44 protein-coding genes are annotated in these 49,526 nt (G+C 73.5%); 30 read left to right on the top strand and 14 right to left on the bottom strand.

What is annotated here, in order from left to right; genetic code table 11:
* Nucleotides 1–1,128: 1,128 nt before the first annotated feature.
* Nucleotides 1,129–1,380: a YciI family protein gene (locus tag EF903_RS02975; RefSeq protein WP_125541011.1), complete on the bottom strand. Its 252-nt coding sequence runs from the start codon at nucleotides 1,378–1,380 to the stop codon at nucleotides 1,129–1,131.
* Between the two features lie 24 nt (nucleotides 1,381–1,404).
* On the opposite strand from EF903_RS02975, the gene EF903_RS02970 reads away from it, so the two are divergent.
* On the top strand, nucleotides 1,405–2,082 hold the full coding sequence (locus tag EF903_RS02970) for an endonuclease V (RefSeq protein WP_125541010.1): 678 nt from the start codon (nucleotides 1,405–1,407) through the stop codon (nucleotides 2,080–2,082).
* Between the two features lie 24 nt (nucleotides 2,083–2,106).
* Here the strand turns inward: EF903_RS02970 and EF903_RS02965 are convergent, their stop codons facing one another.
* The 3 genes from EF903_RS02965 to EF903_RS02955 all read right to left on the bottom strand — a co-directional run bounded on the left by EF903_RS02965 (nucleotide 2,107) and on the right by EF903_RS02955 (nucleotide 7,118).
* A complete protein-coding gene (locus tag EF903_RS02965) occupies nucleotides 2,107–3,426 on the bottom strand; it encodes a trans-acting enoyl reductase family protein (protein ID WP_125541009.1) in 1,320 nt (439 codons plus the stop codon).
* 137 nt (nucleotides 3,427–3,563) lie between these two features.
* On the bottom strand, nucleotides 3,564–5,276 hold the full coding sequence (locus tag EF903_RS02960; protein WP_125541008.1) for a PKD domain-containing protein: 1,713 nt from the start codon (nucleotides 5,274–5,276) through the stop codon (nucleotides 3,564–3,566).
* A gap of 192 nt (nucleotides 5,277–5,468) precedes the next feature.
* Nucleotides 5,469–7,118 carry a PKD domain-containing protein gene (locus EF903_RS02955; RefSeq protein WP_125541007.1) on the bottom strand — a complete coding sequence of 550 codons (1,650 nt, stop codon included), beginning with the start codon at nucleotides 7,116–7,118 and terminating at the stop codon, nucleotides 5,469–5,471.
* Nucleotides 7,119–7,349: 231 nt separating this feature from the next.
* Here EF903_RS02955 and EF903_RS02950 point away from each other — a divergent pair, with 231 nt between their 5' ends.
* The 6 genes from EF903_RS02950 (at nucleotide 7,350) to EF903_RS02925 (ending at nucleotide 13,886) form a co-directional block, all read left to right on the top strand.
* On the top strand, nucleotides 7,350–7,742 hold the full coding sequence (locus EF903_RS02950; protein ID WP_260614741.1) for an MmcQ/YjbR family DNA-binding protein: 393 nt from the start codon (nucleotides 7,350–7,352) through the stop codon (nucleotides 7,740–7,742).
* A 102-nt stretch (nucleotides 7,743–7,844) separates the two neighbouring features.
* A complete protein-coding gene (locus EF903_RS02945; RefSeq protein ID WP_125541006.1) occupies nucleotides 7,845–9,059 on the top strand; it encodes a CaiB/BaiF CoA-transferase family protein in 1,215 nt (404 codons plus the stop codon).
* Nucleotides 9,059–9,277 (top strand): hypothetical protein, encoded by a 219-nt coding sequence (locus EF903_RS36020; RefSeq protein ID WP_125541005.1) that lies wholly within the window; start codon nucleotides 9,059–9,061, stop codon nucleotides 9,275–9,277. The genes EF903_RS02945 and EF903_RS36020 overlap by 1 nt, the downstream gene beginning before the upstream one ends.
* 11 nt (nucleotides 9,278–9,288) lie before the next feature.
* Nucleotides 9,289–10,431: an acyl-CoA dehydrogenase family protein gene (locus tag EF903_RS02935; RefSeq protein ID WP_125541004.1), complete on the top strand. Its 1,143-nt coding sequence runs from the start codon at nucleotides 9,289–9,291 to the stop codon at nucleotides 10,429–10,431.
* Nucleotides 10,432–10,454: 23 nt separating this feature from the next.
* On the top strand, nucleotides 10,455–11,669 hold the full coding sequence (locus EF903_RS02930) for an acetyl-CoA C-acetyltransferase (RefSeq protein ID WP_125541003.1): 1,215 nt from the start codon (nucleotides 10,455–10,457) through the stop codon (nucleotides 11,667–11,669).
* 45 nt (nucleotides 11,670–11,714) lie between these two features.
* Nucleotides 11,715–13,886 (top strand): 3-hydroxyacyl-CoA dehydrogenase NAD-binding domain-containing protein, encoded by a 2,172-nt coding sequence (locus EF903_RS02925; RefSeq protein ID WP_125541002.1) that lies wholly within the window; start codon nucleotides 11,715–11,717, stop codon nucleotides 13,884–13,886.
* A 115-nt stretch (nucleotides 13,887–14,001) separates the two neighbouring features.
* Here EF903_RS02925 and EF903_RS02920 read toward each other — a convergent pair whose 3' ends face one another.
* Nucleotides 14,002–14,646 carry a maltokinase N-terminal cap-like domain-containing protein gene (locus EF903_RS02920; RefSeq protein WP_125541001.1) on the bottom strand — a complete coding sequence of 215 codons (645 nt, stop codon included), beginning with the start codon at nucleotides 14,644–14,646 and terminating at the stop codon, nucleotides 14,002–14,004.
* 56 nt (nucleotides 14,647–14,702) lie between these two features.
* Nucleotides 14,703–15,428: a MerR family transcriptional regulator gene (locus EF903_RS02915; RefSeq protein ID WP_125541014.1), complete on the bottom strand. Its 726-nt coding sequence runs from the start codon at nucleotides 15,426–15,428 to the stop codon at nucleotides 14,703–14,705.
* A 100-nt stretch (nucleotides 15,429–15,528) separates the two neighbouring features.
* Between EF903_RS02915 and EF903_RS02910 the strand changes: the two genes are divergently transcribed.
* Nucleotides 15,529–17,382, top strand: coding sequence for a long-chain fatty acid--CoA ligase (locus tag EF903_RS02910; RefSeq protein WP_125541000.1), 1,854 nt, complete (start codon nucleotides 15,529–15,531; stop codon nucleotides 17,380–17,382).
* Nucleotides 17,383–18,524: 1,142 nt separating this feature from the next.
* Here the strand turns inward: EF903_RS02910 and EF903_RS02905 are convergent.
* Entirely contained in the window at nucleotides 18,525–18,833 is a 309-nt protein-coding gene (locus tag EF903_RS02905) for a DUF6415 family natural product biosynthesis protein (RefSeq protein ID WP_125540999.1), read from the bottom strand.
* A gap of 191 nt (nucleotides 18,834–19,024) precedes the next feature.
* On the opposite strand from EF903_RS02905, the gene EF903_RS02900 reads away from it, so the two are divergent.
* A complete protein-coding gene (locus EF903_RS02900; RefSeq protein WP_125540998.1) occupies nucleotides 19,025–20,248 on the top strand; it encodes a transcriptional regulator in 1,224 nt (407 codons plus the stop codon).
* Here EF903_RS02900 and EF903_RS02895 read toward each other — a convergent pair.
* Nucleotides 20,229–20,894, bottom strand: coding sequence for an HAD family hydrolase (locus EF903_RS02895; RefSeq protein ID WP_125540997.1), 666 nt, complete (start codon nucleotides 20,892–20,894; stop codon nucleotides 20,229–20,231). The genes EF903_RS02900 and EF903_RS02895 overlap by 20 nt on opposite strands.
* Nucleotides 20,895–20,997: 103 nt before the next feature.
* Between EF903_RS02895 and EF903_RS02890 the strand changes: the two genes are divergently transcribed.
* Entirely contained in the window at nucleotides 20,998–21,543 is a 546-nt protein-coding gene (locus EF903_RS02890; RefSeq protein ID WP_125540996.1) for a flavoprotein, read from the top strand.
* Nucleotides 21,544–21,564: 21 nt separating this feature from the next.
* Here the strand turns inward: EF903_RS02890 and sph are convergent, their stop codons facing one another.
* Nucleotides 21,565–22,551 carry a sphingomyelin phosphodiesterase gene (gene sph, locus EF903_RS02885; protein WP_125540995.1) on the bottom strand — a complete coding sequence of 329 codons (987 nt, stop codon included), beginning with the start codon at nucleotides 22,549–22,551 and terminating at the stop codon, nucleotides 21,565–21,567.
* Nucleotides 22,552–22,767: 216 nt separating this feature from the next.
* On the opposite strand from sph, the gene EF903_RS02880 reads away from it, so the two are divergent.
* Nucleotides 22,768–23,670: an oxygenase MpaB family protein gene (locus tag EF903_RS02880; RefSeq protein ID WP_125540994.1), complete on the top strand. Its 903-nt coding sequence runs from the start codon at nucleotides 22,768–22,770 to the stop codon at nucleotides 23,668–23,670.
* A gap of 45 nt (nucleotides 23,671–23,715) precedes the next feature.
* Here the strand turns inward: EF903_RS02880 and EF903_RS02875 are convergent, their stop codons facing one another.
* Nucleotides 23,716–25,269: a M1 family metallopeptidase gene (locus tag EF903_RS02875; RefSeq protein WP_125540993.1), complete on the bottom strand. Its 1,554-nt coding sequence runs from the start codon at nucleotides 25,267–25,269 to the stop codon at nucleotides 23,716–23,718.
* 376 nt (nucleotides 25,270–25,645) lie between these two features.
* Between EF903_RS02875 and EF903_RS02870 the strand changes: the two genes are divergently transcribed.
* The 5 genes from EF903_RS02870 (at nucleotide 25,646) to EF903_RS02850 (ending at nucleotide 31,812) form a co-directional block, all read left to right on the top strand.
* Nucleotides 25,646–26,509, top strand: a complete 864-nt coding sequence (locus tag EF903_RS02870) for an SCO6745 family protein (protein WP_125540992.1) — start codon at nucleotides 25,646–25,648, stop codon at nucleotides 26,507–26,509.
* Nucleotides 26,510–26,587: 78 nt separating this feature from the next.
* The gene (locus EF903_RS02865; RefSeq protein WP_125540991.1) at nucleotides 26,588–29,056 is read left to right on the top strand and encodes a Tex family protein; all 2,469 of its coding nucleotides are present in this window, start codon (nucleotides 26,588–26,590) and stop codon (nucleotides 29,054–29,056) included.
* A 281-nt stretch (nucleotides 29,057–29,337) separates the two neighbouring features.
* Nucleotides 29,338–29,838, top strand: a complete 501-nt coding sequence (locus tag EF903_RS02860; protein ID WP_125540990.1) for an ImmA/IrrE family metallo-endopeptidase — start codon at nucleotides 29,338–29,340, stop codon at nucleotides 29,836–29,838.
* The gene (locus EF903_RS02855) at nucleotides 29,828–31,006 is read left to right on the top strand and encodes an MAB_1171c family putative transporter (protein WP_125540989.1); all 1,179 of its coding nucleotides are present in this window, start codon (nucleotides 29,828–29,830) and stop codon (nucleotides 31,004–31,006) included. The genes EF903_RS02860 and EF903_RS02855 overlap by 11 nt, the downstream gene beginning before the upstream one ends.
* A 32-nt stretch (nucleotides 31,007–31,038) precedes the next feature.
* Nucleotides 31,039–31,812, top strand: coding sequence for an SDR family oxidoreductase (locus tag EF903_RS02850; protein WP_125540988.1), 774 nt, complete (start codon nucleotides 31,039–31,041; stop codon nucleotides 31,810–31,812).
* A gap of 19 nt (nucleotides 31,813–31,831) precedes the next feature.
* On the opposite strand, the gene EF903_RS02845 is transcribed toward EF903_RS02850, so the two are convergent.
* Entirely contained in the window at nucleotides 31,832–33,469 is a 1,638-nt protein-coding gene (locus tag EF903_RS02845; protein ID WP_125540987.1) for an ABC-F family ATP-binding cassette domain-containing protein, read from the bottom strand.
* Between the two features lie 127 nt (nucleotides 33,470–33,596).
* On the opposite strand from EF903_RS02845, the gene EF903_RS02840 reads away from it, so the two are divergent.
* The gene (locus tag EF903_RS02840) at nucleotides 33,597–34,550 is read left to right on the top strand and encodes a GlxA family transcriptional regulator (RefSeq protein ID WP_125540986.1); all 954 of its coding nucleotides are present in this window, start codon (nucleotides 33,597–33,599) and stop codon (nucleotides 34,548–34,550) included.
* A gap of 68 nt (nucleotides 34,551–34,618) precedes the next feature.
* On the top strand, nucleotides 34,619–35,254 hold the full coding sequence (locus EF903_RS02835; protein ID WP_125540985.1) for a DJ-1/PfpI family protein: 636 nt from the start codon (nucleotides 34,619–34,621) through the stop codon (nucleotides 35,252–35,254).
* On the opposite strand, the gene EF903_RS02830 is transcribed toward EF903_RS02835, so the two are convergent.
* Nucleotides 35,232–35,978 (bottom strand): enoyl-CoA hydratase/isomerase family protein, encoded by a 747-nt coding sequence (locus EF903_RS02830; protein ID WP_125540984.1) that lies wholly within the window; start codon nucleotides 35,976–35,978, stop codon nucleotides 35,232–35,234. The genes EF903_RS02835 and EF903_RS02830 overlap by 23 nt on opposite strands.
* Nucleotides 35,979–36,053: 75 nt before the next feature.
* Here EF903_RS02830 and EF903_RS02825 point away from each other — a divergent pair, with 75 nt between their 5' ends.
* A complete protein-coding gene (locus EF903_RS02825; protein WP_125540983.1) occupies nucleotides 36,054–36,719 on the top strand; it encodes an HdeD family acid-resistance protein in 666 nt (221 codons plus the stop codon).
* A 129-nt stretch (nucleotides 36,720–36,848) separates the two neighbouring features.
* A complete protein-coding gene (locus tag EF903_RS02820; protein WP_125541013.1) occupies nucleotides 36,849–37,346 on the top strand; it encodes an ATP-binding protein in 498 nt (165 codons plus the stop codon).
* A 9-nt stretch (nucleotides 37,347–37,355) separates the two neighbouring features.
* Here the strand turns inward: EF903_RS02820 and idi are convergent, their stop codons facing one another.
* Nucleotides 37,356–37,955 (bottom strand): isopentenyl-diphosphate Delta-isomerase, encoded by a 600-nt coding sequence (gene idi, locus EF903_RS02815; RefSeq protein WP_125540982.1) that lies wholly within the window; start codon nucleotides 37,953–37,955, stop codon nucleotides 37,356–37,358.
* A 158-nt stretch (nucleotides 37,956–38,113) separates the two neighbouring features.
* Complete coding sequence (locus tag EF903_RS02810; RefSeq protein ID WP_125540981.1) at nucleotides 38,114–39,430, bottom strand: bifunctional class I SAM-dependent methyltransferase/N-acetyltransferase; 1,317 nt, start codon at nucleotides 39,428–39,430, stop codon at nucleotides 38,114–38,116.
* A 498-nt stretch (nucleotides 39,431–39,928) separates the two neighbouring features.
* Here EF903_RS02810 and EF903_RS02805 point away from each other — a divergent pair, with 498 nt between their 5' ends.
* From EF903_RS02805 to EF903_RS02760, 10 genes are all read left to right on the top strand, one after another.
* Nucleotides 39,929–41,728 (top strand): DUF5941 domain-containing protein, encoded by a 1,800-nt coding sequence (locus EF903_RS02805; protein WP_125540980.1) that lies wholly within the window; start codon nucleotides 39,929–39,931, stop codon nucleotides 41,726–41,728.
* Complete coding sequence (locus EF903_RS02800; protein ID WP_125540979.1) at nucleotides 41,725–42,477, top strand: sugar phosphate nucleotidyltransferase; 753 nt, start codon at nucleotides 41,725–41,727, stop codon at nucleotides 42,475–42,477. The genes EF903_RS02805 and EF903_RS02800 overlap by 4 nt, the downstream gene beginning before the upstream one ends.
* Complete coding sequence (locus EF903_RS02795; protein WP_125540978.1) at nucleotides 42,465–43,526, top strand: iron-containing alcohol dehydrogenase family protein; 1,062 nt, start codon at nucleotides 42,465–42,467, stop codon at nucleotides 43,524–43,526. The genes EF903_RS02800 and EF903_RS02795 overlap by 13 nt, the downstream gene beginning before the upstream one ends.
* Nucleotides 43,504–44,283 (top strand): CDP-alcohol phosphatidyltransferase family protein, encoded by a 780-nt coding sequence (locus EF903_RS02790; RefSeq protein ID WP_125540977.1) that lies wholly within the window; start codon nucleotides 43,504–43,506, stop codon nucleotides 44,281–44,283. The genes EF903_RS02795 and EF903_RS02790 overlap by 23 nt, the downstream gene beginning before the upstream one ends.
* 35 nt (nucleotides 44,284–44,318) lie before the next feature.
* Complete coding sequence (locus EF903_RS02785) at nucleotides 44,319–45,173, top strand: glycosyltransferase family 2 protein (protein WP_390336358.1); 855 nt, start codon at nucleotides 44,319–44,321, stop codon at nucleotides 45,171–45,173.
* 97 nt (nucleotides 45,174–45,270) lie between these two features.
* Nucleotides 45,271–46,200: an ABC transporter permease gene (locus EF903_RS02780; RefSeq protein WP_114055051.1), complete on the top strand. Its 930-nt coding sequence runs from the start codon at nucleotides 45,271–45,273 to the stop codon at nucleotides 46,198–46,200.
* Nucleotides 46,193–46,975 carry an ABC transporter ATP-binding protein gene (locus tag EF903_RS02775; RefSeq protein WP_125540975.1) on the top strand — a complete coding sequence of 261 codons (783 nt, stop codon included), beginning with the start codon at nucleotides 46,193–46,195 and terminating at the stop codon, nucleotides 46,973–46,975. The genes EF903_RS02780 and EF903_RS02775 overlap by 8 nt, the downstream gene beginning before the upstream one ends.
* A 338-nt stretch (nucleotides 46,976–47,313) precedes the next feature.
* Entirely contained in the window at nucleotides 47,314–48,249 is a 936-nt protein-coding gene (gene hpnC / locus EF903_RS02770; RefSeq protein ID WP_185902501.1) for a squalene synthase HpnC, read from the top strand.
* Nucleotides 48,246–49,214 carry a presqualene diphosphate synthase HpnD gene (gene hpnD / locus EF903_RS02765; protein WP_399419994.1) on the top strand — a complete coding sequence of 323 codons (969 nt, stop codon included), beginning with the start codon at nucleotides 48,246–48,248 and terminating at the stop codon, nucleotides 49,212–49,214. Before hpnC ends, hpnD begins: the two co-directional genes overlap by 4 nt.
* A partial coding sequence (locus EF903_RS02760) for an FAD-dependent oxidoreductase (protein ID WP_125540973.1) occupies nucleotides 49,211–49,526 on the top strand: 316 nt, incomplete at its 3' end. The genes hpnD and EF903_RS02760, both read left to right, overlap by 4 nt.

Here is a 49,526-nt window from a genome sequence, read left to right as displayed (position 1 = left end):
GAGGGGCGGCGTACGTGCTCAGGTCGTCGAGGTCGTGGCCGAACCAGCGGGCGACCACCGCGGAGATCTTCGTGGCGTCGTAGCTGAGGTTGAACACGTACCCGGCCACGATGATCATCAGGCCGGTCGGGGTGGGTGTGGTGCGGGGGTGTCCCGGCAGCCCATTGTCCTTCCGGTGCGGGCCGCCCTGTAAAGGGCGCTCCTCCTTCGTCGTCGCGTCGCTGCGCGATGGCCCTTGCGGGCCACCCTTGACAGGACGTCCCGCCCCGGAATGCCAACAAGCTGCCGGGAAGCCCCCAGGGGAATGGCCTGGAGGGAACGTGAGGCATGAGGGGGCATCAGGGAGCTTTCTCTCCCGCCCCGGCAGGCCGCATCCAGCCCCACCGGCATCAGCAGACCCCTCGGCGGGGCCGTGTCGGCTCTGGTGTCGCGAAACGATGTCCAGAGCGTCATCCGGCGACAGGAGCGCCCCAGATCGCTACGCGGCCCGGCTCTGTTCGGCGGCCGTCGGCCGTCCGGGGCGGGCGTGGCGCGTGAGATCGCTACAGGGGCGCCGTCGGCTCGGCGGCTGACCGCTCGGTTGTGATCCAAGGAAGGTCGGATGGTGTCAACCTGCCGTCTGACGCCGATGTGTGCGGCGCAAGCAGTGGGTTGGGGCGCTTCGCGGCCCCAGGCGGCGGGTGGCCGCCGAGCAGACAGGGGCGCGTAGCGATCTGGGGCGCTTCGCGGCCCCGGACGGCGGCCGGCCGCCGGAAAGGCGGTAGCGTGTAGCGATCTGGGGCGCTTCTGTGTCCGGATGATGCTCTGGGCGTCGTTTCTCGGCGTCAGAGCCTCTGTCGGCTCTCGCCGCCGGGTCGGCTGATGCCGGTGGGGTGAAAAGGGCCGCCGGGGCGGGGGAGCGCGCTCCCTGATGGGCTCCTATGGTGCATGTTCCTCCAGGCCGTTCCCTTCCCCTGGGGGCTTCCCGGCAGCTCTTTGTCTTTCCGGTGTGGGTCGGTCTGTCAAGGGTGGCCCGTAAGGGCCATCGCGTAGCGACGCGACCGTAGGGAGCGCCCTTGACGGGCCGGGCCGCGCCGGAAGGACGATGGGCTGACGGGACGTCCCCAGCACGCCTCCGACACCGAGTTGTCAGCTGCCGCCAACCGGCTCCCGCCGGCGCTCTTGCGGTCCCGGGGCGTCGGCTTCCGCCACTGCGCTCCCGCCCCGCCTCTTCGGCGCCGAGCCCGCCGCCAGGATGATGCCGCCGTCGCGGGGGACCTTGCGGCCCGAGGCGAGGAAGACGCCCGACGCGTAGTGGGCGTCCAGCCACGCCATGTGGGCGTCGAGCTGTTCCTCGACGGCTTCGAGGGGGGCGATGTAGGTGAGCTCCATGACGAACATGGGGTGAGGCTACTCTCGCATCACATGACCATGGTGAAGACCCCCGCCGACGAGGCCGAGGCCCGGGCGATACAGGACGAACTGCGCGCCGCCGTCGTGCTCGACGAGGTCGGGCCGCCGCCCGGGCGCGGGCTGGTGGCCGGCGTGGACGTCGCGTACGACGACGAGCGGGACCTGGTGGCCGCCGCGGCGGTCGTGCTCGACGCGGCGACGCTGGACGTCGTCGAGGAGCGGACCGCCGTCGGCAGCGTCAGCTTTCCGTACGTGCCTGGGCTGCTCGCCTTCCGGGAGCTGCCGACCGTCCTGGCGGCGCTCGACGCGCTGTCCGTGCCGCCGGACCTGGTCGTCTGCGACGGCTACGGCCTCGCGCACCCCAGGGGCTTCGGGCTGGCCTGCCACCTCGGGGTGGTGACGGGACTGCCCAGCATGGGCGTGGCGAAGAACCCCTTCACCTTCACCTACGACGAGCCCGGTGCCCGCCGCGGCGACGCCGCCGCGCTGCTCGCGAGCGACGGCGGTGTCGTCGGGAGGGCGCTGCGGACGCAGGACGGCATCAAGCCGGTGTACGTGTCGGTGGGGCACCGGATCTCGCTCGACAACGCCTGCCGGCACGCCCTCGCGCTCAGCCCGCGGTTCCGGATCCCCGAGAGCACCCGCCGGGCGGACTCGCTGTGCCGGCGGGCGCTGCGCGAGGCGTCCTGACGGGCCCGCCGGCGGGCGGCGGCTTCAGCGGGCCGAGGCGACGCGGAAGCGGATGCCGGCCTTCTGGAGGCGGTCCAGCAGGGAGTCCCCCATCGCGACGGCCGTCGTGAGCTGTCCGGCACGCTGCGGCAGCGGGTCGAGGGCCAGGCACAGAGCCGATTCCGCCAGCATCTTCGCGGTTTCGCCGTAGCCCGGGTCACCGCCCGATACCTCGGTGAGGACGCGGCGGCCGCCGCCCTCGCCGACGAAGCGGACGGTGAACCAGCTGCGGGCCCGGCGCTCCGCGTCGGGGCCGCGCCCCGGCTCCCAGCGGTCCATCAGCCACTGCCGGGCGGGCGGCAGCTGCGCCAGCGCGACGGCCGCTCCGACGGCCGCGGTGCCGCCGACGGCGAAGGGGAGGTGCTTGACCGAGGCGTAGTGGCGGTATCGGAAGTCGGGCCCGTACCGGTCGAGCGCTGCCGCGGACCGCGTCACGATGCGCGGATCGAGGGTGGGCAGGGGCAGCGCCCAGGTCCCGGTCTCCCGGCTGTACCGGGGCACGCCGACGGGCCCGCGGACGCGGCGGCCGGGCAGCCGGTGCTCGTGGAGGCGGCGCTCGCGGGCGGCGGCGAGGGTCTGCGGGGCGCGGCCCATGGCGGTGAGGGCGGAAGCGAGGGTGCCGCCCGAGAAGAGGGCGTTGGAGCGCATGAACCCGTCCACGCGGATCGGGACGTCCCGGGGGAGCTGCGCGACGGTGAAGTAGGTGCCGAGGTCGGCGGGGACGGAGTCGAAGCCGCAGGCGTGGACCAGGCGGGCGCCGGTCTCCCGGGCGCGTGCGTCGTGCAGGACGTAGGTGCGGTCGACGAACTCCGGTTCGCCGGTGAGGTCGACGTAGTCGGTGCCGGAGGCGGCGCACGCGGCGACGATCCCGCCGCCGTACAGGACGTACGGTCCGACGGTCGTGGCGAGGACGCGGGTGGAGGCGGCGAGTTCCCGTACGGCTGCCGGGTCGGAGGCGTCGGCCTGGATCAGCGGGACGTCCCCGGCGGCGGGGTGGAGGGCGGTGAGGCGGTCGCGGAGCCGCTCCAGCTTGGCGAGGTCGCGGCCGGCGAGGGCCCACCGGCAGCCGGCGGGGGCGTTCGCGGCGAGGTACTCGGCGGTCAGGGCGCCCACGAAGCCGGTCGCGCCGAAGAGGACGACGTCGTGGGGCCGCTCCGCCTGCCCTGCCTCGCGCCCCGCGGCCCGGACGGCCTCGTCGGCGCGGTCGCGGTCGGCCTGCTGCGGGTCTTCGTCCCGGGCCCGCTTCCGGGGGCCCCCTTCGTCCCGCCCCGCCCTCGGACCGGCCTGTCGAACCTCTTCGTTCATCACGGCTCCTCCCAGCTCGTACCGGTGGCCGAGGCTAGCGTGCGCCGGAGGCGGTGCGGTCGGCGCCCCGGCGGCGGCCGGGGAGGCCGCCGCCGGAGCGCCGGAGAGGTGTGCTGCGGCCGACGGCCGACGGGGGGTCAGTCCTCCTGGTACATGCCGAATGCGTCGACGATGAGGTCGATGTCGCCGTCGCTCTGGTTCCAGAAGTCGATGATGCCGTTGTCGCCGGTGCTGGCCTGGACGAGGTTGGGGACGGTCTTGCCGCGGGTCCAGTTCAGCGTGGAGGAGGTCGGCGCGGCCGGCCAGCCCTCGGTGCCGTTGTCGTAGTCGGCCAGCGAGTTCGGGTCGGGGGCGACGGCGAGGAAGCCGTTGTCCGTGGGGTTGGTGACGGTGCTGTTGAGGACGAAGCCCTTGATGCCGGGAGCGTCGTGCGACAGGGGCATCCAGATGTAGCCGCGGCCTCCGAGGGGGCCGCCGTCCCAGTCTGCGGCGTCGCGGGTGTCGAGGAGGCGCTGCGGGTCGAAGGCTACGTAGGCGCTCTTGCTGCCGGGGCTGTAGTAGCCGACGACGTCGACGATGACGTCGGTCGGGTTCCAGCCGCCGTTGCGGACGTTGATCTTCCCGTCGGGTCCGACGGGGACGATCACGGAGTTGGCGATGGTCTGGCCGGCCTTGAAGTTCACGTTCGACGCGGTCGGCGCCTGCTGGCCGCCCGGGTAGACGGTGAGGTGGCCGTCGCTCTTGGGGTTGGTGACGGTGACGTTGAGGGCGACTGCCGTCACGCCGGAGGCGGGGACCGCGCCGCGGCCGGTGATCTGGAGGCCGAAGGAGCCGTAGCCGGGGACCTGGGCCCTGGCGGTGCCCAGGCCTTCGCGGGTGTCGGCGAAACGCTGCGGCGCGAGCGGCGTGTAGCCGCTGGAGGCGGTCTGCGTGAAGTAGCCGGTGACGTCGGCGATGAGGTCGGCCGGCTCCCAGCCGCCGTTGTACAGGTTGATGTAGCCGTTCTCGCCGACGGGCACGATGACCAGGTTGGGGACGGTCTGCCCGGGCGCGAAGTTCACGTTCGACGTGGTGGGCCGGTCGTAGCCGTCGCCGTAGGCGGTGATGTGGCCGCCGCTGGTGGTGTTGGTGACCGTGACGTTGAGGACGACGGCGGTCACGCCCGCCGGGATGGCGCCGTTGCCGGCGATCTTCACCTTGGCGGAGGTGTACTGCTTGACCTTCGAGGTGAGGCCGCCCGTGCCGTTGCGGGTGTCCAGAAGGCGCGTGGGGCCGTAGGGGGTGTAGTCGGCGCCGCCCGTGGTGACCTGGAGCTCGTTGGCGACGGCGGTGCCGGTGCCGGAATCGGTGACGGTCACCTTGACCGTGTAGCCGCCGACCTCCTTGTAGGTGTGGGCGCTGACGACCGGTGTGCCGGTGCCGCCCTCGTAGGCCGCGGTCGTGGTGGTGCCGTCGCCCCAGTCGACGCTGATGGAGGCGGACGTGCCGAGGCCCGTGACGAAGGTGTCGAGCTCGATGCCGTGCGCACTGGTGGTGTACGCGTCGACGGCGACCTGGAAGCCGGCGGCAGGAGCGGTCTCGGCCAGCGGTGCGGCCTGGGTGCCCTGGAGGTCCTGCGGGGCGGTCCGGACGCCCTGACGGGTCTTCGCGGTCGGGGCCGCAACTGGCCGAGACTTTTCGGCCGGGCTGCTGAACTTGGTCTTCTCCACCGCGTCGGCGAGGTCCACGTCGGGCTGGGTGAGCCCGTGGGCGCCGCCGGTGGCGGGGCCGTCGGCGTGGGCAAAGCCGGGTATGAGCGACATTCCGGCCGCGAGTACGGCGGCGGATGCGGTGAGACGGCGGTAGGACACCGAGCCCCCAATGGTTGCGTGAGCCCTCGGTCAGGGCTGGCTGAAAAGATGCCCAGGCTCGCACGGCCTCCGAACGGGTTCTCACCGGGCCCCGACCGGTTACCGCTTCGTGATGCACGGAGCCCCGGACCGGCCCGAAGGCCGCTTCCGGGGCGCCGTGTGAGGTGCCGGCGGCGTCGGCGCCGGCCGGGGTCAGTTGTCCTCGTACAGGCCGAAGAGGTCGACGACGAGGTCGATGTCGGCGTCGCTCTGGTTCCAGATGTCGATGATCCCGTACGGGCCGGTGCCCGCCTGGACCAGGTTCGGGACGGTCTTGCCGCGGGTCCAGTTGAGGGTGGAGGAGGTCGGCGTGGGCGGCCACTGCTCGGTGCCGTTGTCGTAGTCGGCCAGCGAGTTCGGGTCCGGCGCGACGGCGAGGTGGCCCGCGCCCTCGGGGTTGGTGACGGTGGTGTTGAGGACGAAGCCCTTGGTGTGCGGGAACCCGTCGGCGAGCGGCATGTACACGTAGCCGCGGCCGCCCAGCGGGCCCCAGGGCCAGGTGGCGCCGTCGCGGGTGTCGAGCAGGCGGTCCGGCTTGAGCGGCACGTAGGCGTTGGGGCCGGAGGGGCTGTAGTAGCCGACGATGTCGATGACGACGTCCGTCGGGTTCCAGCCTCCGTTGCGGATGCTGATCTCGCCGGAGGGGCCGACCGGGACGATCACCGCGTTCGCGATGGTCTGCCCCGCGCCGAAGTTGAGGTTCGACACCGCCGGGGCGGCTCCGCTGCCGGGGAAGACGGTGAGGTGGCCGTCGCTCCCGGGGTTGGTGACGGTCACGTTCAGCGCGACGGCGGTGGCGTTGTCCAGGCCCTCGATCGGCTTGGTGAGGGTGCCGTACCCCTTGATCCGGCCCTTGGGGGCGCCGGTGCCGTTGCGGGTGTCGACCAGGCGCTGCGGGTCCATCGGTGTGTAGCCGCTGGAGGCGGACTTGGTGAAGTAGCCGGTCACGTCGGCGATGAGGTCGACCCCCTCCCAGCCGCCGTTGTGCAGGTTCACGTACCCGCTCCTGCCGACGGGGACGATGACCAGGTTCGGGACGGTCTGCCCGGGGGCGAAGTTGACGTTCGAGGTGGTGGGCCTCTCGCCGCCGTCGGGGTAGGCGGTGATGTGGCCGCCGCCGGTGGTGTTGGTGACCGTGACGTTGAGGACGACGGCGGTCACCCCGGCGGGTATCTCCGCGTTGCCGCCGACCCGGAGCCGGACCTGGCCGTGGGCGGGAACCTTCCCCTGGGAGGCGCCGGTGCCGTTGCGGGTGTCGAGGAGGCGCTTCGGGGTGTGGGGCGTGAAGTGGGAGCCCTGGGTCCAGACGGCGATCTGGTTGACGGCGGAGGCCTGTGTGGCCCGGTCCGTGACGGTGACGCGGACCGTGTAGCCGCCCGGCTTGCCGTACTGGTGAGGGACGGTCAGCGTCTGGCCGCCGGCGGACGTCTCCTCGCCGGCGGTGCCGTCCCCCCAGTCGACGGAGACGGAGACGGTGTTGGCCGTGCCGGTGGTGGTGGCGTCGACCTCGATGCCGTGCGCGCTGGTGGTGAAGGCCTTGAGGCCCACGGCTATCTCGTTCCGGGCGGCGTCGGCGGAGGCGGCCCCCGCCTCGCCCGCCGCGGGAGCCGGCCGGACCGACCGGTCGGCGGGGCTGGTGAACGCGGCGGCCTCCCGCTGCTGCGGCCCGACCCGGTCGGGCCTGGCGACGCCGTGCGGCCCGGGCCGTCCGGAGGCCGGGTCGGCCGCGTGGGCCGGGGCGGGTACGAGCGCGACACCGGCCGCGAGGACGGCGGCGGACGCCGCGAGTCGGCGGTAGGACACCGGGTTCCCCCATGGAAAAGTGGTTGAGCCTTTGAACAAGGCTGAAGTCCGCTCAGGGTACAGAGTCGAACGGACCTCGAACGCCGGGGTTTTCGCAGGTCCAAGCTCCGTTTGTCGGATGTGCCCGGTCCGGTTGTCCGGCTCGGCGGGCGGTGGGGGCTAGCGTGGGTGCGCGGCGGCCCGCGGCCGGAGGCCGGGTACGGGCGCGGACTGCGTCGAGCGGAGGAGTCGGTGAAGGCGGCGGTGCGCAAGTGGGAGGCGGTCCGGGAGTTCGCCCTGGGGCTGCCCGAGGCGGTCGAGGAGTACCCCTGGGGGCCCGAGGACTGCGTCGTGAAGGTCAACAAGAAGATCTTCGCCTTCCTGGGCGGCACCGACGGCCCGCAGCCGCCGGGCATCTCGGTGAAGCTCAAGGACGAGGTGCTGCACGGCCACGCCATGGCCGCGCCGGGCGCGGCGCCCACCGGCTACGGCCTGGGCCGGTCCGGATGGGTGTCGGTGCCGCTCGGGGAGCCGGGGGCGCCGTCGGCGGCGGTGCTGTGCGAGTGGGTCGAGGAGAGCTACCGGACGGTCGCCCTGAAGCGGCACGTGAAGGAGCTGGACGAGCGGATCGCGTCAAACGGCTAAGCGCTCGCTCTTGTGCTGAGGGTGACCCGTTCCTAGCATCGCTGGTGTTACATCAGTTGTGTCACACACTCACACGCTCGCACACGGGATGCCGGGGGTTCGATGTCAGTGACAGGTGCCGGGACAGGCGCCGCGCAGGAGCACGGCCGCACCGGCGCCCCCGCGCCCGGCCCCGCAGGAGGCGGCTCCGGGCACCCGGACGGCCCGCTCGCGGGCCTGCGCGTCGTCGAACTGGCCGGCATCGGCCCCGGCCCGTTCGCGGCCATGCTGCTCGCCGACCTCGGCGCGGACGTCGTCCGCGTCGACCGGCCCGGCGGCGGGGGCCTCGCCGTCGACCCCGCCTACGACACCACCAACCGCGGCAAGCGCTCCGTCATGGTCGACCTGAAGGCCGACGGCGGCGCCGCGCTCGTACTGGACCTGGCCGAGCGGGCCGACGTGCTCATCGAAGGCCTGCGGCCGGGCGTCGCCGAGCGGCTCGGCGTCGGCCCGGACGCCTGCCTCGCCCGCAACCCGCGCCTGGTCTACGGCCGGATGACCGGCTGGGGCCAGGACGGCCCGCTCGCCCCGACCGCCGGGCACGACATCGCGTACATCGCGGTCACCGGGGCCCTCGGCATGATCGGGAAGCCGGGCGAGCCCCCCGCCGTCCCCGGCAACCTCCTCGGCGACTACGCGGGCGGCTCCCTCTACCTCGTCATCGGCATCCTCGCGGCGCTCCGGCACGCCGCCGCCCCGGGCGGCACGGGCCAGGTCGTCGACGCGGCCATCGTCGACGGCACCGCACACCTGACCGCCATGGTCCACGGCATGATGGCCGCCGGCGGCTGGCAGGACCGCCGCGGCGCGAACCTCCTCGACGGCGGCTGCCCCTTCTACGGCACCTACGAGACGTCCGACGGCGGGTACATGGCGGTCGGCGCGCTGGAGCAGCAGTTCTACGACACCTTCACCACCCTCCTCGGCCTCGCCGACCGGGCCCCCGCCCGCAAGGACGCGGCCCGCTGGGGGGAGCTGCGCCAGGCCGTCGCCGCCGCCTTCAAGTCCCGTACACGGCAGGAGTGGACGGAGGTCTTCGACGGCACCGACGCCTGCGTGGCGCCCGTCCTGTCGCTGCGCGAGGCGCCCCACCACCCCCACCTGGCCGCCCGCGGCACCTTCACCGAGGTCGGCGGCATCGTCCAGCCCGCACCCGCCCCCCGCTTCTCCGCGACGCCCGCCGCGGTGCGCGGCGGGCCCGCGCAGCCGGGCGCGGACACCGCGTCGGTGGCCGCCGACTGGGGCGTGCCGGGGCTGGCCGGGAAGGGCGGCGCCTGATGGAGCTGTCCGTGACGCCCGACTACTCCGCCGACCCGAGCCGCGCCGCCGACGAGGCCGCGGCCCCGGAGGCGGCCGGCCCGACGCCGTTCGGGCCCGCCGGATACGTCCGCGAACGCATCGAGGCCTTCCGCGAGGCGGGCGTCGCGATGCCGAACGCCACGCCCGTCGGCCCCGAGCCGGCCCGGCTGATCGAAACCGTCAAGAGCTGGCTGTAGGGGGAAGACCGATGCAACGACGCATCTTCGACGCCGACCACGAGGCGTTCCGCGACACCGTCCGCACCTTCCTCGCCAAGGAGGTGCTGCCGCACTACGAGCAGTGGGAGAAGGACGGCATCACCAGCCGCGACGCGTGGCGGGCCGCCGGCCGGCAGGGGCTGCTGGGCCTCGCCGTCCCCGAGGAGTACGGCGGCGGCGGGAACACCGACTTCCGGTACGCCGCCGTCCTCGCCGAGGAATTCACCCGGGCCGGCGCCCCCGGCCTGGCCCTCGGCCTGCACAACGACATCATCGGCCCGTACCTGGTCAACCTGGGCACCGAGGAGCAGAAGCGCCGCTGGCTGCCCGGTTTCTGCTCCGGTGAGACGATCACCGCGATCGCGATGACCGAGCCGGGCGCCGGCAGCGACCTCCAGGGCATCCGCACCACCGCCGAGGACCGCGGCGACCACTGGCTGCTGAACGGCTCCAAGACGTTCATCTCCAACGGGATCCTCGCCGACCTCGTCATCGTCGTCGCCCGGACCAGCCCGGAGGGCGGGGCGCACGGCCTGTCGCTGCTCGTCGTCGAGCGCGGCGCGGAGGGCTTCGAACGCGGCCGGAACCTCGACAAGATCGGCCAGAAGGCGCAGGACACCGCCGAGCTGTTCTTCCACGACGTACGCGTCCCCAAGGAGAACCTGCTCGGCGAGCTCGGCGGCGGGTTCGTCCACCTGATGAACCATCTCGCCCAGGAGCGGCTCGCCATAGCGGTGGCCGGCATCGCCGCGGCCGAGCACCTGCTGGAGACCACCACCGCGTACGTCAAGGAGCGCGAGGCGTTCGGGCGGCCGCTGTCCAAGCTCCAGCACGTCCGCTTCGAGATCGCCGAGATGGCCACCGAGTGCGCCGTCACCCGCACGTTCGTCGACCGGTGCATCACCGACCACTCCGACGGGCAGCTCGACCACGTACACGCCTCGATGGCCAAGTGGTGGGCCACCGAGCTCCAGAAGCGGGTCGCCGACCGCTGCCTGCAACTCCACGGCGGATACGGCTACATGACCGAATACCGGGTCGCGCGGGCCTTCACCGACGGCCGGATCCAGACCATCTACGGCGGCACGACCGAGATCATGAAGGAGATCATCGGTCGTTCCCTGCTCGGCTAACCTCCCCTCGAAAGGCTTGACCAGTGAGCACCGAAGCGTACGTCTACGACGCGATCCGCACGCCGCGCGGCCGCGGCAAGGCCAACGGGTCCCTGCACGGCACCAAGCCGATCGACCTGGTCGTCGGCCTCATCCACGCGCTCCGCGAGCGCAACCCCGGCCTCGACCCCGCCGCCATCGACGACATCGTCCTCGGCGTCGTCGGCCCCGTCGGCGACCAGGGCTCCGACATCGCCCGCATCGCGGCCATCGCCGCGGGCCTGCCCGACACCGTCGCCGGCGTGCAGGAGAACCGCTTCTGTGCGTCCGGCCTGGAGGCCGTGAACCTGGCGGCGGCGAAGGTCCGCTCCGGCTGGGAGGACCTCGTCCTCGCCGGCGGCGTGGAGTCCATGTCCCGCGTCCCGATGGCCTCGGACGGCGGCGCCTGGTTCAACGACCCGATGACCAACTGGGACGTCAACTTCGTCCCGCAGGGCATCGGCGCCGACCTGATCGCCACCATCGAGGGCTTCTCCCGCCGGGACGTCGACGAGTACGCCGCCCTCTCGCAGGAGCGTGCCGCGACCGCCGTCAAGGAGGGCCGCTTCGCCCGCTCCCTCGTCCCCGTCACCGACCGCAACGGCCTCGTCGTCCTTGACCACGACGAGTTCATCCGCCCCGGGACGACGGCCGACACCCTCGCCAAGCTCAAGCCGTCCTTCGCCGACATCGGCGAGCTCGGCGGCTTCGACGCCGTAGCCCTGCAGAAGTACCACTGGATCGAGAAGATCGACCACGTCCACCACGCGGGCAACTCCTCCGGCATCGTCGACGGCGCCTCGCTCGTCGCGATCGGCTCCCGCGAGGCGGGCGAGCGGGCCGGCCTGGCGCCGCGCGCCCGCATCGTCTCGGCCGCCGTGTCCGGCTCCGAGCCCACCATCATGCTCACCGGGCCCGCCCCCGCGACCCGCAAGGCCCTCGCCAAGGCCGGCCTCACCATCGACGACATCGACCTGATCGAGATCAACGAGGCCTTCGCCGGCGTCGTCCTGCGCTTCGTCAAGGACATGGGGACCACCCTCGACAAGGTCAACGTCAACGGCGGCGCCATCGCACTGGGCCACCCGCTCGGCGCCACCGGCGCGATGATCCTCGGCACCCTGGTCGACGAGCTGGAGCGCCAGGACAAGCGCTACGGGCTCGCCACCCTCTGCGTCGGCGGCGGCATGGGCGTCGCCACCGTCGTCGAGCGCCTCTGACATCGTCCTGCACCCCCTGATCCCCCCGACACGGAAGTAGCGAACATGAGCGAGTCCACCACGATCCGCTGGGAGCAGGACGAGACCGGCATCGTCACGCTGGTCCTCGACGACCCCGACCAGTCCGCCAACACCATGAACCAGGCCTTCACGGACTCGATCGCGGCCGTCGCCGACCGCGCCGAGGCCGAGAAGGACTCCATCCGCGGCATCATCTACACCTCCGCCAAGAAGACCTTCTTCGCCGGCGGGGACCTCAAGGAGATGATCCGGCTGCGCCCCGAAGACGCGCAGGCCGCCTTCGACACCGGTACCGGGATCAAGCGCGCGCTGCGCCGCATCGAGACCCTCGGCGTGCCGGTCGTCGCCGCCGTCAACGGCGCCGCGCTCGGCGGCGGTTACGAGATCGCCCTGGCCTCCCACCACCGCATCGCGCTCGACGTGCCCGGCTCGAAGATCGGCCTGCCCGAGGTCACCCTCGGCCTGCTCCCCGCCGCAGGCGGCGTCACCCGCACCGTCCGCCTCATGGGCATCACCGACGCGCTGCTGAAGGTCCTGCTCCAGGGCACCCAGTACAGCCCGAAGCGCGCCCTCGACAACGGCCTCGTCCACGAACTGGCCGCCACACCCGAGGAGATGCTCGCCAAGGCGCGCGCCTTCATCGACGCCAACCCCGAGTCGAAGCAGCCGTGGGACGTGCCCGGCTACCGGATCCCCGGCGGCACGCCCGCCCACCCCAAGTTCGCCGCGAACCTGCCGGCGTTCCCCGCCAACCTCAAGAAGCAGCTGAACGGGGCCCCGTACCCGGCGCCGCGCAACATCATGGCGGCCGCCGTCGAAGGCGCCCAGGTGGACTTCGAGACGGCGCAGACCATCGAGGCCCGCTACTTCACCGAGCTGGTGACCGGCCAGACCGCGAAGAACATGATCCAGGCGTTCTTCTTCGACCTCCAGGCCGTCAACGCCGGCCGCAGCCGGCCCCGCGGCGTCGAGCCGCGCACCGTCCGCCGCGTCGCCGTCCTCGGTGCCGGGATGATGGGCGCCGGGATCGCCTACTCCTGCGCCCGCGCCGGCATCGAGGTCGTCCTGAAGGACGTCACCGCCGAGGCCGCCGCCAAGGGCAAGGCCTACTCCGAGAAGCTGCTCGACAAGGCCGTCGCCAAGGGCCGCACCACCGAGGCCGCCCGCGCCGAACTGCTGGCCAGGATCACCCCGACCGCCGACACCGCCGACCTGGCCGGCTGCGACGCGGTCATCGAGGCGGTCTTCGAGGACACCTCCCTGAAGCACAAGGTCTTCCAGGAGGTGCAGGACGTCGTCGCGCCCGACGCGCTGCTGTGCTCCAACACCTCCACCCTGCCGATCACGGGCCTCGCCGAGGGCGTCGACCGCCCCGCCGACTTCATCGGCCTGCACTTCTTCTCGCCCGTCGACAAGATGCCGCTGGTGGAGATCATCAAGGGGGAGCGGACCGGCGACGAGGCCATCGCCCGCGCCTTCGACCTCGTCCGGCAGATCAACAAGACCCCCATCGTGGTCAACGACTCACGCGGCTTCTTCACCTCGCGCGTCATCGGCCAGTTCATCAACGAAGGCGTCGCGATGGTCGGCGAGGGCGTCGAGCCCGCCTCCATCGAGCAGGCCGCCGCCCAGGCCGGCTACCCGGCCAAGGTGCTCTCCCTCATGGACGAGCTCACCCTCACCCTCCCGCGGAAGATCCGCAACGAGACCCGCAAGGCCGTCGAGGCCGAGGGCCGCACCTGGACCCCGCACCCCGCCGACGAGGTCATCGACCGCATGGTCGACGAGTTCGCCCGCCCCGGCCGCAGCGGCGGAGCCGGCTTCTACGACTACGACGAAGCCGGCAAGCGCTCCCGCATCTGGCCGGGCCTGCGCGAGCACTTCGCCCGGCCCGGCGCGGACGTGCCCTTCGAGGACATGAAGGAGCGCATGCTCTTCGCCGAAGCCCTCGACACCGTCCGCTGCCTCGACGAGGGCGTGCTCACCTCGATCGCCGACGCCAACATCGGCTCCATCATGGGCATCGGCTTCCCCGCCTGGACCGGCGGCGTCATCCAGTACGTCAACGGCTACGAGGGCGGCCTGCCCGGCTTCGTCGCCCGGGCCCGCGAACTGGCCGACCGCTACGGCGACCGCTTCACCCCGCCCGCCTCGCTGGTCGCGAAGGCCGAGCGCGGGGAGACGTACGCCGACTGACACGGCGGCCTGACGCACGCCGGCCGGCCGGCGGTGGAGGCGCGGCCGGCCGGCCGAGATGTGCCCTCGGGCCGCCCCCCGGAGACCCCCTCCGGGGGGCGGCCCGAGGCGTGCGTCAGGCGCCGTCCAGCGCGGCGAACACCCCGCGGTGCGCGGTCCCGTCGGGGGCCGTCCAAGCGGTGACGACCCCGGCCGCACCGCCCTCGGGGCCGTCCGGACGCAGGACGCGTACGATCCGCAGCACCGCGGGCCCGCCCCCGAAGCGGACCGCGGTGCCCTCCGCCGTGGACGCGGCCGTCGCGGCGGCCGCGTCGAGCCCTTTCGCCGCAACCGGGCCGCCCTCGACGACGACCGTCGGGTCCGGAGCGCCGTCGACGCTCTGCGCCCAGGGCTGCGCCTCGCCGCGCAGCAGCGCGAGGACCTGCCCGACGGCCACCGGGTCGTGCGCGGCGTCGTACACCCAGCGCGTGCCCAGCACGCCGTGCTCGACGGTGCCGATCAGGGCCCCCTCGGCCCCCTCCAGCGGCGCCCCCCGGTACGTCATCGGCACGTGGTAGGCGACCGGCTCCGGCGCGGAGGCGTCGGCGACGACCATGAACTCGATGCCGACCTCGCCCTCCGGGTCGTCCAGCCGGAACCCGCCGGCCTTGACCGGCTCCGGGGCGCTGCCCGCGGCGGCGTACCACGGCTGCGCGGGCAGCCAGGCCGCGAGGAGTTCGAGCTTGGTCGGGGTGATGGTGGTTTTGTGGATCACAGACATGATCCCGAACCTACCCGCCGGCGAGGGAAGTTGGGGGCGCGGCCGGTACGCGCCCGTCAGTCGCCTGCGGCGAACTGGGCCTTCAGCTCCTCCCGCAGCGACCGCTGGAACGCCGTCACCAGGGCCTGCACCACCATCGGCTGCATGTGCGCGGACAGCGCCTTCATCGACTCCACCCGCTCCGGATCGTCCTCGCCCTCCGTGAACGGCCCCCACACCTCGTCGCGGAACAGGCGCGTCAGCTCCCGGGCCGTCGCCCGGGCGTGCTCCAGCAGCACCTCCCGGGCCGCCAGCACCGTGCCGTGCGAGATCGGCACGTCCAGCAGCGCCACCCCCAGCCGCAGCAGCGACAGGTCAACCCGGAACCGCTCCGGGCCGCCCCCGACCACATTCATCGCGGCCAGCCGGCGCAGGTCCTCCTCCGGCAGCGGCCGCCCCGCGCGCCGCTCCAGCTCCTCCAGCGACACCTCCTCCGCCGAATCCGGCGCCCACGACGACACCAGCGCCCGGTGGATGGCCAGGTCGTGGGCGCTGAGGTCGTCGGGCAGGGCGTCCAGGTAGCGCTCGATCGCGGACAGCGTCATGCCCTGGTGCTGCAGCTCCTCGATCAGCGCGAGCCGGGAGAGGTGCTCGGGCCCGTAGCGGCCCACCCGACGCGGTCCGATCACGGGAGGGGGCAAAAGCCCGCGGGTGCTGTAGAACCGTACGGTGCGGACGGTGACCCCCGCCCGGGCGGCGAGCTCGTCGACGGTGAGCGTGGGCTCGGGCACCCCGGTGGTCATGGTCACTCGCCCCGCTCTCTGCTCAGCACGTCCCGTTCCGGTACCGCGGTTCAACAGTATTGCTGTCGCACCAACGATGTGAAACGGCGAGGAGCTGCCCATGAGCACGATCCTGCGACTGCCCGGACGCCCCGAACAGCTCACCCTGCCCGCCCTGCTCGCCCGCAACGCCGCCGACTACGGCGACCTCCCCGCCCTCTCGTGGCGCACCGGGGACCCCGCGTCCCCCGGCTGGACCACCCTCGACTGGGCCGAGGTGAGGCGCAGGGTCGCCGTCCTCGCCGCCGGGTACGCCGCGCTCGGCGTCGAGCGCGGCGAACACGTGCTGATCATGATGGGCAACCGGCCCGAGCACTGGCTCACCGACCTCGCCCTCGTCCACCTCGGCGCCGTTCCCGTCACCGTGTACGGCACCTCCGCCCCCGAGCAGATCGCGTACACCGCCCGCCACAGCCGGGCCCGCCTCGCCGTCGTCGGCGGCGCCGGCGAACTGCCGCGCTGGGAACCGCTGCTGGCCGACGGCTCCGTACCGCTGGAGCGGCTCGTCGTCGCCGACGTCGACGCCGCCGGGACCGCCCACCGCACGTACGACGCGGTGTACGCGGCCGGGACCCGGCTGCACACCCCCGACGCCTTCGAGAAGGCCTGGCGGGAGCTGCGCCCCGAGGACCCGCTGACCGTCGTCTACACCTCGGGCACCACCGGCGACCCCAAGGGGGTCCGGCTCACCCACCGCAACATCCTGCTCCAGTCCGTCCGCCTCGACCGGCGCGTGGAACTCCCCGAGCACGCCGAGCACATCTGCTACCTGCCGTTCGCGCACATCGCCGAACGGATCCTCGGCATCTACCTGCCGCTGCTGCGCGCCGCGCACGTCCGGCTCGTCGCCGACCCGGCGGCCGTCGCCGCCGCCGTACGGGAGCTGCGGCCCGTGCAGTTCTTCGGGGTGCCCCGCGTGTGGGAGAAGCTCGCCGCGGGCCTGCGGGCGGTGCTCGCCGGGCTGCCGCCGGAGCAGCGGACCGCCATCGAGGAGGCGAACGGCCTCGCCCGCACCCGGGCCGCACACCTGGAGCGGGGCGAACCAGTCCCCGCCGAGCTGGGGGCCGCGTACGGCCGGGCCAAGGAGCACGTCCTCGAACCGCTGCTGCGGCTGGCCGGGCTCGACCGGCTGCTCTGGACGGCGAGCGCGACCGCACCGATGCCGATCGACGTCGTACGGTTCTGGGCCGGCTGGGGGATCACCGTCATGGACGCGTGGGGTCTGACGGAGACCTCCGGCGTGTGCACCGTCAACAGCCACGACGCGTTCCGGCTCGGCTCGGTCGGCCGGCCCATCGAGGGCCTGGAGCTGCGGATCGCCGACGACGGGGAGATCCTCGCCCGCGGCGAGACCGTCTTCGGCGGCTACCTCAGGCCCGACGGGACGCTGGAGAGCGCGCACGACGCGGAGGGCTGGTTCCCCACCGGGGACATAGGCCGGATCGACCGGGACGGGTTCCTGTGGCTGACCGACCGCAAGAAGGAGCTGATCATCACCTCGACGGGCAAGAACGTCTCCCCGGCCCTGGTGGAGAACACGCTCAAGGAACACCCTCTGATCGGCCAGGCCCTGGCCCACGGCGACGGCCGCTCCTACCTCGTCGCCCTGCTCGTCCTCGACGCCGAACTCGCCCCGGCGTGGGCGGCGGCCCGCGGCATCGAGGCGGCCTCCCTCGCCGACCTCGCCCGGCACCCCCAGGTGCGCGCGGAGATCGCCGCCGCGGTCGAGACCGCCAACGCCCGCCTCAACCGCACGGAACAGATCAAGCGCCACCACCTGCTGACCACGGAATGGGGCCCGGAAACGGGCGAACTGACCCCGTCCCTGAAACTGCGCCGCCGAGTGGTCCGCGAGAAGTACGCGTCCGCGATCGACTCCCTGTACACGGAGGGGCCCGGGCCCGACACCCCCTGACACGACCGGTGCTCCGGTCGATGCCGCTGCCCCGGCCGGGAGGGATCGGGTGTGCGACGGCGGGAGCCGATCAGTCGGCATCAGGGAGGGTGCTGGGGGTGTCCCCGGCAGTTGATGGTGTCCGGGGCGTGCCGGTCTCTCAAGGGCGCTCCCTCCGGTCGCGTCGCTGCGCGATGGCCCTTGCGGGCCACCCTTGACAGACCGACCCGCCCCGGAGGCATTTTTTCTGCCGGGACGCCCCCAGGGGAACGGCCTGGAGGTACTTGGACCATTCAGCGCCATCAGGGAGCCTTCTCTCCCGCCCCGGCTGCCCCTTTCGCCTTACCGGCATCAGCAGTCCCGTCGGCGAGAGCCCTGCCGCCTCTGACGTCGGGAAACGACGTCCAGAGCATCATCCGGAGACAGGAGCGCGACGGATCGCTACGTGGGCGCCCTCGGCTCAGCGTCCGGCCGCCGTCTGGGGCCGCGAAGCGCCTCGGATCGCTACGCGGCTCGGCCTTTTCGGCGGCATCGGGCCGTCTTGGGGCGCGAAGCGCCCCTGCCCGATCCGTCCTCCTCAGATATCGCTGTCTGATGACCCGAAGACAGCATCCGCCCTGGCGCCCCCGGCGATCCGGCGGTCAGTCGCCGAGCCGACGGCGCCCCTGTAGCGATCTGTCGCGCCTCCCCGCCCCGGACGGCCGTCCGACGCTGAAGAATGCCGGGCTGTGTAGCGATCTGGGGTGCTTCTGTCTCCGGATGATGCTCTGGGCGTCGTTTCGTGCGGTCAGAGCCGGCCGGGCCCCGGCCGGCGGGTCTGCTGATGCCGGTGGGGCTGGATGCGGCGGCCGGGGCGGGAGAGGAAGCTCTCTGATGTCCCCTCATGCCTCACGTTCCCTCCAGGCCATTCCCCTGGGGGCTTCCCGGCAGCTTGTTGGCATTCCGGGGCGGGACGTCCTGTCAAGGGTGGCCCGCAAGGGCCATCGCGCAGCGACGCGACGAAGGAGCGCCCTTTACAGGACGGCCCGCCCCGGAAGGACAATGGGCTGCCGGGACACCCCCGCACCACCCGACCCCGAGCCCTGGACTCCCGCTTCCCTTATCCCGCCGCCTCACCGCCGGCCCCGACCGCGCCGCTCCCGCACACCCCGCCTCGTCCCGCCCTACCGACCCGGTTCCAGCAACTGCCGGATGATCCGGGCCAAGGCCCGGGCGTAGTTCCAGTTCGCGTGGGGGCCGGAGCCCAGCGGGCCGACGGCCGCGAAGTACTCCCACTCGGCGAGCGCCGCGACCGTTCCGGCAAGACGGTGCTGCGATGGCGCCCGGGAGAGCGAGCCGTGGAGCTCCTGCCCGCAGGTGATCAGGTCGTCGACGAGCGCCGCGACGGCCTCCGGGCCGGGGCGTTCCGCGTACGGGGCAAGTGCCCTGGCGACCAGTCCGGTCGCGTCCACGTGACCCTGCGGCATACCCATGCCGGTGCTCCCCATCGTCGTCAGCAGGTGGTGGACACACCATGGACGTAGTGAAGTCCTGTTACGAGGACTTGAAGGAGGGCTTTCTGCGGACGAAAAAGGACTTCCTTACGCCCGAACCGGTGAAGCGCAGGCCGCGAGCGGACTTTCCTGCCACAGTGGTCATATCTGAACCGGCCAAGGGAGTTGGAATGCCCCGATCCACTGGCAACGTCCGATTGCGTGCGGCCCGGCAGGCGGCCGGCTACCGGTCGCAGCAGGACCTCGCGAACGCCCTGGCCGCCCGCGGCGTCACCGTCGGTATTCGGCAGGTCCGGCGGTGGGAATCGGACGCTCCGCCCCTTCCGCAGCCCGACATCCGTCAGGCCCTCAGCGAGCTTCTCGGCCGACCGCTCGACCAACTCGGTTTCAACGTTCCGTTGGGCGCGGAGACGCGGACACCGACCAGCCTCCTCGCCCCCGCCAACCGGGGTCCTCTGCGTACACCCAACGCGCAACAACCCGCCACCGCTGCAACAGACTTCCTCGCCGGAACGCGTGCCCACCGCCGGCTCTACTGGAGCGTGGCCCCCGCCACCCTGCACCCCGCCGTGGCCGCGCACGCTGCCTTGGGCAGCCAACTCCTCGATGCGACCACCGGGCGAACGCGGCAGCTCCTCGCCACGGCCCTGGCAGAGAGCTGGTTGCTGGCCGGCCGGATCGAATTCTTCGACCTACGAGAGCCCGACCGTGCCGGCGACACCTGGGTGCGAGCCCTCCAGACGGCAGGGGAGGCCGATGACGCCCTCCTGGGCAGTGCCGTCCTCGCCCACATGGCGTTCATCCCCGGGTGGGGCGGTGATCGGGACGGCGCGACGGAGCGGATGACGGCAGCCCGCGCGTACGCCCGCCGAGGTCCTGCCAGCGCCGAACTGCTGGCCTGGCTCGACGCCGTGGAGGCCGAGTGCGCGACGCGTTGCGGCGACACCCGAGCCGCCCTCAATCTGTGTGCTCACGGTGAGGACGTCCTCGCGACCGGCAGCGAGCACCGGAGTCCCGAATGGTTGGACTGGTTCTCGGCGGTGCGGCTGGCCGCGTTCAAGGGCCACACACAGCTCGTCGCGGGGCACCTCCCGCAGGCCCGCGAGACGCTGCTCGGCGTTCTCGCCGAACTTCCCGGGGACAGCGACAAACAGCGGACCGTCGTCCTCGGTGACCTGGCTTCCGTGGAGGTCGCTGCCGGGCGGCCCGAGGAAGCCGCCCGCTACGCCCTCAAGGCGCTGGTCCTGCTCGAAACGCACTGGTACGCGACGGGGCTGGAGCGGATCCGGGAGGTGCGGCGGGCCCTCGGGCCCTGGCAGCACGAGCATTACGTCCGTGACCTCGACGACCGGCTCTACGGCTGGGGTGCCGTCGTCAACGCCCTCTCTTGTTGAACTCGGCGATCACGGGGGACAGCTCGGCCAGGCTCTCGATGCGGAACGTCGGGAGTTCGCGTGCCTCGGCGGTGTCCCACTGGATCGTCGACCACGGGCCCCGGCGGATCAGCGCCGTGTGCATACCCGCCTGCTTGCCGGGGCGCAGGTCGTTGTCGACGCGGTCGCCGACGTAGAGGATCTCCGACGCGGCGGCCGGAACGACCGCGGCCACGCGCTCGAAGAACTCGGGGTCGGGCTTGCTGGCGCCCCAGTCGTCCGAGGTGCCGATCAGGTCGACGTCTTTCGTGAACAGGTCGCGCAGCAGGCCGCCGGCGCGAACGGTCTGGTTGCCGGCGATGCCGAGCCACAGGCCGTCGGCACGCAAGCGGGCGAGGGCTGGCCGGACGTCCGGGTAGAGGTCGTCCTCACCGAACCACTCCGGCTGCCCGGCGGCAGCGCGGGCCTCGCGCTGCTCGGTGAGGTCGAATCCGGGCCGGAAGACCTGGAAGGTCTCGCGGTAGTCCCGGCCTTGGGCGATGACCGCACCGAAGACGGCGGCGAAGGTGTGACGGGGGACGCCGAGCCAGTCCGCCCACGTGCCGTACTCCCGGGTCTCGTCGACGAGGCACTCACCGACGTCGAACACCACAGCGCGAATCGTCATGCGTGCACCCTACGCGGCGCCCGCGCCCGGCCGGGCACGGACGCCGCTCGGGCAAGCCCGCTCCCCACCGGGAGCGGGGCGGGGCAGTGCATAGGGTCGGGGCATGACGACGAGGACCCTGTACCTGCTCTGTTCGGCCGCCCCGCCCGTGTTCGACGTCGCCGGGGTCGTCGAAGAGGCGCAACGCCGCGGCTGGGACGTCTGTCTGGGGCTGACCCCGATGGCCGCGGACTGGCTGGACGGCAGCCTTCCGGGGCTGGCGGCCCTGACCGGGCATCCGGTGCGTACGCGCTACAAGCGGCCCGGGGAGCCGGACGTGTGGCCGACCGCGGACGCGGTGCTGTTCGCCCCGGCGACCATGAACACCGTCAACCGGTGGGCGCTCGGCATCACCGACACGTGGGCCGTCGGCGTCGTGGCGGAGGGCATCGGCAAGGGCATCCCGATGGCCGTCATGCCGTGCGTGAACGCCGCGTACGCGCAGCACCCGCAGTTTCCCCTGTCGCTGGAGACGCTCCGGTCGGCCGGGGTGCGGGTGCTGTACGGCGAGGGCGGGTTCGTCCCGAACCAGCCCGGTGAGAAGAAGCCGTACCCGTGGGCGGCCGCCCTCGACGCCGTGGACGGTGCGGTGGCCGTCCCCGGGGTCTGAGCGGGCCGCCGCCCGGCAGGGTCAGCGGCCGATGACCGGGTTGTGGTCGGAGAGGTTCGTGTACGTGTACGAGGTGCCCCAGCTGGAGACCGTCCAGGGGGCCGACACCTCGTTGACCACGTTGTTCTCCCAGCCGGCCGGGCGGGCGTGGCCCTTGCGGTACAGGACGTAGTCCAGGTCCTCGCGCGGGTCCGACGGGTAGCGGTAGCGGGCGATCGAGTTCAGGGCCGTGTCGAAGGAGTACGGGTGCCCCGTGCGCGTGTCGGCGTCCGCGAGGTCGGCGTTCGCGAGCATGGACGCGTACTCCGGGGTGCGGGAGTCGACGTTCATGTCGCCCGCGACGAGGACCTGTTCGCCCGCCGGGATGTTCTTCGCGTCCAGGAAGGCGTCGATCGCCCGGAACTGGCGGGCCCGCATCTGCGCCGCCTCGCCGGCGCCGCAGCCCGGGTCGGTGGACTGGGCGTGCGTGCCGACCACGTGCACCTTCGTGCCGTTCACGTCCAGCACGGCGTAGGCGAAGCCCTTGTTGGACCACCAGTCGGCGCCGCAGGCGTCCTTGTAGACGAACTGCTCCTTGCGGACGATCGGCCACTTGCTCAGGATCGTGACGCCGCCGTCCTCCGGGGTGGTGGCGGAGTAGGCGCCGCCCGTCGCGTCCCAGCCGGTCCGGCTCCGGCCGACGACCGGGGTCTGGTACGGGTACTGCGCGGCCGAGTTGGCCTTGAGGGCGTCCGAGGTGCCGTTGTCGAAGGCCTCCTGGAGCACGACGACGTCGTGGCCCTGGTAGAAGGAGGTCCGGGGTATCTCCGCGGCCCGGTGGTCCTGGCCCCAGTTGGGGTACAGGTTCTTGCTCATCAGGAACACGTTGTACGTCAGCACGCTCAGCCGGGGTGCCGCGGCCGCCTCGGCGGCGCCGGCGGACGGGGTCCCGGCGGCGGTGAGGGCCCAGGCGGCGGCCGCCGCGACGGCGATGGCGGCGGCGCGGGGGAACGGGCGGGCAGGAGGCATGGACGCTCCATCATTCCGGGGTGGGGGAGACCGACCCCGTCATCCAAGCAGCCGCGGTTACCTCTGGGTAACACCCGTGACAAGGGTTTCTGACGCCGTTCTTACGGTGTGCCGCTTCCGGAGCCGACGGGCGCCCGCGGCCCCGGCCCCGACCCGGGGAAACGGAACGGGTACGGCCATACTGGACGTACGAGTACCGGACCAGGGGGACGCGCCATGACGACCGCACAGCAGCCTGCCGACCCCGGGTCGCGCCCCGGCGGGGCGCGCCGGGACGAGCCGCAGCCGCCGCCCCCCGGCGGGGTGCTGTGGACCATCGCCGGGGACGTGCGGGCTCTGCTGATGCTGCCCGCGGCCTTCACCATGCAGGTCGCGCACCCCGCCATCGGCGCCGGCGTCGACGAGCACTCCGTCTTCCGCACCGACCCCTGGGGGCGCGGTGAGCGCTCGCTGCGCTCCGTGCAGCTGTGGGTGTACGGCGGTGAGGAGGCCGCGGAGGAGGGCCGCCGGGTGCGCCGCCTGCACAGGGAGATCCAGGGCGTCGACACCCGGGGCCGCCGCTACCACTCCCTGGACCCCGCCTGCTACGCGTGGGTGCACGCCACCGGCTTCCCGATCTACCTGTACGCCGGCCGCTACCTGCTGCGCCGCTTCACCCCGGCCCAGGAGCGGCAGCTGTACCGGGAGTGGCTCCAGGTCGGGCGGATCCTCGGGCTCCGCGACCGGGACATGCCGCAGACCATCGAGGAGTTCTGGCCGTACTACCATCGCATGCTGGCCGAGGAGCTGGAGCCGACCAAGGTGGCCCGCGAGCTGGTCGCCACCGACGTGCCGCTGCCCCGGCCGCGGGGCGGCCCGCTGCCGGTGCGGATCCTGACGCGCCTGGCCTGGCCGGTGCTGCGGGCGGCGTTCCTGCACTTCCGGGCGTTCGTCACCGTCGGGTACATGCCGCCCGAGGCGCGGGCCGCGATCGGGCTGGAGTGGACGCCGGCCCAGGAGCGCAGGCTGCGCCGGTTCAGCACGGCCGTGCGGCTGCTCGTCCCGCTGCTGCCGGAGCGGGTGCGCTACCTGCCGCTGGCCCACCGGGCGCGGGCCCGCCGGCGCGCCGGCGCCCGCTGAGGGGCGCCGGCGCGGGAGCGGCGGGCGGCGCCCGCGTCGCCGCGGTCAGTGCTCGTGGTCGTGCCCGTGCCCGTGGCCGTGGCCGGTGTCGTGGACCCCGTTCGTCGCGGCGATCTTCTTCCACGACTTCGGCTCCACCCGCTCGGCGGCCGGCGCCGCCTGCGCGGCGCGGCCGTCCTTCTTCTTCGCGGAGGCGGCGGCCGGCGGGGCGAAGGCCGGCTTGCCCGGCGTGTACAGCCAGGTGTCGAACAGCGCGGCCAGCGGCTTGCCCGACGCCTTCTCCGCGTACCGGACGAAGTCGGAGACCTTCGCGTTGCCGTGCGCCCGCTCGGTCGGCCAGCCCTTCAGGATCGTGAAGAACGCCTCGTCGCCGATCTCGTTCCGCAGCGCCTGGAGGGCGATCGCGCCGCGGTCGTACACGGCCGCGTGGAACTGGTTGTCCGGGCCCGGGTCACCCGGCTTGACCTGCCAGAAGGGGTCCTCCGCCGGACGTACCGCATACGTCCACTCGGCGAGCTCCTGCGCGGTGCCCTCGCCCTCCTTCTCCGACCACAGCCACTGGCTGTACCGGGCGAAGCCCTCGTTGATCCAGATGTCCTTCCAGCCCTCGACGGAGACGCTGTCGCCGTACCACTGGTGGGCCAGTTCGTGGACCACGACGGAGGTGTTGGCGCCGTTCGCGAACTGGCGGGGGCTGTAGAAGGGGCGCGTCTGGGTCTCCAGCGCGAAGCCGGACGGCACGTTCGGGACGTAGCCGCCGAGCGCGTTGAAGGGGTACGGGCCGAAGACGCCTTCCAGCCATTCCGCGATCTCGGCGGTGCGCTCGACGGAGGCCCGCGCGGCACCCGCGTTGTCGCCGAGGTCCTTGCTGTAGGCGTTCAGGACGGGCAGGCCGTTCGCCGTCTTGTCGGTGGTGATGTCGAACCTGCCGACGGCGAGCGTCGCCAGGTAGGTGGCCTGCGGCTTGTTGGAGCGCCAGTTGTAGCGGGTCCAGCCCAGGCGGGAGGTCTGCGACTGCAGGACGCCGTTGCTGATGGCCTGCGTGCCGTCGGGGACGCTGACCGAGACGTCGAAGGTGGCCTTGTCGAGCGGGTGGTCGTTGCTCGGGAACCACCAGGCCGCGGCTTCGGGCTCCTGCGCGGCGACACCGCCGTCCGGGGTGCGCTGCCAGGCCGACCAGCCGTCGACCTTGAACTCCGACGGCTTCCCGGCGTACTTGACGACGACGGTCGCCTGGGCGTTCCTCGGCAGCGGCTTGGCGGGGGTCACCTCCAGCTCGTGCACGCCGGAGGTGGCGAACTTCGCCTTCGCGCCGTTGACGCGGACCTCGCTGACCTTCAGACCGAAGTCCAGGTTGAAGCGGGACAGGTCCGTCTTGGCGGTGGCCAGCAGGGTGGCGGTGCCCTCCAGCAGGTCCGTCGCCGGCTGGTACTTCAGGCGCAGGTCGTAGTGCGACACGTCGTATCCGCCGTTGCCGCTGGCCGGGTAGTAGGGGTCGCCGATTCCCGGGGCGCCCGCGGCCGAACCCGCTGCCGATGCCGGGATCACCAGCAGGAGGGAGGCGGCGAGCACGCTCGGGGCGATGACTTTGCGGTGCACGGGTGGGCTCCAAGTCGGTTGGGGGGTGGTCGTGTTCGACCGTATTCACCGCCTGCGCCCCACGTCATGTCCATGGCCCCGGCTGTCACGTGATCGCCATTCGGCCGTCACACCGGTGGCCGCACTGCCGCCCCGGCGGGGCGGTTGCGCCCGCGGCGTCCGCTTCGGCCCCCGCCTCGACCCGCTGCGGCCGGTGCCGCCCGCGGCCGAAAAAGGCCGAAACCACAGGGTTCCCCCACGCCCCGGCACCCTCGGACCCCGCCGCGCCGACCAGGATGGCGTCCCTCCGGACCCCGGATGGCGCCCCTCCGGCACCGGATCCCGCCGTCCGGCCCCCGCCGACCCGGCATACTGAGCAGTCGGTAACCTGGCCGTCATGACGCTTCCCGAGCACGCCGCCCGCCGCGCCTGGCACGCCGCGGTCAACCCGCTGCACGCGACGATCTACTTCTCCCCGGACCTGCCCGCGCAGTTCGCCGCCCTCGGTGTCGCCGACCGCTCCACCGCGGCCCTCGCCTCCCGCGCCGCCGCCATGGGCGCCGTCGGCGCCGGCACCGTCACCGCCACCTTCTACAACTACCGGCACGACTTCATAGCCCGGCACCTCCCCGCCGTCTGGGACACCATCACCCCCGCGCAGGCCGTCGCCGCCCGCCTCCGCGCCGCCGACGCCACCCTGCGCCGCCTCCTCGGCGACGAGGCCGTCGCATCCCCGGCGATGGCCGAGGCCGCCGACCTCGCGATGCGCGCGACCGAGGGCTGCTCCCGGCACGCCCGCACCCTCTACGCCGCCCACGCGGACCTCCCCGTCCCCGACGAGGCGCACCTGCGCCTGTGGTACGCCACCACCCTGCTGCGCGAGCACCGCGGCGACGGCCACCTCGCCGCACTCCTCCAAGCCGGCCTGGACCCGCTGGAGGCGCTCGTCAGCCACACCGCGACCGGCCGCGGCATGACCCCCAAGTGGATCAAGGCGATCCGCGGCTGGGAGCAGTCCGACCTCGACGCCGCGGCTGCCCGGCTCCGCGAGCGCGGCCTCCTCGACGCCGGGGGAGAGCTCACCGCCGAGGGCCGGGCCGTCCGCGAACGCCTGGAGGACACCACCGACCGCCTCGACGCCGGCCCGTACGAGCACCTCGGCGCCGAGGGCCTGGCCCGCCTCGCCGAGCTGGGCTGCGGCTTCGTCGCCCGGGCCGTCGCCGCCGGGGCCTTCCCCGCCGACGCGTTCGGAAAGGCCTGACGTACCGCGCCGCCGGGCGCGGCCACCTGCCACAATGGGCAGCCTTCCAATGCACGACGAAGGCAGGCGGAACCGAACGTGACGATGTCCATCGAAGGCAGGATCGCCGAGGAGCTCGGCGTACGGGAGCGGCAGGTCAAGGCCGCCGTCGAGCTGCTCGACGGCGGCTCCACCGTCCCGTTCATCGCGCGCTACCGCAAGGAAGCGACCGAGATGCTCGACGACGCCCAGCTGCGCACCCTGGAGGAGCGGCTGCGGTACCTGCGCGAGCTGGAGGACCGGCGCGCGGCGATCCTGGACTCCGTACGCGAGCAGGGCAAGCTCGACGCCGAGCTGGAGGCCCGGATCAACGCGGCCGACACCAAGGCCCGGCTGGAGGACATCTACCTCCCCTTCAAGCCCAAGCGGCGCACCAAGGCGCAGATCGCCCGCGAGGCGGGCCTGGAGCCCCTCGCCGACGCCCTCCTCGCCGACCCGTCGGTGGAGCCGGCCGCCGCGGCCGCCGCGTTCGCCGACCCGGACAAGGGCGTCGCGGACGCGGCCGCCGCCCTGGAAGGCGCCCGTGCCATCCTCACCGAGCGGTTCGCGGAGGACGCCGACCTGATCGGCGAGCTGCGCGAGCGGATGTGGGGCCGCGGCCGGCTCGCCGCGAAGGTCCGCGAGGGCAAGGAGGAGGCGGGCGCCAAGTTCGCCGACTACTTCGACTTCGCCGAGCCGTTCACCGAGCTGCCCTCCCACCGCGTCCTCGCCATGCTGCGCGGCGAGAAGGAGGACGTCCTCGACCTCACCCTGGAGCCGGAGGAGCCCTCCGAGACCCCCGGCCCGTCCTCGTACGAGGGCGCGATCGCGCGCCGCTTCGGCATCGCCGACCGCGGGCGCCCCGGCGACAAGTGGCTCGCCGACACGGTGCGTTGGGCCTGGCGCACCAAGATCCAGGTGCATCTCGGCATCGACCTGCGGATGCGGATGCGCTCGGCCGCCGAGGACGAGGCCGTCCGCGTCTTCGCCGCGAACCTGCGCGACCTGCTGCTGGCCGCGCCCGCCGGGACCCGCGCCACCCTCGGCCTTGACCCGGGCTTCCGCACCGGCGTGAAGGTGGCCGTCGTCGACGCGACCGGCAAGGTCGTCGCGACGGACGTGATCCACCCGCACGTCCCCGCCAACCGGTGGGACGAGTCCCTCGCCAAGCTGGCCCGCCTCGCCGAGGAGCACGCGGTCGAGCTCGTCGCGATCGGCAACGGCACCGCCTCCCGCGAGACCGACCGGCTCGCCGCCGACCTGATCTCCCGCCACCCGGAGCTGAAGCTCACCAAGGTGATGGTCTCCGAGGCGGGTGCCTCCGTGTACTCGGCGTCCGCGTTCGCCTCGCAGGAGCTGCCCGGCATGGACGTCTCGCTGCGCGGGGCGGTCTCCATCGCGCGCCGCCTCCAGGACCCGCTGGCCGAACTCGTCAAGATCGACCCGAAGTCGATCGGCGTCGGCCAGTACCAGCACGACCTGTCCGAGGTGAAACTGTCCCGCTCCCTCGACGCGGTCGTCGAGGACTGCGTGAACGGCGTCGGCGTCGACGTCAACACCGCCTCCGCGCCGCTGCTCGCCCGGGTGTCCGGCATCAGCGCCGGCCTCGCCGAGAACATCGTCGCCCACCGCGACGCGAACGGCCCCTTCCGCAGCCGCAAGGCGCTCAAGGACGTGGCCCGGCTGGGCCCGAAGGCGTACGAGCAGTGCGCCGGCTTCCTCCGCATCCGCGGCGGCGACGACCCGCTGGACTCCTCCAGCGTGCACCCCGAGGCGTACCCGGTGGTGCGGACGATGGCGAAGACCGCGGGCAGCGAGGTCGCCGCGCTGATCGGCAACACCTCGGTGCTGCGGTCGCTGCGGCCCGAGCAGTTCGTCACCGAGGCCTTCGGCCTGCCGACCGTCTCGGACATCCTGCGCGAGCTGGAGAAGCCCGGCCGCGACCCCCGCCCGGCGTTCCGGACGGCGGCGTTCAAGGAGGGCGTGGAGAAGATCGGCGACCTGGAGCCCGGCATGGTCCTGGAGGGCGTCGTCACGAACGTCGCCGCCTTCGGCGCCTTCATCGACATCGGCGTCCACCAGGACGGGCTCGCGCACGTCTCGGCCCTGTCGAAGACCTTCGTCAAGGATCCGCGGGAGGTCGTCAAGCCCGGCGACATCGTCCGCGTGAAGGTCCTCGACGTCGACATCCCGCGCAAGCGGATCTCCCTCACCCTGCGCCTGGACGACGAGCACGGCGCGGCGGCGGCGGGCGGCGCGCCGCGGCAGCGCGAGGACCGCCAGGGCGGGCGCGGCGGCGGCCGGCCCCCGCAGCAGCGCGGCGGCGGCCAGGGCGGACAGGGCGGCCAGGACCGCCAGGGCGGCCGGGGCGGCCAGGGCGGCCGGCGCGGCGGCCAGGGCCGCGGCGGACAGGGCGACGGCCGCAGGCAGGGCCAGGGCGGCGGTGCCCCCGCCCCCGCGAACAGCGCGATGGCCGACGCCCTGCGCCGCGCGGGGCTCGCCGGCCCCGAGGGGCGGCGCACCCGGTAACGGGCCGGCCGCCGGCGCGCGGCCGGAGGCAGGTGGCGGGGCCCCGGCGCAAGGCCCCGCCGCGGGGTGGCCGAATAGGCACCCCACCTGCGGACATGCCTTGCCAAGGCACACAGATGATCTGTAGGCATGGGGAACGCCCGTTCGTCGTCCGGCGGACGGGCTTTTCCGTTTCCCCTCGCGACCGCACCTTACGAGGCCCTCTGATGGCACAGGACGTCACGCCCATGCCTGCTCACGCCTACCGACGCTGCCCGCGAAAGGGTCCGAAGAGGGATCACATGCTCCACTCGCAACTCGGCCTCCGCAAACGGTGCGAGAAGATTCTCGGCCATCTGGACCTCACCCACCCCTTCTCCCTCGAAGGGCTCTGCAACCGGATGGCCGAGCAGCGGGGGAGGCCCATCCGCCTCCACCCCCTGCCCAAGGAGGCCGCGGAATCGGGAGTGTGCGGGCTGTGGGTGGGCACCGCCAGCGTCGACTACGTCTTCTACGAGAGCCACACCACCGCGCTGCACCGCGAGCACATCGTCCTCCACGAGCTCGGCCACATCCTCTTCGGCCACCACTCGCTGCGCGGCGAGGAGAAGGGCGGCCAGGCCCCCGTCGTCCTCGGGCGCACCAACTACACCACCCGCCAGGAGCAGGAGGCGGAGATGCTCGCCAGCATGATCCGCATCCGCACGGCGACGCCCTGCCCCAAGCCTGCCGCCGAACTGCGCGGCACCCTCGCGCGCTTGGAGTCGGCCATGGGCTACGGGCGGGGCACCCGTGGCCACTGAGCTCCTCGCGCTCGGCGACGCACTCGCCGTCCCCAGCGTCGTCTGCCTCTGGGCCGCCGTCCTCCTGCGCGCGCCCGCCGCGCTGCGCTCCCCGCAGCAGCGCGGCCTGTGGCTGGCCGTCGCCACCGCCGCGGCCGCGATGACCCTGAACCTGCCCGCCGTCGTCGCGCACGCCATGCGCGACCCGGCGCACTCCCACGCCGTGGGTCTGACCCGCAACCTCATCGGCGTGCTCTCCGCCGGCGCCGTGCTCTACTTCGTCGCCGCCGCCACCCGGGGCCGCGCCCTCCAGATCGCCGCCTGGACCGGGACCGCCGTCTGGCTCGCCGCACTCGCCGTCCTCGACACGACCGCCCCCGCGCACGGCACCCACACCATCCCCGCGCAGGGCGACCCCGTGCCGTCCACGGCGTACTGGCTGCTCCTGATCGCCGCGCACCTGATCGCCAACACCGTCTGCGTCGCCCTCTGCTGGCGCTACAGCGGCCGCACCGAGAGCCGCGCGCTCGCCTTCGGGCTGCGCCTGTTCGGCCTCGGCACCGCCCTCGCCGGCGTGTTCTGGCTCGCCTTCCTCGCCAAGGCCCTCTTCGGCAGCACCTGGGCGATGCCCGCGATGCCGCTGACGATGAACCTGCACGGCCTGCTGCGCGCCGCCGCGATCCTCGTCCCCACCCTCTTCGCGCTCCGCGGCACCGCCGCGGACACCGCCACCGCCTGGCGGCTGTGGCCGCTGTGGCGCGACCTGGTCCAGGCCGTGCCGCACGTCGCGCTCACCAAGCCGCGCGCCGGCCGCCTCCTGGAACTGCTGTGGCCGCCGGTCCCGCGCAACCTGCTCGTCTACCGCAAGGTCATCGAGACCCGCGACGCCATCCTGATACTCGGCGACTACGTCGCCCCCGGCATCCCCGAACTCGCCGCCGCCCACGTCACCGTGCGCGGAGTGCCCGAGCCGCGGCGCTCCGCGGCCGCCCTGGCCTGCGTCCTGAAGGAGGCCCGCGAGGCGAAGCTCGCCGGCCGGTCCGGGGTACCGGGGCCGGCCGCGCAGTGGGTGCTGCCCGCAGCCATGCAGACCCCGGCGGAGGGCACCGGGCTGGAGGACGAGGCCCGCTTCCTCGTGGACGTCGCCCGCGCCTACGGCTCGCCCGAGACCACCGCCTTCGCCCCCTGACCCCCGTACCGCCGCAGGAAGAGACACCTCCCGTGCCCACCGCCTTGATCACCGGGGCCAGTTCCGGCCTCGGAGCGGCCTTCGCCCGCGGCCTCGCCGCCAAGGGCTGCCGCCTCGTCCTCGTCGCCCGTGACGCCGGCCGGCTCCGCGCGGTGGCCGACCGGCTGCGCCGCGAGTTCGGCGCGCACTGCGAGGTCCTGCCCGCCGACCTGCTCGACGAGGCCGGCCTCCGCCGCGTCGCCGACCGCCTCGCCGACCCAGCCCGGCCCGTCGACGTCCTCGTCAACAATGCCGGGTTCGGGCTCGCCGCCCCGTTCCCGCACAGCCCCGTCGAGGACGAGGAGCGGATGCTCGACCTCCTCGTGAAGGTGCCGCTGCGTTTGACCCACGCCGTCCTGCCGGGGCTGTGCGCCCGCCGCCGCGGCGCCGTGCTCAACGTGTCCTCCGTGGCCGGCCTGCTGCCGACCGGCACCTACGGGGCGGCCAAGGCGTGGGTCACCGCCTTCAGCGAGTCCGTGCGCGTCGACGCCGCCCCCTACGGCGTCCGGGTGCTCGCCGTGGTGCCCGGGTTCACCCGCACCGAGTTCCAGGCCCGCGCCGGCATGGACACCTCCACCCTGCGCGAGGCGGTCTGGCTGGAGCCGGAGGCCGTCGTGGACCGCGCCCTGCGCGACCTGGCCCTGCGCCGCCCCGTCAGCATCGCCGGCCGCCGCTACCGCGCGTACGCCCTGGCCGCACGCCACCTCCCGCGCGACTTCGTCGCCCGCCGCATGGCCCGCACCCGCAGGCCGCCCGCCGCCCGGTAGCCGCCGGACGGCCCGCCCCCTACAGCTCCGCGACCCCGCCGTCGGCGACGCGCAGGCGGCGGGTCACCCGGACCGCCTCCAGCATCCGCCGGTCGTGCGTGACGAGCAGCAGGGTGCCCTCGTACGCCTCCAGGGCCGACTCCAGCTGCTCGATCGCCGGCAGGTCCAGGTGGTTCGTCGGCTCGTCCAGCACCAGAAGGTTCACCCCGCGGCCCTGGAGCAGGGCGAGGGCCGCCCGGGTCCGCTCGCCGGGGGAGAGCGTCGCTGCCGGGCGCAGGACGTGCGCCGCCTTCAGCCCGAACTTCGCCAGCAGGGTCCGCACGTCGGCCGGCTCGGTCTCCGGGACCGCCGCGCAGAACGCCTCCAGCAGCGGCTCCCCGCCGAGGAACAGCCCGCGTGCCTGGTCCACCTCCCCGACCAGCACGCCCGAGCCCAGCGCCGCCGAACCCGAGTCCGGAGCCAGCCGGCCGAGCAGCAGCGCCAGCAGCGTCGACTTGCCCGCGCCGTTCGCCCCCGTGATCGCGACCCGGTCCGCCCAGTCGATCTGGAGGCTCACCGGGCCGAGCGCGAAGTCCCCGCGCTTGACGGACGCCTCCCGCAGCGTCGCCACCACCGAGCCGGAGCGCGGGGCGGAGGCGATCTCCATCCGCAGCTCCCACTCCTTGCGGGGCTCCTCGACGACCTCCAGCCGCTCGATGGCGCGCTGCGTCTGCCGGGCCTTGGCCGCCTGCTTCTCGCTCGCCTCGCCGCGCAGCTTCCGGCCGATCTTGTCGTTGTCGGTGGCCTTGCGGCGGGCGTTCCGGACGCCCTTGTCCATCCAGTTGCGCTGCATCAGGGCCCGGCCCTCCAGGGCGGCCCGCTTGTCCGCGTACTCCTCGTACTCCTCGCGAGCGTGCGCCCGGTCCCGGGCCCGCTCCTCCAGGTACGACTCGTAGCCGCCGCCGTAGAGGTTGATCTGCTGCTGCGCGAGGTCCAGTTCGAGGACCTTGGTGACCGTGCGGGCCAGGAACTCGCGGTCATGGCTGATGACGACGGTGCCGGCGCGCAGACCGCCGACGAACCGCTCCAGCCGCTCCAGGCCGTCGAGGTCGAGGTCGTTGGTCGGCTCGTCCAGCAGGAACACGTCGTACCGGGACAGCAGCAGCGAGGCGAGGCCCGCGCGGGCGGCCTGGCCGCCGGACAGCGCGGTCATCGGCAGGTCCAGGCCCACGGCGAGGCCCAGCTCGTCGGCAACCTCCCGGGCGCGCTCGTCCAGGTCGGCGCCGCCGAGGTCCAGCCAGCGGTCCAGGGCCGTCGCGTACGCGTCGTCCGAGCCCGGCGCCCCGTCCACGAGGCCCTGCGTCGCCGCATCCAGCTCCGCCTGCGCGGCGGCCACGCCCGTACGCCGGTGCAGGAACTCCAGCACCGTCTCGCCGGGCCGGCGCTCCGGCTCCTGCGGCAGGTGACCGACGGTGCCCGTCGGCGGGGAGAGCCGCAGCTCGCCCTCCTCGGGGGTGTCCAGGCCGGCGAGGAGCCGCAGCAGGGTGGACTTCCCGGCGCCGTTGACGCCGACGAGGCCGATGACGTCGCCCGGGGCGACGACGAGGTCCAGTCCGGCGAAGAGCGTGCGCTCGCCGTGCGCGGCACCGATGTTCTTGGCGACGAGGGTTGCAGTCATGGTGGACCGATCCTATCCGCGCCCGCACCGCCGCCGGGGCGCCGCGGGAACCCGCCGAAGGGCGATGGCCGGATTGGTGGGGAGCACGTCATTGCGGTCGCCCGGACCGGGCTCACACCATGGAGCCATGTCACCCCGCAGCGTGCTCGCCGTCCTCTACGACGGGGTCCAGAGCCTGGACCTGACCGGCCCCGTGGAGGTGTTCGCCGCGGTCTCCCACTTCCCGCGGCGGACGCCCTACGAGATCCGCACGGCCTCCGCCGACGGCCGGCCGGTGCGGACCGGCAGCGGCCTCACCCTCGTACCCGACGGCTCCCTGGAGGACGAGCGGCCCGGCCCCGGCACCACCCTGCTCGTGCCCGGCGGGCGCTACCGCGACTTCGACCCGCGGCTCACCGACTGGCTGCGCGCCCACGGGGGTGGCGCCCAGCGGCTGGTGTCCGTGTGCACGGGCGGGCTGCTGCTCGCCGAGGCCGGGCTGCTCGACGGCCGCCGCGCCACGACGCACTGGTCGGCCTGCGAGCAGATGGCGCGCGACCACCCGCGCGTGGCCGTCGAACCGGACCCGATCTACGTCCGCGACGGCCCCGTCGCCACCTCCGCCGGCGTCACGGCGGGCATCGACCTCGCCCTGGCCCTCGTCGAGGAGGACCACGGCAGGCAGGTCGCCCTGTCGATCGCCCGGCACCTCGTCGTCTTCCTGCGGCGGCCCGGCAACCAGGCCCAGTTCAGCGCGCAGCTCACCGCCCAGACCGCGCTGCGGGAGCCGCTGCGCGAGGTGCAGCACTGGATCACCGAGCACCCGGGGGAGGACCTCGGAGTGGAGGCGCTCGCCGCCCGCGCGGGGCTCTCGCCGCGGCACTTCGCGCGGGCCTTCCAGGCCGAGACCGGGGTCACCCCGGGCCGGTACGTGCAGCGCGTACGGGTCGAGCACGCCCGGCGGCTGCTGGAGGACAGCGGCGAGGGGGTGGCCCAGATCGCCCGGGCCTGCGGATACGGCACCCCCGAGGCCCTGCGCCGCGCGTTCGTGAAGACCCTCGGCCAGCCACCGGCGGAGTACCGCCGCCGCTTCGGCCACTGACCCGCACCCGGCCGCCGTACACCGCCGGCCGCATCCCGCTTCCATCCCAGCGCCCCTCCGGAGGAGACATGCAGATCGCCGTCCTGCTCTACGACGGTTTCACCGCCCTCGACGCCGTCGGCCCCTACGAGACCCTCGCCCACCTGCCCGGCACGGAGACCGTGTTCGTCGCCGAGCGCCCCGGCCCGGTGCGCTGCGACTCCGGCCGGCTGTCCCTCGTCGCCGAGAAGGCCCTCGGCGAGGTGCTGCGCCCCGACATCCTCCTCGTCCCCGGAGGACCCCACCCCGAGACCCAGACCGGCAACCCGGCCGTCCTCGACTGGCTGCGGGCCGTCGACACCGCCACCACCTGGACCGCCTCGGTGTGCACCGGCTCCCTGCTGCTCGCCGCCGCGGGCCTTCTCGACGGCCGCCGCGCCACCAGCCACTGGCTCTACCTGGACCGCCTCCCGGCGTACGGCGCCCGGCCCACCGGCGAGCGCGTCGTCTTCGACGGCAAGTACGCCACGGCCGCCGGGGTGTCCTCGGGCATCGACATGGGGCTGGCGCTGGTGGGCCGCCTCGCCGGGGACGAGCAGGCGCAGACCGTCCAGCTGATGATCGAGTACGACCCGCAGCCGCCCTACGACGCCGGCTCGCCGGACAGGGCTCCGGCGGACCTGGTCGCGCGGCTGCGTGCGGTCAGCCCCCTGCCGTCCAGGTGAAGGCGGGGGTCCGCCGCTCCAGGAACGCGGCGACGCCCTCCGCGGTGTCGCCGCTCGCGGCGGCCTCGGCCGCCCAGTGGGCGGCCCGGTCGGACCGGCCGTCGGCGAACTCCTTCGCCGCCGCCTGCGTCAGCTGCGAGCGGGTCGTCAGGATGCGGGCGAACTCCGCGACCCGCCCCTCCAGCTGCCCGGCCGGCAGCAGCTCGTCGAGGAAGCCCGCCCGCAGGGCGTGCTCGGCGCCGATCAACTCGGCCGAGTAGAGGAGGTACTTGGCGGTGGCCGGGCCGACCAGGGAGACGAGCCGGCGCGTCGAGGAGGCCGGGTAGACGATGCCGAGCCGGGCCGGCGTCACCCCGAAGGAGGAGCCCTCCTCCGCGAAGCGCAGGTCGCAGGCGGCGGCGAGCTGGCTGCCCCCGCCGACGCAGAAGCCGCGGACCGCCGCGATCGTCGGCTTCGGGAAGGCCGCCAGGGCCTCCTCCGCGACCACGGCCAAGGCCTGCGGGTCCTCCTTCCCGGCCAGGGAGGAGATGTCCGCGCCGGCGCAGAAGGTCGGCCCGGCCCCGGTCAGCACCAGCACGCGCACCGCCCGATCGGCGGACAGGGCGTCCAGCAGTTCCGGAAGCGCCCGCCACATCGCCGCGGTCATGGCGTTGCGCTTCGCGGGGTGGGAGATGACGACGGTGGCGACCCCGTCGTCGACCGAGTGCAGGAGGGCAGCGTCCATGCGCCGGATGCTATCCCGGGCGGCCGAACCTATGATCGGGGAGTCCGACGGGGGGCGCTGAAAGGTGGCACGCCCATGGGCGCAGACCCGGCAGACGGCGCAGACCCCCCGCCCGGCGGCCTCGACGCCAAGGGGGCGAAGAAGCTCAAGCGGAACTACGCGCTGCTGGCCGTGCTCGGCGCGGTACTGGTCCTCGGCGGCCTGGCCGGCCTGGTGTACGCGGGGCTCGCGACGCTCACCTCGATGTTCCTGTTCGGCTGGCTTCTGCTGGTCGGCGGCATCGTCGGCCTCGTCCAGGCCGTGCAGTCGCGGGGCAGCAGCCACTTCTGGCTGACCGTCATGGTCGCCGCCGTCAACATCGCCGCGGGCTTCGTGGTGCTGCGCCGCCCCGAGGCCAGTGCAGAGGCGCTGACGATGTTCGCCGCGCTGCTGTTCCTCGTCGCGGGGGTCTTCCGGCTGGTCGGGGCGATCGTGGTGCGGGGCGCGCACTTCGGGCTGACGCTCGTCCAGGGCGCCTTCGGCATCGTGCTGGGCCTGCTGATCCTCGCGAGCTGGCCCAGCAGCAGCCTGTACGTGATCGGGACCTTCTTCTCCCTCGCCCTGCTCTTCGACGGGCTGGCGCTGATCGCGCTGGGAGTGGGGGCGCGGCGCGTCCTGCGCCTGGTCGGCCAGGAGGGCGGCGGGGGAGGCGGAGCGGCCGGAGAGGGACCCGCAGGGGGTCAGGAACAGTCGCACAACTGACGCTGTCATACGCCGCCGGTCGGAAAGCGGCCGAATCCCGCCGAGTTGTGGTCAGCGGTCCGGACCGCACCGCCCGTTCCCCACTCTGGACGAGTGGAGACGATCGAGTGCGAAGGACGGGGCCGGGAGATGGAAGTCAGCGGGGGCGTCCCGCCGGTCGAGGCGGGTGAGCCGGAGGCCCCGGCCGGACCGCTCGCGTACGAAGGCGTGTGGCGGTTCACCGTGCCCGCCGTTGAAGAATCCGTTCCGCAGGCCCGCCGTGCGGTCCGCGACCTGCTCGGCCGCCAAGGCGTACCGGCCGACCGGGACCTCGTGTACTCCCTGCTGCTGATCGTCTCCGAACTGGTGACGAACTCGGTGCGGCACGCGGCCCTGCTGTCCCCGGAGGTGGCCGTCGAGGTCGCGATCGGCAGGGAGTGGGTACGGGTGGCCGTCGAGGACAACCACCCCTACCGGCCCAAGGCGCTGGAGGCCGACTTCGGGCAGACCGGCGGCCGGGGGCTGCTGCTCGTCCGCGAGACCACCCGGGAGGCCGGCGGGGTCTGCGACGTCGAGCACACCGCGGCGGGCGGCAAGGTCATCTGGGCGGCCCTGCCGCTCGCCGTACCGCCCGCCCGGGCGCACTGAGCGGCGGGCCTACCAGCCGGCCGCGTCGCCCGTCAGCTCGCGGATCGCCGGCCGGGCCGCGTCGAGCACCGTCATGAACCACGCCGAGAACGGCACCTCGGCGTGGCGCTTCGCCAGCTCATCGGGGGTCACGAACGCCGTGTCCGCGACCTCCTCCGGGTCGGGCCGCAGCGCCGCCTGCGCGAGTCCCACGAACAGGTGGTTGTACTCCTGCTCCACCAGACCCGAATCGGGGTCCGGGTGGTTGTAGCGGACCGTGCCCGCCTCGGCCATCAGCGACGGCGACAGGCCCAGCTCCTCGTGCGTCCGCCGGGCGGCGGCCGCGAACGGGGACTCCCCGGGGTAGGGGTGCCCGCAGCACGTGTTCGACCAGACGCCGGGCGAGTGGTACTTGCCCAGCGCCCGCTGCTGGAGCAGGAGGCGGCCCTGCTCGTCGAAGAGGAACACGGAGAAGGCCCGGTGCAGCAGGCCGGGCGCCTGGTGGGCGGAGAGCTTCTCCGCCGTGCCGATGGTGTTGCCGGACTCGTCGACCAGTTCGAGCATGATCGGTTCTTGAGTGCCGGTGCCGTGGGGCGCGCTGTTCGCGGCGGTGGCTGGTGTGGTCGGCATACCCATCCTTCGCTTCGGACTCAGGCCCCCAGTCTGCCCCACGCGCGACACTCGTCCGCACTTCGGCGGTTCGCGCATGTCTGCCCCGGCTGCGTGGTAAGCGGCCGGGGGCGGCGCGCGGAAACCCCGCCCCGCGCGCCGCCCCCGGCCCTGCCCGACTACACGCCGAACGGCGCCGCGTAGGCGATCGTGCCCCGCGGCAGCGGCGCCGCCGCGTCGAGCACCAGCGCCATCATCGCCTCGTCCGGCACCTCGAACAGCGCCCGGATCCCGAACCGCGAGGCCGGGACGAACCCGAACCGCGGGTAGTACTCCGGGTGCCCCAGCACCAGCACGAGGGACTCCCCGCGCTCGCGCGCCGCCGCGAGCAGCGCCCGTACGACGGCGCTGCCGGCGCCCGAGCGCTGGAGCGCCGGATCGACGGCCACGGGTGCGAGGGCGAGGGCCGCCGCGCCGCCGACCTCGCAGCGGGTCAGCAGGGCATGCGCCGCGACCGACCCGTCCGGGCCCTCCGCCACGTACGACAGCCCCGGCAGCCATGCCGGGTCCGCGCGCAGCGCGTCGACGAGGTCCGCCTCCAGCGGGGTCTCGAAGGCCGCCAGGTTGACGGCCCGTACGGCGGCCGCGTCCCCGGGCGCCTCCGGCCGGGTCGGCCAGGCCGCCGCCCCGCGGGCGTCCGCCGGGCGCAGGACGTAGCCGGTGTAGCCGTACTCGCGGCCGTGCCGGGAGCGTACGGCGATCTCCTCGCGTGCCTCGGCCAGCGCCGCGGCGGCCGCCGCCCCGGGGGCGTTCCCGGCCCGGGCGCGGGCCTCGGCCCCGGCGACCCGCTCGGCGAGCGGCCCGTAGTACGCGGCCCAGTCGGAGTCGGGCAGCAGGTGCATCCCGAGGACCCGGTAGCCGGCCGCCTGCGCCGCCGCGATGTTGCGGGCGGTGCGGCGCAGGGGGGAGCGCGGGTCCCAGAAGGCGCGGGCCCCGGCGGACGGCTCCCCGGCGGTCCACTCGCACTCGGTGAGCACGAGGGTCCCTCCGGGCGCGAGCAGCGGCTTCCACCGCGCGAGCGCGGCGTCGAAGCCCAGGATGTACGCCGAGCCCTCCGCCCACACCAGGTCGAAGGACCCGGCGGGGAAGGGGAGCGCGGCCATGTCCGCCTCGACGGGGCGGATCCGGTCGGCGAGCCCGCGCCCGGCGGCGGCGGTGCGGAGCTCGTCGAGGAAGGGCCGGTGCAGGTCGACGGCGGTCACCTCGGCGCCCGGGCCGGCCTCCTGTGCGAGGAGGAGGGCGCTGCGGCCGGGGCCGCAGCCGAGGTCCAGGATCCGCGGCCGCTCGGGCAGGGGCCCGCACAGCGACAGCAGGTGCCGGGTGGTGTCGTCGGAGCCGGGGCCCTGCCGGGGCAGGCCCGCGTGCAGGGCGAAGAACGCCTCCACGAGCTCGGCGTGGGTGCAGTGGTCGGAAAGAGAACCGGAATGGTCGGTCAACGTGAACCCTCGAAGGGAAGGGGCACCCGCCGACGGGCCGGATCGGTGGGATCAGGCCCGTCCGGGCACCCGCAGGGAAAGGGGGACGAACCGGAGCTCGCTGCGCACGGCAGCGACCGCTGCGACGGCCATCAACCCACCTCCCGAAATTTCCGGACCCGTACGCCGGCCGCTCGGCCGACCCGTACCGGTCCCCGCCCGCCCGCGAAGGACGGCCGCTCCTCGTCGCGGTCCGCCCGGTGCGGGACCGCCTCCTGCCCGCCCCGCCGGCCGGAGCCGGCGTGAGCCGCCCCACTTTAACATCCGGGGGTTTGTCGCGCCTCGGCGCGATCACCGATGATGATCGCGCCGAGGCGCCCGGCCACCGGGGCCGCCGGCGACCGGGGAGCCAAACGGGTGGTGAGCCCGTGCTTCCCGCCATCCGATAGCCTCTGCCGACGTGCTGCCGCGCCCCCGTGCGGCGTCTGCCGCCGTGATCGCCGCAAGGAGTGAGTTCGTCTGTCGACCGTCATCCTCACCGGTCTGCCGGTCCCCGGATCACCGCTCGCGGAAGAGCTGCGCTCCCTCGGCTTCGACGTGCGCACCGCGCCCGGCCCGGCGGACGCGGCCGCGGTCCTCGCCGCCGTCCCCGCCGACCAGCGGGTGGCCGTCGTGGACAGCGCCTTCGTCGGGCACGTCCACGCGCTGCGCCTCGCGCTGACCGACCCGCGCTTCGACGCCTGCGCCACGACCGGTGCCCTCACCGTCCGGCCGGCCGCGCGCGCGGCCCTCGACAAGGCCGCCGCGCTGCCCGAAACGGAAGCCGGCGACGGCCCCTGGGCCGACCGGCTCGCCGCCGCCGTCGAGGCCTCCGGGACACCGGTCCAGCGGCCGGAGCTGGGCAGCCTCGTCGCCGCCGTCCCCGCGACCGCGGAGGAGCGGCAGGCCGCCGAGGCCGCCGTCGCGGCCGTCGACGAGGAGGCGGTGCGCCTGCGCTCCGCCGTGAAGTCCCGCGACGGGTTCTTCACCACCTTCTTCATCAGCCCCTACTCGCGCTACATCGCCCGATGGTGCGCCCGCCGGGGCCTGACCCCCAACCAGGTCACCACCGCATCGCTGGCCACCGCGCTCGTCGCCGCCGGCTGCGCCGCCACCGGCGAGCGCTGGGGGTACGTCACCGCGGGCGTGCTGCTGCTGGTCTCGTTCGTCCTGGACTGCACCGACGGGCAGCTGGCCCGCTACTCGCTCCAGTACTCGACGATGGGCGCCTGGCTCGACGCCACCTTCGACCGGGCGAAGGAGTACTCCTTCTACGCGGGCCTCGCGCTGGGCGCCGCCCGCGGCGGCGACGACGTGTGGGGGCTCGCGCTCGGCGCGATGATCCTCATGACCTGCCGGCACGTCGTGGACTTCTCGTTCAACGAGGCCAACCACGACGCGACCGCGAACACCAGCCCCACCGCGGCCCTCTCCGACCGGCTCGACAGCGTCGGCTGGACCGTCTGGCTCCGCCGGATGATCATCCTGCCGATCGGCGAGCGCTGGGCGATGATCGCCGTCCTGACGGCCTTCACCACCCCCCGCATCGTCTTCTACGCCCTGCTCGCCGGCTGCGCGTTCGGCGCGCTCTACACCACCGCCGGCCGGGTGCTGCGCTCGCTGACCCGCAAGGCCCGGCGCACCGAGCGCGCCGCCCGGGCCCTGGCCGACCTGGCCGACACCGGCCCCGCAGCCGAGCTCACCGCCCGCGCCGCGGGCCGCGCCCTCGGCCGCAGGGCGCCGGCCGCCGGGCTCGCCGCCGCCGTGGCCGGCTCGGCCGGCCTGCTGTGGACGGCCTGGGCGCAGCCCTTCGGAGCCTGGCAGACCGCCGTGGCGGCCGCCGGCTACGCGGTGCTCGCCGGAGTCGCCGTCGCCCGCCCCCTGGCCGGGGCCCTCGACTGGCTGATCCCGCCCGTCTTCCGGGCCGCCGAGTACACCACCGTGCTGGTCCTGGCCGCCAAGGCGGACGCCCCCGGAGCCCTCCCGGCGGCATTCGGACTGGTCGCGGCGGTCGCCTACCATCACTACGACACGGTCTACCGCATCCGCGGCAACGCGGGCGCGCCCCCGCGCTGGCTCGTGCGGACGATCGGCGGCCACGACGGCCGGGTGCTGCTGACCGCGGTCCTGGCCGCCGTCCTGGCGACGCGCGCCGCGGACTTCCGCTTCGCGCTCACCGCCCTGGCCGTCGCCGTGGCAACCGTGGTGCTCGCCGAGAGCATCCGCTTCTGGGTCTCCTCCGGGGCACCCGCCGTACATGACGAAGGAGAACCAGCATGATCGGCCTTGTCCTCGCTGCCGGTGCCGGACGCCGCCTGCGTCCCTACACCGACACCCTGCCCAAGGCCCTCGTGCCCGTCGGCCCCGAAGGCGACGAGGAGAGCCTGACCGTCCTCGACCTGACCCTCGGCAACTTCGCCGCCGTGGGCCTGACCGAGGTCGCGATCGTCGTCGGCTACCGCAAGGAGGCCGTCTACGAGCGCCGCGAGGCCCTGGAGGCCAAGTACGGGCTCACGATCACGCTGATCGACAACGACAAGGCAGAGGAGTGGAACAACGCCTACTCCCTGTGGTGTGCCCGGGAGGTCCTGGGCCGCGGTGTGATCCTCGCCAACGGCGACACCGTCCACCCGGTCTCCGTCGAGGAGACCCTCCTCGCCGCCCGCGGCGACGGCAAGAAGATCATCCTCGCCCTCGACACGGTCAAGGACCTGGCCGACGAGGAGATGAAGGTCGTCACCGCCGACGGCCGCGGCGTGCAGAAGATCACCAAGCTGATGGACCCGGCCGACGCCACCGGCGAGTACATCGGCGTCACCCTCATCGAGCCGGAGGCCGCCCAGGCCCTCGCCGAGGCCTTGAAGACCACCTTCGAGCGCGACCCGGACCTGTACTACGAGGACGGCTACCAGCAGCTCGTCGACGACGGCTTCGTGATCGACGTGGCCCCCATCGGCGACGTCAGGTGGGTGGAGATCGACAACCACGACGACCTCGCCAAGGGCCGGACGATCGCATGCCAGTACTGACGAGGCTCATCCCCTCCCCGGTCGTCGTCGACATCAGCCGGGGAGCGATGGACGACCTGGCCGGCCTCCTGGCCGACCAGCGGATCTCGGCGTCCGGCAAGCTGGCCATCGCCATCAGCGGCGGCTCCGGCCAGGTGCTCCGCACCAAGCTGGAGCCGGTGCTGCCGCACGCCGACTGGTACGCGGTCGTCGACGGCACCATCGACTCGGCCGTCAAGCTGGCCGACGACATAAAGGGCCGCCGCTACGACGCCGTCGTGGGCCTGGGCGGCGGCAAGATCATCGACGTGGCGAAGTACGCCGCGGCGCGGGTCGGCCTGCCCATGGTGGCCGTCGCCACCAACCTCTCCCACGACGGCATCTGCTCGCCGGTCGCGACCCTCGACAACGACAACGGCCGCGGCTCCTACGGCGTGCCCACCCCGATCGCGATGGTCATCGACCTCGACGTGATCAAGCAGGCGCCCGTCCGGTTCGTCCGCGCCGGCATCGGCGACGCCCTCTCCAACATCTCCGCCATCGCCGACTGGGAGCTGTCGCACGAGGTCAACGGCGAGGCCGTCGACGGCCTCGCCGCCGCGATGGCCCGCACCGCCGGCGAGGCCGTGCTGCGCCACCCCGGCGGCTGCGGCGACGACGAGTTCCTCACCGTCCTCGCCGAATCCCTCGTCCTGACCGGCATCGCCATGTCGATCAGCGGGGACACCCGCCCCGCCTCCGGCGCCTGCCACGAGATCAGCCACGCCTTCGACCTGCTCCACCCCGGGCGCTCCGCGCTCCACGGCGAGCAGGTCGGCCTCGGCGCCGCCTTCGCGATGCACCTGCGGGGCGCCGCCGAGCAGTCCGGGCTCTTCGCCGAGGTGCTGCGCCGCCACGGCCTGCCGGTGCTCCCCGAGGAGATCGGCTTCAGCGCGGAGGAGTTCGTCGCCGCGGTCGAGTACGCACCGCAGACCCGCCCCGGGCGCTTCACCATCCTGGAGCACCGCAACCTGTCCGCCGCCGATATCAGGGACGCTTACGCCGACTATGCCAAGACCATCCGTAGCTGAGCTCCGGCCCGTCGTTCACCCGGAGGGCGTGAAGGACCGGCGCAGCGGCGAGCACTGGGGCGGCCGCCTGTACATGCGCGAGGTCTCCCTGCGCATCACCCGCCTCCTGGTCACCACCAAGGTCACGCCGAACCAGCTGACCTACGTGATGACCCTCGCGGGCGTCCTCGCGCTGCCCGCGCTGCTCGTGCCGGGCGTCTGGGGCGCCGTCCTCGGCGTGGTCGCCGTCCAGCTCTACCTGCTGCTGGACTGCGTCGACGGCGAGGTCGCCCGCTGGAAGAAGCAGTACTCCCTCTCCGGGGTCTACCTGGACCGGGTCGGCGCCTACCTGTGCGACGCGGCCGTCCTCGTCGGCCTCGGCCTGCGCGCCGCCGACCTGTGGGGCGGCGGCCGTATCGACTGGCTGTGGGCCTTCCTCGGCACGCTCGCCGCACTCGGCGCCGTCCTGATCAAGGCGGAGACCGACCTGGTCGGCGTCGCCCGGCACCAGGGCGGGCTGCCCCCCGTCAAGGAGGCCGCCGCCGAGCCGCGCTCCTCCGGCATGGCACTGGCCCGCCGGACCGCAGCCGCCCTCAAGTTCCACCGCCTGATCCTGGGCATAGAGGCCTCGCTGCTGATCCTGGTGCTGGCCGTGCTGGACCAGATGCAGGGCGGCCTGTACTTCACCCGCCTCGGCGTGGCCGTCCTGGCCGGCATCGCGATGCTGCAGACGGTGCTCCACCTGGTGTCCGTCCTCGTCTCCAGCAGGCTGCGGTGAGCGCCCCGCTGCGCGTCGGCGCGGTCGTCATCACCATGGGCAACCGCCCCGACGAGCTGAAGGCGCTCCTCGACTCCGTCGCCCGCCAGGAGGGCGACCCGGTCGAGGTCGTCATCGTCGGCCAGGGCGTCGACCCCGCCGCCTTCGCCGACCCCGCGGCAGGCGTGCGCACCGTCGCCCTGCCCGAGAACCTGGGCATCCCCGGCGGCCGCAACGTCGGCATCGAGGCCTTCGGCCCCGGCGGCAGCGACGTCGACATCCTGCTCTTCCTCGACGACGACGGGCTGCTGGAGCGCACGGACACCGCCGAGCTGTGCCGCCGCGCCTTCGCGGAGGATCCCCGGCTGGGCATCGTCAGCTTCCGGATCGCCGACCCCGAGACCGGCACCACGCAGCGGCGGCACGTGCCGCGGCTGCGGGCCTCGGACCCGATGCGGTCCTCCCGGGTGACCACGTTCCTCGGCGGCGCCAACGCCGTGCGGACCGCGGTCTTCGGGCAGGTCGGCACCCTCCCGGCGGAGTTCTTCTATGCCCACGAGGAGACCGACCTGGCCTGGCGGGCCCTCGACGCAGGGTGGATGATCGACTACCGGGCGGACATGGTGCTGCTGCACCCGGCGACCGCCCCCTCCCGGCACGCGGTCTACCACCGTATGGTGGCCCGTAACAGGGTGTGGCTCGCCCGCCGCAACCTGCCCCTCCCGCTGGTCCCGGTCTACGTGGGCGTCTGGCTGCTGCTGACGCTCCTGCGCAGGCCCTCCGGGCCGGCGCTCAAGGCATGGTTCGGCGGCTTCAAGGAGGGCTGGACCACCCCCTGCGGTCCCCGGCGCCCGATGAGGTGGCGTACGGTCTGGCGGCTGACCCGGCTGGGTCGACCGCCTGTCATCTGACACGCTGGCGTTTGAGAACATGTTCGCGACCAGGGACAGAGCGCCTCTCGTCCGTGGCCCGCCTCTGCCGCATCGTGAAGACGGAAAGTTTCAACTTGTGAGTGACACAACCCAGGATGGCGCCCTCGCCACGAGCAAGCCGCCGTCCGAAGACGCGGGGCTGACCCCTGCTGAGCTCGCCAGGAAGTACGGCCTGTCCGTCAGCGGTGCCCGGCCGAGCCTGCCCGGCTACGTGCGGCAGCTCTGGGAGCGGCGCCACTTCATCATGGCGTTCTCCCGGGCCAAGCTGGTCGCCCAGTACAGCCAGGCCAAGCTCGGCCAGCTGTGGCAGGTGGCGACGCCGCTGCTCAACGCGCTCGTGTACTACCTGATCTTCGGCCTCATCCTGAACGCGGGCCGCGGCATGGAGAAGGGGGTCTACATCCCCTTCCTCGTCATCGGCATCTTCGTCTTCACCTTCACGCAGAGCTCGCTGATGGCGGGCGTGCGGGCCATCCCCTCCAACCTGGGCCTGGTCCGCGCCCTGCACTTCCCGCGCGCGTCCCTGCCGATCTCCTTCTCGATGCAGCAGCTCCAGCAGCTGATGTACTCGATGATCGTCGTGCTGGTCGTCGCGGTCATCTTCGGCAGCTACCCCTCGCTGTCGTGGCTGCTGGTGATCCCCGCGCTGGTGCTCCAGTTCGTCTTCAACACCGGCCTCGCGCTGATCTTCGCGCGCATGGGCGCCAAGACCCCCGACCTCGCCCAGCTGATGCCGTTCCTGACGCGCACCTGGATGTACGCCTCCGGCGTCATGTTCTCGATCAACGAGATGCTCAAGGACCGCCCGGCGTGGATCGCGGACGTCCTCCAGTGGAACCCGGCGGCGATCTACATGGACCTGATCCGCTTCGCCCTGATCGACGGCTACGGCAGCGAGAACCTCCCGCCGCACGTCTGGGCCTTCGCCGTCGGCTGGGCCGTGGTCATCGGCCTCGGCGGCTTCGTGTACTTCTGGAAGGCTGAGGAGCGTTACGGCCGTGGCTGAGAACAACAGGGGCTCCGTCCCCACCGTCATCGCCGACGACGTGCACATCGTCTACCGCGTCAACACCGGCAGCTCCGGCCGCGGCAGCGCCACCGCGGCGCTCAGCAAGATACTCCGCAGGGGCAAGGGAGACGCGCCCGGCGTCCGCCGGGTCCACGCCGTGCGCGGGGTGTCCTTCACCGCCTACCGCGGCGAGGCCATCGGCCTCATCGGCTCCAACGGCTCCGGCAAGTCGACGCTGCTGCGCGCCATCGCGGGCCTGCTGCCCTGCGAGTCCGGCAAGGTCTACACCGACGGCCAGCCGTCGCTGCTCGGCGTCAACGCGGCGCTGATGAACGACCTCACGGGCGAGCGGAACGTCGTCCTCGGCGGCCTGGCCATGGGCATGAGCCGCGAGCAGATCCACGAGCGCTACCAGGACATCGTCGATTTCTCCGGAATCAACGACAAGGGCGACTTCATCTCCCTGCCGATGCGCACGTACTCCTCCGGCATGGCCGCGCGCCTGCGCTTTTCCATCGCGGCGGCCAAGGACCACGACGTACTGATGATCGACGAGGCGCTCGCCACCGGCGACCGCAAGTTCCAGGTGCGCTCCGAGGAGCGGATCCGCGAGCTGCGCCAGCGGGCCGGAACCGTCTTCCTGGTGAGCCACAACAACAAGTCGATCCGCGACACCTGCAGCCGTGTCCTGTGGTTGGAGAAGGGCGAACTCCTGATGGACGGGCCCACCGAAGAGGTGGTCTCGGCATACGAGAAGGCGTCCGGTCACTGAACGTGACGGCAAGGGGCCCCCGCCGCGCCGAGCAGCGGGGGTCCTCGCATGTCCCCGCCCGCCGCGGGACATTTCACGCCCGACATTCGGTGGCGCGGTGAATACCCCAGAGCGTTCCGCGGCGTTGTACAGCGTAAGCTGGGGCGGTCCTGAATCGCGGCAAGAGGGGACGATTCCCCGCAGGTGAACGGCCTGGGGCACCCCGGGGAAAGTCCGGCGGCGTGTCCGAAATAGGATGCATTGGGTCGGCAGTGTAGAACGGGAGATATGACGGCAATGGCTACGGGAATTCTCCGGCCCCCAGGCATTACGGCCGTCCCCGCCGCGGGCGGCGGGCGGTGACCCCGGCGCACGGCATCCGTCCCCGGCCGACACCGGCCCCCGACGCCCACACGAGCGCCACCCTCGACAAGGCCCGGACGGAGAACTTCCCCGTGGCCCCCGCGTTCCTCCCGCGCGCCTGGCGCGACGGCCTGACCGCCGTCTACGGATACGCCCGCCTCGTCGACGACATCGGCGACGGCGACCTCGCCCCCGGCGGCCGCGACGCCGCCCTCCTCGGCCTCGACCCCGCCGCCGCGGACGACCGGCCGGCCATGCTCGACGCCCTCGAAGCAGACCTGCGGCGCGTCTTCGGCGCCGGGACCCCGCCCCGCCACCCGCTCCTCGCGGCCCTGCGGCCCGTCGTCCGCGACCACGGCCTCACCCCCGAGCCGTTCCTCGCCCTGATCGAGGCCAACCGCCAGGACCAGCACACCGCCCGCTACGCGACGTACGGAGACCTCCTCGCCTACTGCGAGCTGTCCGCGAACCCCGTCGGCCGCCTCGTCCTCGGCCTCACCGGCACCGCCACCCCCGAGCGGATCCGCCGGTCCGACGCGATCTGCACCGCCCTCCAGATCGTCGAACACCTCCAGGACGTCGCCGAGGACCTCCGCCGCAACCGCATCTACCTCCCCGCCGAGGACATGCGCCGCTTCCGCGTCACCGAGGCCGACCTCGCCGCACCCACCGCCGGGGCCTGCGTCCGCTCCCTCGTCGCCCACGAGGCCGCCCGCGCCCGCGACCTCCTCGACGAGGGCACCCCGCTCGTCGGCAGCGTCCGCGGGCGCCTGCGCCTGCTCCTCGCCGGCTTCACCGGCGGCGGCCGCGCCGCCCTGCGCGCCATCTCCGACGCCGGCTTCGACGTCCTGCCCGGCCCGCCCAAGCCCACCAGGAGCGGCCTGCTCCGCGAGGTGGCCGCCGTCCTGCGCACCGCGCTGAGAAAGGGGTGAGCCCGACCGTGGAGGGTTCCGCACACACCACCGCGCCGTCCGCGCAGGTCCAGGCTGCCTACAGCTACTGCGAGGCCGTCACCGGCACGCAGGCGCGCAACTTCGCCTACGGCATCAGACTGCTGCCCGCCGACAAGCGGCAGGCCATGTCCGCGCTCTACGCCTTCTCCCGGCGCGTCGACGACATCGGCGACGGCACCCTGCCGCCCGACGCCAAGCTCGCCCGCCTGGAGGAGACCCGCGCCCTGCTCGGCCGGGTCCGCTCCGGCGCCGTCGACGAGGACGACACCGACCCCGTCGCGGTCGCCCTCGCCCACGCCGCCCGCCGCTTCCCCATCCCCCTCGGCGGACTCGACGAACTCATCGACGGCGTCCTCATGGACGTCCGCGGCGAGACCTACGCCACCTGGGACGACCTGAAGGCCTACTGCCGCTGCGTCGCCGGAGCCATCGGCAGGCTCTCCCTCGGCGTCTTCGGCACCACCGCCGGCGCCGGACCCCGCGCCGAGCACGCCTCCGCCTACGCCGACACCCTCGGCCTCGCCCTCCAGCTCACCAACATCCTGCGCGACGTCCGGGAGGACGCCGGCAACGGCCGCACCTACCTGCCCGCCGAAGACCTCGCCAAATTCGGCTGCGACCCGGCCGGCTTCCGCACCGGCCGGCTCCCCGCCACCGCCGACTTCGCCGGACTCGTCCACCACGAAGTCCGCCGCGCCCGCGCCCTGTTCGCCGAGGGCTACCGGCTGCTGCCGCTCCTCGACCGCCGCAGCGGAGCCTGCGTCGCCGCGATGGCCGGCATCTACCGCCGCCTCCTCGACCGCATCGAACGCGAACCGGACGCCGTCCTCCGCGGCCGCGTCTCGCTGCCCACCCACGAGAAGGCGTACGTCGCCGTACGCGGCCTGTCCGGCCTCGACGCCCGGACCATCACCCGCCAGAGCACGCGGAGGCGCACCCGATGACCCCCACGACCGGCTCCCCGGACCCCGCCCGCGCCGCCGGCCGGCGCGCCGTCGTCGTCGGCGGCGGCCTCGCCGGCACCACCGCCGCCCTCGAACTCGCCGACGCGGGCCTGCAGGTGACCCTCCTGGAGGGCCGCCCCCGCCTCGGCGGCCTCGCGTTCTCCTTCAAGCGCGGCGACCTCACCGTCGACAACGGCCAGCACGTCTACCTCCGCTGCTGCACCGCCTACCGGTGGTTCCTCGACCGGGTCGGAGGCGCCGCCCTCGCCCCGCTCCAGGACCGGCTCGACGTCCCCGTCCTCGACGTCGCTC

Origin of the sequence: Streptomyces sp. WAC05292, assembly GCF_003949955.1 — a bacterium.
GTDB classification, from domain to species: domain Bacteria; phylum Actinomycetota; class Actinomycetes; order Streptomycetales; family Streptomycetaceae; genus Streptomyces; species Streptomyces globosus.
This window is presented reverse-complemented; position numbering and strand designations above follow the sequence as displayed.

Bases quoted from the DNA above. Each gene is read 5' to 3' on its own strand.
- EF903_RS02860 (WP_125540990.1), top strand. From the start codon at position 29,338: ATGCTCCACTCGCAACTCGGCCTCCGCAAACGGTGCGAGAAGATTCTC.
- sph (WP_125540995.1), bottom strand. From the start codon at position 22,551: ATGCCTCCTGCCCGCCCGTTCCCCCGCGCCGCCGCCATCGCCGTCGCG.
- EF903_RS02895 (WP_125540997.1), bottom strand. From the start codon at position 20,894: ATGACGATTCGCGCTGTGGTGTTCGACGTCGGTGAGTGCCTCGTCGAC.
- EF903_RS02915 (WP_125541014.1), bottom strand. From the start codon at position 15,428: ATGACCACCGGGGTGCCCGAGCCCACGCTCACCGTCGACGAGCTCGCC.
- EF903_RS02825 (WP_125540983.1), top strand. From the start codon at position 36,054: ATGGGCGCAGACCCGGCAGACGGCGCAGACCCCCCGCCCGGCGGCCTC.
- EF903_RS02830 (WP_125540984.1), bottom strand. From the start codon at position 35,978: ATGGACGCTGCCCTCCTGCACTCGGTCGACGACGGGGTCGCCACCGTC.
- EF903_RS02790 (WP_125540977.1), top strand. From the start codon at position 43,504: ATGCCAAGACCATCCGTAGCTGAGCTCCGGCCCGTCGTTCACCCGGAG.
- idi (WP_125540982.1), bottom strand. From the start codon at position 37,955: ATGCCGACCACACCAGCCACCGCCGCGAACAGCGCGCCCCACGGCACC.
- EF903_RS02925 (WP_125541002.1), top strand. From the start codon at position 11,715: ATGAGCGAGTCCACCACGATCCGCTGGGAGCAGGACGAGACCGGCATC.
- EF903_RS02840 (WP_125540986.1), top strand. From the start codon at position 33,597: ATGTCACCCCGCAGCGTGCTCGCCGTCCTCTACGACGGGGTCCAGAGC.
- EF903_RS02880 (WP_125540994.1), top strand. From the start codon at position 22,768: ATGACGACCGCACAGCAGCCTGCCGACCCCGGGTCGCGCCCCGGCGGG.
- EF903_RS02890 (WP_125540996.1), top strand. From the start codon at position 20,998: ATGACGACGAGGACCCTGTACCTGCTCTGTTCGGCCGCCCCGCCCGTG.
- EF903_RS02920 (WP_125541001.1), bottom strand. From the start codon at position 14,646: ATGTCTGTGATCCACAAAACCACCATCACCCCGACCAAGCTCGAACTC.
- EF903_RS02785 (WP_390336358.1), top strand. From the start codon at position 44,319: ATGGGCAACCGCCCCGACGAGCTGAAGGCGCTCCTCGACTCCGTCGCC.
- EF903_RS02965 (WP_125541009.1), bottom strand. From the start codon at position 3,426: ATGAACGAAGAGGTTCGACAGGCCGGTCCGAGGGCGGGGCGGGACGAA.
- EF903_RS02910 (WP_125541000.1), top strand. From the start codon at position 15,529: ATGAGCACGATCCTGCGACTGCCCGGACGCCCCGAACAGCTCACCCTG.
- EF903_RS02945 (WP_125541006.1), top strand. From the start codon at position 7,845: ATGTCAGTGACAGGTGCCGGGACAGGCGCCGCGCAGGAGCACGGCCGC.
- EF903_RS02820 (WP_125541013.1), top strand. From the start codon at position 36,849: ATGGAAGTCAGCGGGGGCGTCCCGCCGGTCGAGGCGGGTGAGCCGGAG.
- EF903_RS02935 (WP_125541004.1), top strand. From the start codon at position 9,289: ATGCAACGACGCATCTTCGACGCCGACCACGAGGCGTTCCGCGACACC.
- EF903_RS02900 (WP_125540998.1), top strand. From the start codon at position 19,025: ATGCCCCGATCCACTGGCAACGTCCGATTGCGTGCGGCCCGGCAGGCG.
- EF903_RS02845 (WP_125540987.1), bottom strand. From the start codon at position 33,469: ATGACTGCAACCCTCGTCGCCAAGAACATCGGTGCCGCGCACGGCGAG.
- EF903_RS02970 (WP_125541010.1), top strand. From the start codon at position 1,405: ATGACCATGGTGAAGACCCCCGCCGACGAGGCCGAGGCCCGGGCGATA.
- EF903_RS02905 (WP_125540999.1), bottom strand. From the start codon at position 18,833: ATGGGTATGCCGCAGGGTCACGTGGACGCGACCGGACTGGTCGCCAGG.
- EF903_RS02975 (WP_125541011.1), bottom strand. From the start codon at position 1,380: ATGTTCGTCATGGAGCTCACCTACATCGCCCCCCTCGAAGCCGTCGAG.
- EF903_RS02870 (WP_125540992.1), top strand. From the start codon at position 25,646: ATGACGCTTCCCGAGCACGCCGCCCGCCGCGCCTGGCACGCCGCGGTC.
- EF903_RS02800 (WP_125540979.1), top strand. From the start codon at position 41,725: ATGATCGGCCTTGTCCTCGCTGCCGGTGCCGGACGCCGCCTGCGTCCC.
- EF903_RS36020 (WP_125541005.1), top strand. From the start codon at position 9,059: ATGGAGCTGTCCGTGACGCCCGACTACTCCGCCGACCCGAGCCGCGCC.
- EF903_RS02795 (WP_125540978.1), top strand. From the start codon at position 42,465: ATGCCAGTACTGACGAGGCTCATCCCCTCCCCGGTCGTCGTCGACATC.
- EF903_RS02835 (WP_125540985.1), top strand. From the start codon at position 34,619: ATGCAGATCGCCGTCCTGCTCTACGACGGTTTCACCGCCCTCGACGCC.